Below are 46,892 nucleotides of genomic sequence, written 5' to 3'. Positions count from 1 at the left end.
TCGACGCCGTCGACAGCTACATCCCCACCCCCGAGCGTGCCGTGGACAAACCCTTCCTGATGCCCGTGGAAGACGTGTTCACCATCACTGGTCGTGGCACTGTGGCCACCGGCCGTGTGGAGCGCGGAATCTGCAAAGTGGGCGACGAAGTGGAAATCGTGGGTCTGCGTGACACCAAGAAAACCACCGTCACCGGCGTGGAAATGCACCGCAAGCTGCTCGATCAGGGCATCGCAGGCGACAACGTTGGCGTGCTGCTGCGTGGTGTGGCCCGTGATGACATCGAGCGTGGTCAAGTGCTGGCCAAGCCCGGCTCCATCAAGCCCCACACCAAGTTCCTGGGCAGCGTGTACATCCTGTCCAAAGAGGAAGGTGGCCGTCACAGCGCTTTCTTCGGTGGTTACCGTCCCCAGTTCTACTTCCGCACCACCGACGTGACCGGCGTGATTTCCTTGCCCGAGGGCGTGGAAATGGTGATGCCCGGTGACAACATCGAGCTGACCGTGGACCTGATCAAACCGATCGCCATGGAAGAAGGTCTGCGTTTCGCCATCCGCGAAGGTGGCCGCACCGTCGGCGCCGGCGTGGTTTCCAAAGTCCTCGAGTAATCCAAAACTTCAAAAGTTTGAACCTCCCCTCGGGGAGGTTTTTTGATTTATTCTCTCTGGCGACGGATCCAAATTCGCCCATTCAGGCTGGCTTTTTGCTGACTGCTGAACGCTGATGGCTGACCGCCCTGCAGAGCTTGCAATTGCATCCAATCCATGAAATAATCGGGACTGTTGTCTGCTTTGCAGACCCGAGACCAGACGGCTTGCATCCATCCGGTGCAGGACTGGGAGTTTGCCCGAGGGCAAACGAAAGGAGAAATTCACCATGGCCAAAGAAGGTCCACGCATCAAGATCAAACTGGAGTCCACTGCCGGCACCGGGTTCTACTACACCACCACCAAGAACCGCCGCAACACCCAGGCCAAACTTGAGCTCAAAAAATACGATCCCGTCGCCAAGAAACACGTCGCCTTCAAAGAGAAGAAGATCTGATCATGCAAGGGATCGTTCGGTACTTCCAGGAAGCTCGCGAAGAGCTGAAAAAAGTGAACTGGCCCACGCGTGTCCAGGTGCTTGAGGGTACCCAAACGGTCTTCATCTTCGTGATTTTCATGACCCTGATCATCTGGGGCATGGACCGTCTCTTCCACACTGGTCTGGGAGCCTTGCTGAAATGAGCATCGAATGGTACGCCGTTCATACATACGTTGGTCAAGAAGACCGCGTCGAAGACAACCTGCAAAAGCGTGCCAAAGCTTATGGCATGTGGGGGCAGATGATCTTTCAGGTGCTCCAACCCACCGAAGAAGCCGTTGAGATCAAAGAAGGCGGCAAAAAAGAAACCGTAAAACGCAAACTCTTCCCCGGATACATCTTCGTGCAAATGGACGTGGATGATCCTTACAACCCCGGCGAGCTGGGCGAGTCATGGGAAGTGGTGCGCGGCACCCCCGGTGTCACGGGCTTCGTGGGCACAGCCACCCGTCCGGTCCCCCTTTCCCCCGAGGAAGTGGAGCGCCTGCTGCAAAGCGTGGGTGTGGCGGAGAAACAGAAGGTGGAGAAAGCCAAACCCAAAGTGGCTTTCAAAGAAGGCGACATGGTTCGCGTCACTGCTGGACCTTTCAGTGATTTCACTGGGGTTGTGGCAGAAGTGAACCTTGAGCGCGCCAAAGTCAAAGTGCTGGTCTCGATCTTCGGACGTGAAACCCCCGTCGAGCTGGACTTCGCACAAGTGCAAAAGTCTTAAATCTTAGCGTTTCACCCACAGGCGTTCACCGCCTGAGGGGAGCTAAGGAGGAACAAAATGAAAAAAGTCACCGGATTTGTGAAGCTTCAGCTTCCTGCTGGTAAGGCAACCCCTGCCCCACCAGTAGGTCCCGCTCTCGGTCAACACGGCGCCAACATCATGGGATTCTGCAAAGAATTCAATGCTGCCACCGCTGACAAGGGCGACGCCATCATCCCCGTGGAAATCACCATCTACGCGGACCGCAGCTTCACCTTCATCACCAAAACCCCTCCCATGAGCTACCTGATCCGCAAGGCTTCCGGTATCGCCAAGGGAAGCGCCACCCCCAACAAAGCCAAAGTCGGCAAACTCACCTACGATCAGGTGCTGAAAATCGCCGAAACCAAAATGCCCGATCTGAACGCTGGCAGCCTCGAAGCCGCCGCCAAAATCGTGATGGGCACTGCCCGCAGCATGGGCGTCACCATTGAGGGGGCCCCCAATGCCTAAGCACGGTAAACGCTACAACGCTCTGGTTTCCAAACTGGACCGCAACAAGCAATACACCATCGAAGAAGCCACTGCTCTGGTGAAAGAACTGGCCAGCGCCAAGTTCAACGAAACCGTTGAAGTGCACCTGCGTCTGGGCATCGACCCCCGCAAATCTGACCAGAACGTGCGTGGCACTGTGGCCCTGCCTCACGGCACCGGTCGCTCTGTGCGCGTGGCCGTGATCTCCAAGGGCGAAAAACTTCAGGAAGCTGAAGCTGCTGGAGCCGACGTCTTCGGTGCAGAAGAACTGATCGACCGCATCGCCGGTGGATTCATGGACTTCGACGCTCTGGTGGCCACCCCTGACGTGATGGCTGAAGTGGGTAAGAAACTGGCCCGCATCCTCGGTCCACGTGGTCTGCTGCCCAACCCCAAGAGTGGTACCGTGGGTCTGGATGTGGCTGGCATGGTCAAAGGACTGAAAGCCGGTCGCATCGAGTTCCGCAACGACAAAACCGGTGTGGTGCACGCTCCCATCGGCAAAGCTGATTTCTCCCCCGAGAAACTGGTTGAAAACGCTCGTGCCCTGTTCTCTGCTCTGGAAGGCGCCAAACCCGCCGCTGCCAAGGGCGTTTACATCAAGAGCGTGTACCTGACCACCACCATGGGTCCTTCCATCGCTCTGTCTTACAGCGCGCAGTAAGATCCCCCTGCCTCTTGCTCCGCTTGAGGCTTTCCCCCTTCTTTAAGGGGGAAACTCCCGCCCAAAAGGCACCCCGGTGCAATTGCACTTCACAATCTGGCAACGAAGACAGCAGGGACCTGCCAAGGTTTAAAGATCCTGCCGAGTGACAAGAACGGATTTCCGTGTGTGGGTCACTCCTGCACACGGAAGTTTTGAAGGTGCAAAGCACCCTTGTCCCCGAGTGGTAAAGGAGACAACAGTGGCGAACCCCCGTAACATCACCAGCCTCGCCGCGCTCCGCGAGTCCTTAAGTGGCGTAGAAACCCTCTACGTCGTAGACTACCAGGGCCTCACGGCCGGTCAAATTGGCAAACTGCGCAAAGAACTGCGCGAAAAAGGCTGCCAACTGATCGTTGCCAAAAACACCCTCGTGCGTCTGGCACTTAAAGACGGCGGACATGATTTCGCCGACGTCCTGCACGGCCCCAGCGCTGTGGTTCTTGCTGACAAGGACCCCGCCGGAGCCGCCAAGGTCCTCGCCGATACCGCGAAAGGCAACGACAAAGGCATTCCTGCCGCCAAGGCCGGTCTGCTCAACGGCGTCAAGATCGACGCCAACACCGTGACCAAGATTGCTTCTCTGGGCACCCTGCAAGATCAACGCGCTCAACTCGTTGGCGTGCTTGCTGGCCACATGTCCAATTTCGTGGGCATCCTCGAAGCCTACAAAGAGAAGCTCGAACAGTCTGCTTGAACCCAGGCCCTGTTCAGTCTGTCACCCCAAGCACTCTTTCTGTCGCATAGCGACATTTCCCTGGAGGAACCATCATGGCTCTTAACAAAGACCAAGTCATCGAATTGCTGGAACAAGCCACCATTCTCGAACTCGCCGATCTGATCGACACCCTCAAAGAGAAGTGGGGCGTCACTGCTGCTGTTGCCGTCTCCGGTGGCGGAGCTGCTGCTGCTGAAGTCAAAGAAGAGCAAACCGAATTCGACGTTGTGCTGGTGGACGCTGGCGCCAACAAAATCAACGTCATCAAAGAAGTGCGTGCCATCACTGGTCTGGGCCTCAAAGAAGCCAAAGACCTCACCGAAAAAGGTGGCGCCATCAAAGAAGCCGTTTCCAAAGAAGAAGCCGAGAAAGTCAAGGCTGCTCTGGAAGCTGCTGGCGCCAAAGTCGAAGTCAAATAACCCTTTGCTCGGTGACCCGAGCAAATTGGTTGGATCCTCAGAATGCCACAACGCTGCATGAGGAACTTCGAACACCGGAGTGCAAACACCCCCGAGGAATCTCGGGGGTGTTCCGTTTTGACCATCTCTTGAAGGTGTTCATTTGATTTGTGCTTTAATATGGTCATGAAAATTTCAAAGTTGATGATCCCTCTGATCTGTATGGCCTCGGGCACCACATTTGCAGTGCCCCTTCAGAACATTCAAGAGAATCTGGCACACAGAACCACCACCGGTTTGATTGGATTGAAAAATGATCCAGAGCGCACTTCTTGTTCTGCCGACAAAACCACAGGGTTTTGCATGGAATCCAAAATGCCAATGTCTGAATGGCAAGAGTGGATTCAGCGTTATTTTGAGAATCCATATTTGAACACTTTTCAATTTTCCCTACTGTCCAACAAAGGCAATGATTCCAGCTGGAATTTTGTCGCCGGGCACAGCTCGGGTTTGAAATATGTGGTTCAGTTGAAAAAAGTAGCGAATGGCACCCGTGTGCTGTTTCAAGCACAATACGATCAGAACACCTCCATTCCAGACTTCAAAATCGTCAACATCAAATCAAACAACAATCAGGAAAAAAACCTTGACTCTAAAAAAGTCAACTTGAAGTACTATTTTCAGCAACCTGCTTACAGATTCAACAAAATGTATTACCTCAGCGATGGAAATTCAATTTTTGCCACAAACAGCTTGACAGAAAAACCAAAATATGAAGTCAATTTGGATCAAAATTATTATTCCGCCTTCGTTTACTCTGAGTCCACTGGAATCATTGCCTCCAAACAAGAAACCATTTCCACACAAAAATTGGTGGTTCTGGACCCAGATCTGCAAATTCAAAGAACCTCTCAGCAGGTTTTTGCCGCATTTCAAAAGCTTTCTTTGAGCAAAGACAAAAAGTTCATTTTGGGATCCAATCCCAGCATCATGGCAGCAGGCACATACATTTTTGATGCCAACACATTGCAAGCCATCAGGGTGATCCCGAAAGTCGGTATGCGCGAATCTTATGTTTGGTCGGCTCAGGGGATCATGTTTTACGCCGAAAAAATGAAAACGCAATCCTCTGATGGGAAAACCATCCCTCTGAAAAACCTGCTGATGGCTTTTGACCTGCAAACCGGGAAAGTCAAGGTGGCCAGAGAGTATCCAGAGAACATGAGCTTGAATGCTTCCAGCGATCACAGGTATGTGACAGCCACCACCAAAGGGTACATGGAGCTGCTGGACACCCAGAACCTGACCGGATTCCGAATTCTGATGAAAAACATTGGTCAAACGGCTTTCTCGGCCAACAACCGTGTGCTGGCTTTTGAGCACCAGGTCAACAAGAAAATCTTCTTTTTTGATCTGCAAACCAAGAAAATGCTTCCTTACACCCTCAAATCAGAAGGACCTCTGGAAAACCTTTTCTGGACCCCGGATGGTGATCTGGTGACCGAAGACCTCTTGTTCACCGTCAAACCCAACCTGTTGGCTGCGGTGCTCAAATAAAAACCTCCAACCAGAGTTCTGGTCGGAGGAAGTTCAGCAACGGATCAAAAAGCAAATTCAGGTTTGGCTTCCACCAGAGAGACCACGCTGCCTGTGATGTCCCGAATTTCCAGATCCCGCCCCCAGGGAAGGTCACGGATCTCGGGGGTGAGCAGTTCAACACCAGCGCTTTTGAGTTTTTCAAAAGCTGCCTCGATGTCGCGGGTTCTGAAAATCAGGGAAGGTTGCTGGGAGAGGATGGCCTCTGCCCGAGCAGCCTCCTCAGGGTTCCTGAACCACACTCTGGGTTCGAAGAGGACGACTTCAAGGTCTTTTTGCTCTGGAGCGGTCACGGTGAGCCAGCGCATGCCCGGTCCCACTTCTCCATCTGCACACTTCTGGAAACCCAACACTTCGGTGTAAAACTTGAGGGCAGCTTCTGCGTCTTGAACATAACGGGTGATGTGACTGATGCCTGAAATCATGGTGTCCTCCTGATGGAAAGATGATCTTTGAACCGTAAAGTGCTGTCAGAAGGTGAACAACCTCGCACACCTTCTGCTGGTGAAAACAACTGCAGAACTTGAATTCAATAATAACATAATTTACAGTTTTTTTCTGCATAATCATCCATGGATTTGACGCCAAATGAAGAACGCCCGAGGCATTCACCTCGGGCATTTGACTTTGGGGCTCAGGCCGTCAGGGATTTGAACTCGGCCTCATCGATTTGCCGGATGTCCTCTCCCCTGCCAAAAAGAATGGCAGGATACAGGCTGCAATCCAGATCAAAACTGCGGGTTTTCTGGTTGAACACCAGCACCTTGAGTCCTCCTGAGGTGGTGGGTTCCAGTTTGACAGGGGTGTGTCCGTACAGGTAGTAGCGCATCAGAGGTGTTCTTCCCTGCTCAGGATGTCTTTCCAGAGCCAGGCATATAGACTATCACTTGCACGGGCCAATTCTTCAAGGATGCGCTGCTGTACCGGAGAGAGTTCTTTGCTGCGAAACTCGGCGGTGATCTCTCGGGTGATTTCGTAGATGCGGTGTTCGTACTGGTCGAGGGCGTCCAGTTGCTCGTGCACAATTTTGACTTCGGCGATGTGCTGGCTTTCCTGATCCACCATCACCAGAAATTGCAGGTCCCGGTAGCCCGACTGGTGGGGCCGGATCACCCGATCCGAGAAATGCACCACTTCAATGTAGTTGGGCAGTTTGGAGGCCACCTCGTACATGCTCTGGATGCTTTTGCAGGTCAGTTTGCTGCCAAGGATGTCGTTGGGCACCCGACGTTTTCCCACAGGATGGGATTTCATCTTCTCCAGAATCCGGCTCGGACTTTTGATGCCCTGAGGTCGCATGGAGGTGCGCACCCTGAGGGTTTCCGAGATGTCCTCTATTTTGTGCCTGAACATCCCAGAGAGGTCACGGGCGGTGTAATACGCTTCAATGAGGTCCTCTGGGTGCTGTTTGGGGGTTGGGCCTCTGCCATAATTCCAGTAGAGTTCCCAGCTGGTCTGAAAATAACGGTGTAAACCTGCTGATTCAGCAAGGCTCTGGTACTCTGCCTTCTTCATTGCTTTCTCAGTTTAATCCACAAGATGAGAAAACGCTCGGGACTGGCAGGAAAGCTGAAAAAAGTCCTCCTTTCGGAGGACCATCAAGATGCAAGCCAGATTCAGAATTCGTCTGCGGTGGGACCGTAAGACGTGGGCACAGGAAGGCCGAGCAACCTGAAATACACCCCGAGTTGTGCACGGTGGTGCACCATGTGGCTGATGATGCCATTTCTGAGCACCTCATGGCGCGGCTGGTGCATGAACACCTGATCCCCAGACTTCATGGTCCAGACGAAGTTGAGGTGTTCGTCTGAGCTCTGGTTCAAAGTCTCTTTGAATTCCAGCAAAGTGCGATCAAAGTGTTCCAGCAGTTCTTCGCGGGTGCCGAGGGGTTTGGGGGGCGTGCCATCACTCTGGAAGTCCAGAACATCCACCTTCAGGGTGTCCAGTCCCCAACTGGGAAAGCCGGCCAGGTGGTTGGCGAGGTGCAACAGACTGAAGCTCTTTGGGTGGGGTTTGAATTCTGCTTGCTCCATGGGAACGCGCTCCAGAAACTTGCGGGTGGTGGCAAATTCCTGTTCCAGATCCTTGAAAAGCAATTGGCGAAGGGGCAGGGTGTGGGTTTCTGTGGCAACAGTCATGGGAACCTCCTTGAATGAAAGGTGGGCGAAATGGGAAAACAGGTTTTGATGGACAGGATTGAGGGGTTTTACCAGGTGTAAGGGCCAGAGGGTGGGGGCCACAGTTTGAGGGCTTGCCGGATGCTCACCACTTGCCCAAGGTGATGGGCGGTGTGGAGGGCAATGTCGGCAAGTGCAGAGCCCACAGAGTGTTTCTCCCAGCCATAATGGGGCTGTTCAAAGAGGGGGCGGTCCAATTCTGCCTGTGTGAACGTCTGGTGCGCTGAGATGGCCATCAGGAAGTCTTGCTTCAAGGTCTCCCAGCCTTCCTGGGACACTTCAGGCCAGCCCACGGTGGCGTGGGGTGTGGGAATGGGGGTCCCGCCTCTGGAAATGTTCAGAATCCAGTTCAGCCAGAAGTTGGCGTGAGCGACCACCTCTGCGACAGAGTGAGGCATGCTTTCAGGGCGGGTAGAGGCCTGCTCTGGTGTGAGGCCGTCCAGCAAAGAGGCTGGATTCATGAAAGAACCTGTGTGAAAAAGATGGTGCAGCATGTCTTTGCTGGGTGATGCAGTGAAATTCAGTTGTTGTGTCATGGTTTTTCCTCTCTGAATTCACTGTACCTGTGAGGTGTGACATCAGGGTGTCAACTTTTGGTACCGCTCATAAACCTTTAAAGCTTTTTTGCAAATAACATCACGCAAATGGGGAGGCGAAAGCACCTCCACCTGATCCCCGAGCTGCAACAAGAGGCCATAAAGCCATTCATCCTCTGGAGCTGAAAACGCAAAAATGGCCCGCCGGTCCTCCTGTTGCTTCAGGGCATCCACGCCGAACCATTCGGTGATTCTGGGGATGGCCTCACGGTCCACGGCAAATTGAACCTCGATGGGTGGACTGTGCCTGAACCAGTTCTCCTGAATGTTCAGCATTTCCTGAGGCACCTCTCTGGGCATGAAACCCTCCTGCAAAGCTTGCAACTGCCCCATTCTGCTGAAACGAAATTGCCTGAAATCCTGCCGACTGTGACAGAAGCCCAGCAGATACCAGTAACCTGTTTTCAAAATCAAAGAATACGGCTCCACTGTGCGTTCCTCGGGACGATCACGGGTCGGTTTGTGGTATTGAAACTGCACTTTCTGACGTTTCCGAATGGCTTGAAGCAGCAGTTCATGTTTCTGCAAATCCACAGTTCTGGAATTCCATGAGGTGTGGTCAATCACGATTTCCTGCCAACCTGTGGGTTGCCCCTCTGGATGGTTTTTGCAAAAAAGCAACTGAAGTTTCTCGTAAATCTGGGCCTGATCCATGCCCATGGGCAATTGCACAAAACTGTTCAGCAAGCGCATCAGGTTGGCGATTTCACTCTGGCTGAGGATGGTGCGGTCCAGAGCATACCCTTCCATGATTCCAATGCCTCCACTTTTTCCGGGGAACAACACCACAGGAATTCCAGCTTCTTCCAGAATTTGAATGTCCCGGTAAATGGTGCGTTTGGACACCGAAAACCTGTGGGCCAGTTCAGCGGCCGTGGTTCTTTCGGTGCCCATCAGAAGGGTCAGCAGGCCAAGCAAACGGGTGAGGCGGTCCATGCCCTGCATTATTCCATGCCCTGCATTCCACACTCAGATTCCATGACCTTCAATAAACCCTGCCAGACGAAAAAGCTCTTTAAAAACCCAAAAATCGTTTAAAAACACAAAAAACAATTTGACACACTTGCCTAAATTAAACATAAACCCTGATTTTAAATTCAACGGTACATAAAGCTGCATTTACCTTCTCCAAGGGTTACACACCCGAGTTTTCCCTATCATCAAACTCGTTTCAGCAAGAAAGAATTCCAAGTGGATGCTGAAACCGGGGGGAACCATGCATCAACGTCTCCAGCGTCTTTTGTGGTCTTTCGTCGTGCTGGGTGCACTGGGCCAGTCTCAGGCAGCCTCTTTTTACACCGTCAAACGGGGGGACACCCTCTGGAGCATCTCTCAGAAATCCAAAATTTCGGTGGAGCAGATCAAGAAGCTCAACCGTTTGAAAAGCGACACCATCTACTCAGGTCAAAAATTGAAACTGGCAAATGTTCAAACGGTGGTCAAGAGAAATCCGCCTTTGCCTTTTGCAGTCGCCCTGTCGACCAAAAAAGTGTTGAAGGTGCCGGTTTACGCTGTACACGTCAATCTGGCCCACAAAGGGGTCAAAGTGCGTCCATTGCTGCCCAGCATCGGTCTGGGCCGGGGAGGCGCAAAGCTCGGGTATCTGGCCCAGAGGCCCAATCTGATCGCTGCGATCAATGGAGGCTATTTTCATCCACAGTCTTACATGCCTGCTGGAGACCTGGTGGTTCAGGGAAGGCAACTGGCTTATGGGCGCATTCAGACTGCGCTTTCGGTGACACCTGACAACAAAGCCCGCATCCACCACAACACCGGGTCATGGAAGGGGTATGAAACAGTGATTGCCACAGGACCCCATGTGGTTCAGAATGGCCGTCTGGTGGTTCAACCCAGAGTGGAAGGATACCGCGATCCAGCCGTCTGGGGAAGGGCCAAACGCAGTGCTGTGGGTCTGGTCAACAACGAGTACCTGATCTTCATGACCAGTCCTCAGGAACTCAGCCTTGCAGAGGTCGGCAAAATCATGCAAAAAATGAAAGCCAGAGAGGTGATCCTGCTGGATGGAGGATCCAGTGCTGGACTGGTCTGGGACCGCAAACTGATTGTGCCTCCGGCCAGAGCCCTGTCTTTTGGCATTGGGGTTTTTGTGGGCCAGAAAGGCTGAAATTTCCGCCCCCAGTTCAGGTGTAAGCGTTCAGACGGCCTTGCAGTTGCAGGACCGATGGCTGAACCTGCACATGGCATTCTGTGCAGTCTGGGAGCATCTCGCCGTCCAGATGGCACACTTGTGGTTTTTCCCAGCGCACCGTGACCTCTCTGGCCCTTGCAATGATCACATAAGGCAAAGCGGTGTGCTGGCCCATCAAAACCAGAGGCAGCACTCCGGCCAGAACGGGCTTGCTGATTTCCTTGCCAATCACCACATCCAAGAGACCGTCTGCAGGGTGCGCTTGAGGGGCCACTTTGAAACCCCCTCCATAGCGGGTGGAATTCATGATGGACACCAGAAAGGATTTGCCTGAATAGATTTCTCGACCATCTGCAATGATCTGGACCTGCAGGTTCTCCATTTGCCGCAAGCCCTTGGCCACCGCCCACCCGTAACGGGGCATGCCCGTAAGTTGTTTGGGCGCATCATAGCTGAGTTTTCCCGCCAGAGCATCAAAACCCATGCCCAGACCGTTCACAAACAGGTGATTTCCATCCATCAAACCGAGGTCCACAGGGGTCACGGTTTCTGAAAGTCGGCGCAGGGCATCCTCGGGTCTGGTGCTCCATCCGAGGCAACTGGCAAAATCGTTGGCACTCCCAAACGGCACAATCCCCATGCGAAAACCCTTCTGAATGGCCAATCGGGCCACAGATTGCACCGTGCCATCTCCGCCCACAGCCAGCAAGGTATCGTTGATGGGGTCCCAACCTTGAGCCACCTCGAAAACCTCCTCGGGTTTGTGGGTGATGTGCTGGGTGTAGGTGAACCCTTTGAGGCGCAAGGCAGACAGCAAAGCAGGAAGTTTGTCTTCAAGGTGGCCTCTGGAGGCATTCGGATTGACAATCAGGCGGAGCATGGAAACCAACATAGCACAGCAGCAAACTTCACATTTCAAATCTGGCCCTTGATTAACCTGTGGGTGAAAAATCCACTGCAACACCCCAATTTTTGACAGGAGATCCCCATGAAATGGACCATTGAATCTTCCCGAGTGTTGATGAAAGACCGCTTTTTGACTTTGCGTGTGGACCGCTGCATCACCCCAGCAGGACACACCGTTGATCCTTACTATGTGCTGGAAGGCACCCCATGGGTGAATGTGGTGGCCCTCACCCCTGAAGGAGACTGCATTCTGGTGCAGCAATACCGTCATGCCGTGGCAAAAGTGGTGCATGGTCTGCCTGCAGGAGGGGTTGAACCCACCGACCTCACCCCTCTGGAAGCTGCACACCGTGAGTTGCTGGAAGAAACCGGGCATCAGGCTTCTGTTCTGGTGCAAGTGCTGGAGGGAGATGTGAACCCTGCAAGCCAGACCCATTCGGTTTCCACTTTTCTGGGATTGGACGCAGAACCTTTACAGGACAGTGTGCTGGACGCCGTGGAAGGTACCAGAGTCGTCAAGGTGCCCTTCAGGGAGCTTTTTCTGGGCACCTCTGCACTTCTGCCCGAGATTCAGATCATGCACCGTGCTGCCCTCTGGGCCGCAGGCATGCACCTGATTCAGCACCCTGAGGTTTTTCCTGCGGTGCGCCAGCAGTTGTTGGCCCCCTTGCCATGACCATCATTGAAAGCGTTTTTTGAACTCTGGAGCCAGAGCAGACTGGGTCAAGAATTGTTGGAACTCTCGGGCAGGAACCGGACGGCTGATCAGGTAGCCCTGAATTTCATGGCACCCAAGTTCACGCAGCAACTGGTACTGCTGCTCATCCTCGACCCCTTCGGCCACCACTTGCAGGTGCATGTTGCGGGCCAGATCGATCATGGCTTTCACCAGAATCTGGTCGTCAGGATCATGGGTGAGGTCCCGCACAAACGAGCGGTCAATTTTGATTTTGCGGATGGGAAAGCGCTTGAGGTAAGCCAGACTGGAATACCCGGTCCCGAAATCGTCGATGGCCGCCATCACCCCGAGCCGGCTCAGGTCATAGAGGGTCTGGGTGGTGTTTTCCACATCCTGCATGACCAGACTTTCGGTGAGTTCCACCTGCAGGTACTGGGCAGGCAAATCAAAGCGTTCCAGAGCTTCCTGAATGGTTTCCAGCACATCGTTTTGCCTGAACTGCAATGCTGAAAAGTTCACCCCAATCGGCACCATGGGGAGTCCATTTTCCCGCCATTCGTGGTTCTGGCGGCACACTTCATTGAGGATCCAGCGTCCGAGGGGAAGGATCAGGCCCGTGGATTCGGCTGTGGGAATGAATTTGATGGGTGGAACCATCCCTTTCTCGGGGTGAATCCAGCGGATCAGGGCTTCGGCGGCAACACACTCACCGGTTCGGGTGTCCAGAATCGGCTGGTAAAACACCACAAATTCGCCCCGTTCAATGGCCTGTCGCAAGTCGGTTTCCACCTGCAAGCGCTCGGTGGCAGCGAGGCTCATCTCGGGGGTGAACACCTGATGGGTGTTTCTGCCCACAGCTTTCGCCTGATGCATCGCGGTGTCTGCATTGCGCATGAGGGTGTCCAGGTCTGTGCCATCCTGCGGGAAAAACACCACACCAATGCTGACCGTCACCAGCAAAGGTTTTCCCTCGATGGTGAAAGGCTCTCTGGCCACGTTCAGAATGTCCTGAATGCACTCTTGCACCTTCAGGGACGAGGCTTGACGCAGCAGCACCACAAACTCATCTCCGTTGAGGTGCACCAGCAGGTCCTGACTTGAGAGCACGTGCTGGAGGCGCTGACCGAGATAATGGAGCACCCTGTCGCCCACAGTGGGACCCAGAGAATCGTTGATGGTTTTGAAGTTGTCAAGGTCAAGAAGCAGAAACGCCATCGTGTTGCCAGTCAGGACCACGTCTTGCAAAAGTCGCGGACCGTTTTCCTCCAGATAGGCCCGGTTGGGCAAAAGGGTGAGGCGGTCATAGTAAGCAAGGGTCCTGACCCTTTCTTCGGCCCGCCTGCGCTGGGTGACATCCTGAAAAGCCCAGAGTTTGCCTCGAATTTGCCCATGCAAGTAATAAGGTCTGGCGGTGTACTCCAGGGCCTTTCCTGATTCCAGATGCATGAGGTCACTCTGGGTGCGCTCTGGAGACCGCATGGACTCTTGAAGCACTTTGCGGAACTCTTCAGCATCGCCAATCTGGCCAAGAATGCTGGGGTGACGCAAAGCCACATTGCCATAGTTTTGCAAATCCACACGAGAGATGTCCCAGAGCATCAAAAACTGGGTGTTGCAGGTGACCATGCGGCCACTGTTGTCCACCACCACCATGGCATCACTGGTGGCATCAAAAATCGCTTCCAGAAGGGCCAGTGATTCTCCAAGTTCCTGGGTGCGTTCGTGGACAATCTGGGTGAGGCGGATGGGTTGACGCAAAATCAACCAGACCAGCAATCCCACAAGTCCAGAGAGGGCCATCACAAACATGCTTTTGAGCAAAATGGTGGTGTAATTCAACCAGCCCTGCACTGGAGCAATTTGCAACAACCATGTGCCATTGGGAACCGCCATGGGAATACCCAGAGGGCTCTGGGCAAAGGAACCTCCTGATCCTGCAATGGTTTCTCGCAGACCGGTGTTGGGGTTTTGAAAAGACAGGCGGTAATTGTACCCTTCTTTTGCCAGATGGTTCAGGTTGCTGATGGCCAACAATTGAGGCAAATCCAGCACCACCTGTGCAAAACCCCAGAAATTTCCATCTTGAAGATAAACAGGATGCCGCCCCACCAAACCTTGCCCGCCCTGAATCAAATTCAAAGGCCCCACAAGGGTCAGTTTTCGGGTTTCCAGCGCCTGCTTGGAGGACACTTTGCTGCGCTCATCGGTCATGAGGTTCAGACCAAAAGCAGCATCGTTGTTCTGGTAGGGGTGGATGTGTCGGATGATGCCATCTGGAGCAAGCTGCAAGGCCCGGATTCCCCGATAAACCTGCAACATTTCTTCAGCCAGAGGATGAAAATCATCGATTTTTCCACGGTTTTGACGCACCACCGAAGAAAGGGCCAGAACCGCAGAAAGTGAACCCTCCAGTTCGTGTTGCAAAAGGCGGATTTGTTCATCTGCACGTTGCTGTGCAATGCGACGGTTCACCTCGAACGTTTGTTTTTCAGACAGTGTCACCATCACACCGCCCACCACCATCACCAGCAACACAGCAATGGCGGTGAACCATTTGGCTTTGAGGATTCCCTGATTCATCTGGATGCTCCTGTGAAGTCGATCAACAAGAAAAAGCCCTTCAAATCTGTCCCGAAGACAGGGATTTGAAGGGAGAGCAAAAAGGCATACTTACAGTATGCTAGGGTTTGCTGCTGAATCTGTGAGGATCAGGAAGATCCCTGATTTATGCCTAGGGATTTCCCTGATCTCAAGTGATGGGGTCATTGCACATCAAACAGAGGGCAATCCCTCAAGCTGTGAATCCCAATCTTCGGGTTTGCTGGCAAGGCCCAGCCTCCAGGCCACTGAACGGGCAATGCGTTCACTGGCCAGACCATCACCATAAGGATTGGGACGGGTGCTCATGTGCTGCAACAGCTCTGGGTTGGACAGCAAACCTGAGAGCACATTGTAACAGGCCTCTGGTTCGGTCCCTGCCAGTTTGAGGACTCCAGCCTCCAGACCCTCTGGACGCTCGGTGACGTTGCGCAAAACCGCCACAGGAACCCCCAGAGCAGCACCCTCTTCTTGCAAGCCTCCGCTGTCGGTGATCAGGAGCACACTGGCCTGCATCAGGGCAGCCATGTCTGCATAGTTGAGGGGCTCCGTCAATTCCATGTTGGGCAAACCCGACAGCACCGGATAAACCGCTTCACGGACAGCAGGATTCAAGTGGACCGGGTAAACAAAGTGATGGTCCGGGAAAGCCAGAGCCACTTTTCTCAGCACCCCTGCCAGATCAGACATCACCGGCAGGTTTTCGCGGCGGTGCATGGTGATGGCCACCAGTTTCTTGTTCTGCCACTCTGGACGCAAACCTGCACGGGCCGCCACCTGACGCACGGCATCCACTGCCGTCTGTCCGGTCACGATGATGCCAGAGGGATTCTTGCCTTCTTTGAGCAGGTTGTCACGGCTTAAAAAAGTGGGGGCAAAATCCAGATCGGTCAGCACATCGGTGAGCTTGCGGTTGGCCTCCTCTGGAAAAGGCTCTTTCATGCTGCCACTGCGCAAACCGGCCTCCACGTGACCCACCGGAATGCCTTCCAGAAAAGCCGCCAGAGCCACACAGAATGTGGTGGTGGTGTCTCCGTGGACCAGGACATAGTCTGCCTGCATTTCCTTGAGTTTCTGCGCAGCAGCAGGGACAATTTTGGCCACCAGACCGGGCAGGGTCTGGCGCTCGGTCATCACATCCAGATCGGCGTCTGGCGTCAGGCCGAACACCGCCAGAGCATCGTCGAGTTGCTGGCGGTGCTGTCCGGTGACCAGCATCAAAGGGGTGATGCCCGATTGGTTTTGCAAAGCCTGATACACCGGGGCCATTTTGGTGGCCTCGGGACGGGTGCCAAAGGCAACGACAACACGCATCAGTTGAGGGTCCTTTCTTTGTCTTTCTTCAGGGCGCGCACCCGGCGGTACGCCACCCAGCCCAGAGCACCGGCAATCACCAGCACGGTGATGGCAATCACCAGAGGGGAAATCCCCTGTGCAATCATGCCAATCACGTTCAGGGTCAGGGTGATGCCCCAGATGATCACCGAAGTGGTGCGGGCACTGCCTGTGCGCTGCAGCAAACGGTGGTGCAGGTGGGTTTTGTCTGGTTTGAGGGGGTTCTTGCCTTTGCGAATCCGTCCAATGAACACCTGTGTGGTGTCCAGAATGGGCAAGGCCAGAAACAGGAAGGGGGCAATCAGGGAAGGGTTCTGGCTTTCAGGCAGGGTGCCCAGCAAAGCCACTGCAGCCAGCGTGTACCCGATCAGGTAGGCACCAGTGTCGCCCATGATGATCTGGCTCGGGTTGAAGTTGTACCTCAGGTAGCCCAGCACTGCTCCGGCCAAGCCCGCCAGAATGATCACAGCAGCAGCACGGTCAGGGGACTGCGCACTGACGGCAATCAGAACCATGGAGGCAATGAATCCGATGCCTCCAGCAACACCATCCACCCCATCCATGAGGTTGACCGCATTGGTGATCCCGATGATCCATCCCAGAGTGATGATGATGTTCCAGATCCCGATGCTGTCTCCAAGCAGGTTCTGAAACCACGGAACCACACCCAGATCAATGTGCAGACCATTCACCACCAGCAGTGCAGCAGCAACCAGTTGCACCACCATGCGAAACAAGGGGGGCAACTCAAACTGGTCATCAATGAAGCCAGTGAAAGCCAGCAAAGCCCCACCCAGCAAAATGGCAAGCACTTGAACTTGCAGGTGCTCAATCAGGATGGGGCGCAACGCCCATGCAACCACAATCGAAGCAATGAACCCACCAAAAATGGCCAGACCACCCGCATTGGGAAGAGGCTCTTTGTTGAGGCGCCGTTCGTTGGGCATGTCCGCCCATCCGACCTTGATGGCAAATTCGCGCACTCTGGGCATGAAGCGCTGGGTCAAAAACCACGCCACCAGAAAAGTCAGCAGAACACTGATGGGTCCTTTGCCAAAAGGATCAGCGATGCCCAGTTGCTGCAAAAATTCCAGCACTCAAATCACTTGGTCCCGTAAATGCGGTCTCCGGCATCTCCCAGACCGGGAACGATGTACCCATGGTCGTTGAGATGGGAATCGATGGCGGCCACCACAATGTCCACATCGGGACAGGCTTCTTCAACGGCACGGATGCCCTCTGGGGCGGCCAGAATGCTCATCAATTTGATGTTCTGTGCCCCTCTGGCCTGCAAGGTGCGGATGGCATCAATGGCACTGCCTCCGGTGGCCAGCATGGGGTCCAGCACAAAAATCCGCCGTTCAGAAATGTCCTGAGGCAGTTTGACGTAGTACTCCACAGGCTTGAGGGTCTCGGGATCACGGTACAGACCAATGTGGCCCACCTTGGCCGCAGGGATCAGTTTGACAATCGCATCGGCCATGATCAGGCCTGCACGCAGAATGGCAATCAGGGCCAATTTCTTGCCCGAGAGCACCGGGAAATCGTCTTCAGTGATGGGGGTTTGAACCTTGACGTTCTCCAGTTCCAGATCTCTGGTGGCTTCGTAGGCCATCAGGGTGGAGATTTCAGAAGCCAGTTCACGGAAGTCTTTGACTCCAGTTTGGACATCTCTGAGGAGCGTCAATTTGTGTTGTACCAGGGGGTGTGTGACCACAGTGACCATATCCTGTTCATCATAACAGGTAGGTGTGAGGGAATTTCAGGTTTGCAGAAGTGAGGCCAAGTGCCCAGAGCCGAGGGCTTGTTCGGTCACAGGGTTCAATGCAGTTTGGAGACAAACCCTGATGGATTCCAACACAACTGGGGTTCTTGGCCTGTTGTACAGAAGCTTTAAACAGCAAAATGTGCCCTCGGCTGTGAAGCTCTAAACCCCTTTGCTGCTCAGCATTCCCAGAGCATGTCTGGCCCGTTCCAGTTTGAATGGAATTTCCGTAGGGACCGTGTGAGGTGTATTTCTGGGAATCCAGTGCAGGTCGTTCAGGTAAGTGAATGCCAGATACGCTGTGAACCGTTCTTGCTCAGCAGGGGTTTTGACGTAAGCCAGAGCCGCCTGCAAAGCCTCTTCCTCGGGGAGGAGGTCAAGGGTTCCCGCTTTCAGAAGGGCAAGGTCACGCATGGGATCATCGAAACGGGCACGCACCCAGTCGATGACCAGCACTTCTGCATGGTCGGTCACCAGAATGTTGTTGCTCCAGAGGTCCATGTGGCAGAACGCGGTGGTGGTTTCCAGTGTGCCTGCGGAAAGGGCACGTTCCAGAATCTGAAAGAGGAAATCGTTCTCGGGATCCCGGATGTCCTGAAACTGCTGCACTTTGCGAACAATGGACTGCACATTGACCCTATGGTCGGATTTCCGGGCATGAACCGTGTCCAGAAAAGCCTTGAGGCCGGGCAAAGCACTGCGCAGTGTCCGGGCCGTGACGGGCAGACCGGGAAAGCGGTGGGTGACCAGCAAATCCCCCTCTGGGGTGTTTTGCACTTCGTGGATCAGGTGCCCGAGGCCCACCCGCCGAAGGTTTTCGGTTTCAGGTTCCAGTTGGTTTTTTTCGCGGTACAGCTTGAGGACAAACTGATCGGTGCGGTACGTCAGGCTGTGCTTACTCTCCTGAATGAATTCGAGGGCACCATAACGTTGTGAAAGTTCCGTAAGCACCCTCTTATTTTACCCGAGTGGACACAAAAATGTAGCAGGTACACTAAACATTGCCCGACAACACACAAAGCCTGCATCTGTGTCCATCAAACGAACCGGTCCACCACCGTCACACCTGTCCCAGAGAAGGTGTCCATCTGGGTCAGGGCATCGATGCTTTCCTGCAGGGTGATTTTGCGGCCAATCAAGAGGTCAGGCTGCAAAAGGCCCTGCTCAATCATGCGCAGCATTTCAGGATAAGCATGGGCCTGCATGCCGTGTGAGCCGTAAATTTCCAGCTCTCTGGCAATCACTTGATCCATGGGAAGGGGTGGATGCTGGTGTTCTGCCAGCATCAGGCCCACCTGAACATGACGGCCTCTGGCTCTCAAGCAAGCAATGGAATTGAAGCAGGTGGAGGTGTGCCCCAGAGCGTCCAGCGACACATGGGCACCCCCTTGGGTCAGGTCTTTGATGGCCTTCACCACCTCTGGCGTGGTTTTGCTGTTGAGGGTCACATCTGCCCCCAGTGAACGGGCAAATTCCAGTTTCTGGTCATCGATGTCGATGGCCACCACCAGAGCCCCAAGCGCTCTGGCAATCATGATCGCAGAGAGGCCCACCCCTCCACAGCCATGCACAGCGACCCACTCTCCTGCTCTGACCCGACCTTGATGAACCACAGCTCTGAATGAGGTGGCGAAGCGGCATCCCAGGCTGGCCGCCGTCACAAAATCCATGTGCTCTGGGAGGTGCACCAGATTCTGGTCTGCGTAATGGATGCCTACGTACTCGGCAAAAGAGCCCCAGTGGGTGAAGCCGGGTTGAAACTGCTGCTCACACACCTGCTGGTTTCCCGAGCGGCATTCCGAACAGTGTCCACATCCGCACACAAAAGGCAGGGTGACCCGGTCCCCCACCCTGAAATTGCGGATGTTTTTGCCGACCTCGACCACGGTTCCGGCCAGTTCATGCCCGGGGACATGGGGGAGCACAATGTCTTTGTCATGGCCCATCCATCCGTGCCAGTCGCTGCGGCACACTCCGGTGGCTTCCACTTTCAAAACCACACCATCTGGCACTGCAATGGGATCAGGGACATCGGTGAACTCTGGGCGGGTTTTGAAGGCATGGAAGAGGACGGCTTTCATAAGGGGAGTTTACAGTTTACAGTCCACAGTTTACAGACAACCGCAAGCTTGAAATGCCGCAGACCAACAACAAACAAAAATCCCCCTTTTCAGGGGGACAGGCTGAAGCAAAGCGACAGTCAGGGGGTTCAGAACCGTTCGCAGACGGTTTTCAGTTGCAGGAAGTTGGCAAGGTAGTCAGGGCCACCTGCTTTGGAGTCTGTGCCGCTCATGTTGTAGCCACCGAAAGGCTGCACGCCCACCAGAGCACCAGTGATCTTGCGGTTGAAGTAGAGGTTGCCCACTTCAAATTCGGCCCGGGCTTTTTCCAGACGGGCACGGTCGCGGGAGCACACGCCGCCGGTCAGACCGTAGTCGGTGCTGTTGGCAATTTCCAGAGCATGGTCAAAATCGCGGGCGCGAATCACAGCCACCACAGGTCCGAAGATTTCTTCCTGTGCAATGCGGGCGTGGGCATCCACTCCCGAGAAGATGGTGGGCTGCACAAAGTAGCCTTTGCTGCCGTCCACTTCTCCGCCGGTTTCCAGTTTGCCTTCGGTTTTGCCGATTTCGATGTACTTCTGGATCTTGTCGAAAGACTCGTCGTTGACCACGGCGGTGACGTTGCTGTTGGTTTCGGCATTGCCCACGGTCAGGGCTCTGGTGCGCTCCACCACTTTGGAGAGCACTTCATCGTGGATGCTGTCCACCAGAATCAGTCGGCTCATGGCGCTGCACTTTTGGCCGTTGAAGCCGAAAGCACTTTGCACAGCAGACAGGGCAGCGTTGTCCAGATCGGCGGTTTCATCCACGATCAGGGCGTCTTTGCCCCCGAGTTCCATGATGGTGCGCTTGATCCACTTCTGGCCTTTGACCACCTTGGCGGCTTCGGCGTGGATGTAGAGGCCCACGGCTCTGGAACCGGTGAAGGTGATGAAGCGGGTTTTGGGGTGCTTGACCAGATGGTCGCCCACCTCTTCGCCAATGCCGGGCAGGAACTGCACCACACCTGCGGGCAAACCGGCTTCGATCAAGAGGTCAATGAATTTGGCAGCAATCAGGCTGGTGTCTTCGGCGGGTTTCACGATGATGGTGTTGCCCACCACGATGGGTGCGGTCAGCATCCCTGCAAAGATGGCCAGAGGGAAGTTCCATGGGCTGATGGAGACACCCACGCCCAGAGGAATCCAGTGGAGTTCGTTTTCCTCGTTGGGGTAAGGGAAGGTTTCGGCAGGGTGGACGTACTTGTCGGCCTGACGGGCGTAGTACTCCAGGAAGTCGATGGCTTCTGCGGTTTCCACATCGGCTTCGGCGTAGTTTTTGCCGGATTCCAGGGTCATCAGGGCGTTGAATTCCAGACGGCGGTCGCGCAGCAGTTTGGCGGCTTTCACCAGAATGCGGGCACGGGCGTCTATGGTCCAGTTTTTCCACCATGCAAAGGCTTCCCATGCGCCTTGCAGGGCCTTTTCAGCGTGCTCGATGGTGGCTTTGGCAGAGTAACCCACCACTTCCTGCGTGTCACAGGGGTTGATGGAGGTGATTTTGTCTTCGGTGAAAATGCGTTCGCCGTTGATGATCAGGGGCACGGTTTTGCCCAGTTCAGAGCGCACTTTTTGCAGGGCGTCCTGATAGGCTTTCTGGTTCTCGGGTTTGGTGAAGTCTACGAAAGATTCGGTCTGGAAAGGTCCAATTTTCAGCATGTCAGGGGCTCCTTCAGGGGAAAGCTCGGGGTCAAACTGTATACTGGATATTGTATACAATATTTGAGAAAAAAGCGATCAGCCTTTCATCATTCCGCGCAGCACAAACATCACGTTGGAAGGACGTTCGGCAATGCGGCGGCTGAAATAGGCGTACCAGTCGCGACCATAAGGGGTGTAGGCGCGCACGGTGTAGCCTTCTTTGGCCAACTGGGTTTGCACGTCACGGCGGATTCCATACAGCAGTTGGAACTCAAACTGGCTGTTGGGGATGTTGTTCATTTGCACAAAGCGCTTCACGTCTTCGATGATGCTTTCGTCGTGGGTGGCCACGCAGCAGTAATTTCCGGCTTTCAGGTGCTGGTACACCAGACGGCGGTATTGCAAATCCACATCGCGCTTGTTGGGGTAAGCCACAGACTCGGGTTCGAGATAGGCCCCTTTCACAATGCGCAGGTTGGGTTGCAGATCGTCCAGAGAAGCACGGTCCTGCTCGCTGCGGTACAGGTAGGCTTGCAGCACGGTGCCCACGGTTTTGTTGCCAAACTCGTTGACCAAAGTTCTGAACTGCTGGAGGGTGATGTCCACCAGAGGATGGTCTTCCATGTCCAGAGCCACAAAGCCGCCCAATTCCTGAGCACGCTTCAAAATCCGTCTGGCATTGACCATTCCAAGGTTTTCACCGTTTGCAAGGGTGATGCTCTGGCCCACACTGGACAGTTTGATGGCCACATAAATGGGGAAACCCTGACCTTCGCAGGCGTCCAGAAGTTGCAAAATTTCTTCGGCGAATTCATTGGCTTTGGCTTCGGTGTCCACGAACTCCCCGAGCAAATCCAGAATGCCGTGCACACCCATGTTTTCCAGTTCTTTGACCGCCTGAATGGCAGCCTGACGTTCTTCTCCAGCCACAAAACGTTTTGCGACACTCCATGCACGCTGTTTGACAAGGTCCTGCACGGTTTTGTTGTTGGCGACACTGAGAACCGTGTTGCGGTACACCTGGTTGATATCCATTCCTACCTCCAAAAAATCCCTGCGGCCTATGAACTTTGAGCGGCCCCAAAGGATTTCAGTGATTTCAGTTGCGGGTCATTTCCTGCAGTTGCTGCACCACCAGATCCCCGAAGAAACGCACATGGTCACGGGCCAGACGGGAAGCCTCTTTGGAATTGCGCTCCAGAATGGCATCCAGAATAGCTTCGTGCTGCACGGTGGTCTCGGGCATGAGGTTGTAGGTGCCGGTCATGTGCTTGATGATGGCCACCGTGTGTTCGAGGTTGTTGAGGGACTGCACCAGCATCTGGTTGTGGCTGGCCAGCGCAATCTTGCGGTGAAACAGCAGGTCCAGACGGGTCTGCTCTTTGTAATCGTCACGGTCCTGTTTGAGGTCGTGAAGAGCGGCTTTCAGGCTGGCTGCATCCTCTTCGGTGTAATTCTGGGCAGCCAGTTCTGCGGCCAGTCCGTCCAGAGCTTCACGGACCTCGTAGCTCTGGCGGGCCTCTTCGGCAGAGAGCACCCGGACCCGCACGCTCTTGTTGGCGTTGGCTTCCAGCATGCCTTCTTGCACCAGACGCTGGATGGCTTCACGGATGGGGGTGCGCGACACGCCAAACCGCTCACAGAGTTCGATTTCTGCGATGCGCGAACCGGGCTGGATGCCACCGGAAAGAATCTGGTGGCGGAGCAGTTGATAGATCTCGTCACGAATCAGCTGGGGGCGCTCAAAGTTCATATTGTATACAATATACAGTTTTTTGTGTTGGTCTGTAAATCGGTGATCTATGCAAGTATAACCAATAAAGATTCAGGGCATTTCGGTAAAATCTAGTGTTCTAGACACCTTTCATGAAAAATTATTCAAACTTTCGAACTGCACAAAACAAAAAAGGTCCATGCAGGACCTTTGCAGAAAAAACTTTGAATCAAATCCTAGAAATCAAACAAACCCAGTTGCGCATCTTCTTCCAGCACAGGCAAGGCTGTCATTTCACAGAACTCCAAACCCAGAGCTTGCAGCCTTTCCAGCGCAGGAAAGGTGATGGAGGGGGCCACCAGCAACCCTCGCACCTGCTGCCCCGTCTGCTCTCGGGTGAGTTTGACGTAGCGGTCCAATTGAAACACCGCCTCATGGGTGGCTCTGGCCCGCTTGAGTTCAATCACCACCAGACGACCACAAGCATCTCTGGCGAACAGATCCACGCCTCCTGCATCGGTGAGCAGTTCTTCTTCCAGAATTTTCAATCCTTCTTCCATGCAATCTGGTTTCTGGCGCAGGGTTTTGCGCATCTCTGCCTCTGACCCAGACAGCACAAAGCCGTACTCTGAAGAAAACTCTGCCGCAAAAATCAGGTGCGGATCGAGGCACACCACACGCACCACCTCTGGAGGGCTGTTCCGTTCAGCGGTCAGGACCACCATCCCTGCCTCCAGAGCAGCCGAAATGTGATCGGTTTTGGGCTGCCAGTTCACAGGCTTCACCCCTCTGGCCCCCTGCACCTGAATGCTGCCATCTGGCTTGACGATCACCAGATAATTTCCAGCCTCAGCATAACTGGCTGCCCGTCCGGCATAACTGATTTCACACTCCCCCACCAGTTGAACCAGTTTTCCAGAGTGCAGGTGGGACACCAGAAAAGACAGCAAATCCGAAGCAGTAGGCTGATGCACAAGGCCGACAATCATGGGCCACACTGTACACAAGGTGGGCGGGAAAGGGGAAGGCCCCCTCCGCCCTCCCCCAAATGGCCCATCCTCTCCCCTCTCCTTAAGCCTTCTCACCTGCGCTTTACAGCGGATGGAACAAGCCTTAGAATCAGCTAAGCTGATCCCTGTGCTTACGGGAGTCGTCTAACGGCAGGACATCTGACTCTGACTCAGACAGTTAAGGTTCGAATCCTTACTCCCGTGCCAAAGACCCTCGGGGATCGGCTTTTTTTGTTCCTCAAACAACCTGCTCTGGGCACATCTTGTCTGATTGGCAAGGTGATGAAGTCCATCTGGCAGGACACCTGACTGTAAATCAGACGCTTGAAAGCATTGCAGGTTCGAATCCTGCCATCACCACCAGAGCCATTCAAGGGTGCAGGTTGGAGGGTCATTTTTCAATTTTCGATGGTTTTGATCATGGATGGTTGTCAGAGTGGCCGATTGAGGCTGGTTGCTAACCAGCAGGGTGTCATGCCCCGGAGGTTCGAATCCTTCACCATCCGCTTGTGGACAATTGGAGCAGTGGATCAGCTCGGCACCTTGTCAGGGTGAGGGTCACCGGTTCGAATCCGGTATTGTCCGCCAGAACACCCCGGAGAAATTCGGGGAATTTTCATGTGTTCTCCCAAAGCTCTTCTGCCCTTGGCTTTCTGCCTTCTGTAACTGGCAAACCAGACAACAAAAACCACCCCGAAACACCAGAGCTTCGGGATGGCCGTTCAGCAGAATTATTTGAGGGTCTTGATGTAAGCCAGCACGTCAGCAATCTGCTGATCGGTGGGTGGCTTGGTGGAGCCCACGAAAGGCATTTTTTCATATCTGGGCATGGTGGGTGCCAGATTTTTGCCTGAAGGATTGACTCCTTTTTGCAGGGTCTTTTTGAAGTCTGCAAATTTCCATTTGGAGACCACACCGGCCAGTTTGGGACCGACCATACCCTGGGCTTTGTCGCCGTGGCAGCCCTGACAGGTGGCGGTGTAGATGGTCTTGCCACTGGCGGCTTTGCCTTTGGGATCGGCAGCGAGGGCCAGACCACTGGCCAGAGCCAGCATCACGAATACGGTTTTGCGCATGAATTCACCTCCTTGTGAACTCCATGTTACCTGATTCACAAATTGGGCTCACAGGGGCAAAAATCCCCTTTTGTGGCACAAAACCCTTGAATCTGCGGGACTTTTTGCCCGGTCAAAATCGGCTTCTGGACACGGCTGCTTTGAACCCAGAGACCGCAAAAGCAATCTCTTCTTCGGTGACCCCCTGTCCCAGACTGAACCGCAAGCTGGATTTGGCATCTTCCTCTGGAAGCCCGAGGGCAAGGAGCACATGGCTGGCCTGCATGGTTCCAGCGGCACATGCGCTGCCTGCAGACACATACACCCCTTCAAGGTCGAGGTTCATCAAAAGGGCTTCACCATCTGCTCCATGTACCGTTGCAGACAGGACTTTGGGGCTGGAATCCGGGGCATGGTTGAAGGTCACCCCCTCCACCTCGGAGAGCCCGGCTTGCAACTTTTCTTTGAGGAAAGCCAGTCTGTCGTGGGTCTCTGGCTGTTTGAGGGCTGCTTCTCGGGCGGCCACACCTGCAGCGTAAACCCCTGTGACGTTGTGGGTGCCTCCACGGAAACCTTTTTCCTGATGACCTGCCATCATGTGGGGGACCAATTCCAGACCCCGTCGCACATAAAGCATTCCAACGCCTGTGGGACCATAAAACTTGTGGGCACTGAACGAAGCAAAGTCCACACCCCAGAGGTGCACATCCACAGGCAGAACCCCCAGAGACTGCACGGCATCGGTGTGGACCAGAGCCCCTTTTGCTCTGGCCATTTCAGCGATGGTGCGGATGTCCTGCACGCTCCCCACTTCATTGTTGGCATTCATGATCGAAACCAGCACGGTGTCGTTGCGGAGAGCTTCTTTGACCTGCTCGGGGTGGATGCGACCATACCGGTCTGGAGCAAGGTAGGTCACTTCAAAACGCCCAGAGGCTTCCAGAAAACGGGCTGGGGCCAGCACCGCACTGTGTTCAATGCTGGAGGTGATGATGTGCCCTTTTTCAAATTGCTGGGACACGCTCCAGAACACATGGTTGTCCGCTTCGGTGCCTCCAGAGTTGAGGATCACTTCCAGAGGGTGGGCATGGATGGCCTCTGCGAGCAGGGCACGGCCTTCTTCCAGCAGTTCCCGGGCGTGTTGTCCAGCACGGTGCACACTGCTGGCATTTCCCAGCACCTGTGCGGCCCTCTGGTAGGCGTCCAGAGCGGCTTTTCCCATGGGGGTGGTGGCGGCATAATCCAGATAGGCTTGCATACAGGCACAGTGTAATACAAGGAGACACTTCAAAAAGGGAGCAGAGAACATCCACCAAATCCATCTGTGCCTTCAACAAGAAACGGCCCTCTTGTTCAAAGAAGGCCGTGCTGGGTTTGAAAACGGGTGAATCAGCGCTCGAAACTGCTCACCAGTTGGCCATCCAGATACAGGTTGAACACCGCGTTGCCTTTGACCTCGACTTCGATTTCTGCGGTCATGCCTGCAGCATCCGGGGCTTTCAGGAGGGTTCTTTCGCCTTCCTCATCCTGAACACGGAGTTCTGCCACACCCTGTCCAAGGTCACTCGGAAAAGTGTAGGGGAACTGCAACAAGGTGGCTTCACCCGAGGAAGGTTCAGTCTGCTCCGTGGGAGCAGGTTGTTCGGTCTGACCCCCATTGCCATTTTCGTTGGTGACGCCATTGTCCTGAGGGGTGGGCTCAGGTTCCGGTTGGGGAATGGGTCCCACAGGCACCTGAGGGTTGTTGTTCACTGGAGGATTGGCCAGAGGGGCTCTGGACACGTAAATGGTCACAGGCGATCCCACAGGCACTTTTTTGTACTCCTCGGGAATCTGGCGGATCACCAGTCCCTCGGGGTCTTCGCTGGTGACCCTCTCGACTTTGTTGAGAACCAGACCGGCTTTTTCCACCTCTGATTTGGCCTGCTCGAAGGTCATGCCTTTGAGGGTGGGCAGGAAGGTTTCTTTGACCCTCTTCCCACCAGAGATCAGGATGTTGATGGTGCTTCCCTTGCCCACTTGCGTTCCGGGCTCGGGGTCCTGAGCGATGATGGACCCTTTGGGCAGGGTCAAATCGTTGGGTGGGGAGGTGGTGACAGTGCCCACTTTCAGACCCACCTCTTGCAGGGTGCGCGTGGCCTCTCCGACGGTCATGTCGGTGATTTTGGGAACGCTCAGGGGTGGGGGGTTGTTGACGGTCAGGGTCACCAGACGGTTGACGTGCAGGTTGGTGCCTCCTTTGTGGTCCTGCTCGATGACCGTTCCAATGCCCACACCGGGTTCTTCTCCATCGACCACAGCCACACGGAAACCAGCATCCACCATCTGTTCGGCGGCCTGCGTGATGTTTTTTCCGGTCACGTCTGGAACCTGCAACACCGGAGGATTGAGGTATTCTCTGGTGGCATTGCTGGTGACGTATCCTGCCAGCGTCAGGAACAACAGACCGGGCAACCATCCCCACACGGTCAAACGACGGCCCGGAGGACGGGGGGCTCTGGTTTTTGGGGTTTTGGTGGGCCGGACTTTGGAGCTCTGCAAAGGCTTCAGGAAGTCGGCATTCAGGCGCTGCACTTCTTCGATGGGACGGTCCTGAAATTTCAGACCTTTCAGAACCGGTTTGCCTTCAAGAAGGGCAATGTCTGCATCTTGAACAGCAAAACCTTGTTCGGTGAGCACCTGCACCAGAGTGATCAGGGCTTCCACTGCTGCCACATCTTTGACGGTGGCATTCAGAAAATTTTCGATGGGGTCTGCTTCGGTGGTTTTCCAGACCGTGTAGTAGGCTCCGGGTTTGGACACCACATCCAGCAGCAAGGGGCTTTCACTGCCTTTCAGGGCAGTGCGGTACTTCAGGAACAGGGTTCGGGTGCTGGGGTCCACGATGGTGAACCAATCGACCCGCACCAGCTCGCCACCAGGCGCAGTGGCCTCATAGAGTGTCGAGTGGGTTTCTTTGGAAAGTTCCTGAACAATTTCGTATTTTCCGTCAATGCGGCCCATGCTGCCCTACAGTATACGTTCGAAATGGAAAGCTCTGGTTAAGGGAGTCTAATGAAGTTTCCAAATTCTCCTCATCTCGTACGCAAAAAACCAGCAAGAAGCCCCTTCTGCACACAGAAGAGGCCCAGAGTCAAAAGGTCTACAGATCAGATTTTGGTCAATTCGGGATACTTCATCATGGCTTCGTCCTCGGTGAGGAATTCGCCTTCCTGATCGGGGCTCCAGACCACATCAATGCGGATGGGTCCAGAGGCAGGAACTCCAGCGAGAGCAGTCAAAGCCGCCTTCACGTTGGAGGCTTTCACTTCCGTGGGCAGGTTGGGCAAGTTGGGAGAAGCAGCCATCAAGGTCACGGCCAGATACAGTCCGCCTTTTTCTTCATCGGTGGTGCCTCTGGTGAATTTTCCGTAGTTGCTGGTGGTTTCATCGGTGTATCTGCTGCGGGCATCGGTGGCCCACATGCCCACCTGTGATTCCATCTGGCCATGGTTGCCCTGTGTGCTTTCCAGAGTGGCATACATCCAGCGGTCCGGGTGGCGCAGCACGTTCAGCGCGGCTTCGTTGAGCATGCGGGCCAGTCCTGCTGAATTGGAGGTGTCTCCCGTCTGGGCAATGTGCTGCATGGCCCGTTTGACTTCGTCGCCTTCAGCCAGCAGAATCTGGACTTTCAGGGCTTGTGAATTGGGGCCATAACCCCCATATCCTCCTCCTCCTGCAAGGCCTTTGCGTTGTTTCTGCATGGCCTGAAAAATCACCATCATCACAATGACGATGAAGATGATGGCAAAAAGGCCACCTCCACCCCCTCCGCCACCAATGAAGATGGGACCGCCGTAACCGCCACTGTATCCCCCTCCGCTGTAACCGCCCCCACTGTAGCCGCCAGAGCCTCCCCCTGAACTGCCACCGCCACCAGAACTGCCACCGAATCCGCCACCGCTCTGGGCAAATGCGCTCAGGCCAACCAACCAGAGGAAGAGTGTCCAATAGATTTTCATGATGACCTCCCAATCAAACTCCTGCCATCATCCAGCATTTCTGGGGCCGGAGAAGTGAGGAATGCTGAACTTTCAAGCCACGCTGAATCCTGCTCTCACTTTACCCCTTTCAGCCATGCGACTTGCCCTTACAATGAAAGGGCATGAGTGACGATCAAACCCTCACCCTTTCGCGTGCAGAACTGGATCAATTGCTTTCCAGTCTGGTGGAGCGCGATGAAAAACTGGTGTTCAAAAAGGACATCAAACCCAAGAAAACCGACGATCCTGTGGACCTTTACGTGTTCAGCGGTCATCTGGAGGCCCTGCGCAGCGAGGAACTGGACGGCATGCTGATGGAAACCATCGAAGACCTCGGGTACGAGGCCAGAGATGAAGACGAGGCGTGGGAAATCATCAAAGCCTTTTATCTGCCTCGCAAATGCACCCTTTTGAAGGTGGATGAAGACGAGTACATCATTGGCACCGAACTGGCCCGCCGTCTGGGTCTTTTGAAAGAGCAAGCATGAAGCGGCCTCTGTTGTGGTTGCTTTTGCTGGGAGCCGTTGCAGCCCTTCTGGGCCTGAGCCGCAAAAAAATGCCGGTTTCCACCCCTCCAGAGAAACGCACCGAAAAAATCGACATCACGGCGCAAGTGGAGGCTTTTGAGGACGGGGCCAGGAAAACTGGCGAGGGTCACCCTTGACCTTGGATTTTGCCCTTAGACTGTGGACATGATTGAGCGGATTTACCTTGCCAAGCCCAGAGGCTTTTGTGCAGGTGTGGTGATGGCCATTCAGGCCGTCGAGAAGGCTGCACAGGCTCTGGACAAACCGGTGACGGTGTACCACAGCATCGTGCACAACCACACCGTGGTGGAGCGTCTGGAAGACCAGTACGGGGTGCATTTTGTGGAGGATTTGCAAGACCTCCCGATGCTGCCTGCCAACGGAGACACGGTTGTTTTCAGTGCCCACGGGATCAGTCCTGTGGTGCGCCAGAGGGCTGCGGACATGGGCCTGCACACCATCGATGCCACCTGTCCTCTGGTCACCAAGGTGCACACCGAGGCCAAGAAGTACGCCCGCGAGGGGTACCACATCCTGCTCATCGGAGACAGCGCCAAACACCAGGAAGTGATTGGCACCAAAGGGGAAGCCGAAGACGTGACCACGGTGGTTGCGGTTCTGGGCAAAGAAGGCAAAGGCATGGAAAGCGCCCACTCGGTCACGGTGCCTGATCCTGACAAAGTGGTGGTGCTCACCCAGACCACCCTGAATGTGGACGATGTGTACAGGACCATCGAGGTGCTGAAATCCCGTTTCCCCAACATGGTGATTCCGCCCAGCGATGACCTGTGTTACGCCACCAAAAACCGTCAGGATGCTGTGAAAAACATCGCACCCAACGTGCAGGCTTTTCTGGTCCTGACCAGCACCCATTCCAGCAACGGCATGCGTTTGCTGGAACTTGCGGAGTCCCTGTGCGGTCGTGCACACCGCCTGGAAACCGATGCAGACGTGAAATCCATTGATTTCTCTGGCGTGAGCAGCATTGGGATCACTTCGGCAGCCAGCACCCCGGACGATCTGGTCCAGAGGGTGGTGCAGCACTTCCTTGCGCTGAATCCGGCTCTGGAGGTCATTGAAGAAGGGGAATGGGAGAACATCAAGTTCAGGGAACCCAAACGCCTGCCTCCACCTGCTGCACAGGTTTGAAGGCTGCAAAGCAAACGGATCAAAAACGCAAAAAACAAAAGAAAAAAACAAAAGAAGAAACCCCGGCATGCAAACCGGGGTTCTGTTTTGAATGTTTTGCAGGTCAATTGAGATGAAGGGAAGAAAAATTTCAAGTGCTCTCGGCGCTCAAGCAGGGTGCCTTGTGTTGCAGGTGCGGCTCTAAAAGCAACTCTGGGCCTGCTCTCTGGCGTTCGGACAGCTGTCAATCGGTAGCTGTAGGAAGGTTCAGATCGTCTCTTTATAAGCCAGCAATGGCGCGCAGTTCGTTTTCGTTGGTGAGGGCGATGCAGCGGTAAGCGGGGCTCAGGAGGCCGTCATCGCGCATTTCACCGATCAGCTTGGAGACGCTTTCGCGGGTGGCTCCGGTGCCTTCAGCAATCAGTTCGTGGGTGGCACGCACGAAGCGCACACCTTCGGAGTCTTCGCCGCCCAGAGAGGAATCGGCAAGGTTGAGCAGGTAACGGGCGATGCGCTCGCGGAGTTCACCGTCTTGAATGTGCACGCCGTCGTTCATGACACGCTGAAGCTGGGAGCTGAGGGATTGCAGCACTTCCCAGAGGGCTTCGCCTTGGAGTTCCTGGGGGTAAATGGGGTGCACCACAGCGTCGGTGAGGGCAATCACCTGATGGGAGCGTTGGAGGCTGTGAAGGGCTTCTTCACCAAAGATGTCGCCGGGTTGGATGTGGCGAACGGTGAGGTTGCGGCCTTGTGGGGTGAGGCGCACAGCACGGAGCAGGCCTTTTTCCAGACGGTACAGGCTGGGGCTGGCATCACCGGTGTAATACAGGGTGTCTCCACGACGAAGAGGGCGTCCCTGACCGTGTACATCCACCATTGAGTAAGATCCGTAAGTTTTCATTGTGACCCTCCTGAGGGCATGCAAGCCCATGCATTGCGAGTGGCTTAGAGTTGAACAAACCTTGTACAGCTATGTGATTCAGTATAAGCAAAACCTACTGTTCAATAGAGAGTATACACACAATGTCGTGGGATTTCTCTTTGAGATTCTTTCATTTTACTCAGAATGAATGAAAAATATTCCGATCCAGAGAGGAAATTTCAGCTGTGTACAAGATTTGACTAAGCTTCGCTTCAGGCATCATGCAGCCTCACTTCAGGTTTAATCCGACCTCGATTGTCTGGGCAGCGGCCAGCACGGTCATTTCTGGATTCTTGTTGTAACCACCTGCCATGACACTCACCACCGGAACCCCAGCCCCAAAACACCATGTGAAAACCCACCGATCCCGCTGTTCCACCCCTTGCAAACTGAGCGAGAACCGCCCAAATCGATCATTTGAGAGCACATCCACCCCTGCAAGATAAAAGACCAGATCTGGCTTGAACGCCTCAAGTGCAGGCTTCACCTGTGTCTCCAGAACCTGCACATACTCCAGATCGGTGACCCCATCGGGCAAACCTATGTCAAGGGTGCTTTTTTCCTTCCTGAACGGGTAATTTCTTTCCCCATGAATGCTCAAAGTGAACACCTCCGGGTACCCCGAGAGCATGCTGGCCGTGCCATTTCCCTGATGCACATCGAGGTCCAGCACGAGAATTCGCTTGACTACGCCCTCACGCAAAGCCAGATGAGAACAGATGGCCACATCGTTCAGGAGGCAAAATCCCTCTGCTTTGTTCCTGAATGCATGATGGGTCCCTCCAGCAAGGTTGATGCCCCAACCAGAGGTCAAAGCGTCCTGCATGGCGGCCAGCGTGCCACCTGCAGCACCTCGGGCACGGTCCACCACCTGCACGCTCCAAGGGAGGCCGTACTCTCTTTCTTCTGCACGGCTCATCTCACCGTAACGCCAGCGGTTCAGGTAAGCCACGTCATGGACGGTGGCAGCAAGCTCCCATGGAATCAATTCGGCATCCAGAATGGGAAGCTTCCCGAGGAGTCGGTCTCGCACACCTGCATACTTGTACAGGGGAAAACGGTGACCCTCGGGCAGCGGAAAAACAATGTGGGCAGGGGTGTAGGCTCTCAGCACACGCGAATTCTACTGTGTCCAAAAGAAGCCGTTTCCACCCCAACTTACTGTCCTGATTTTTCTGTTCTTTTGAACCCTCAAAATCTTCAGGGCATCCGGGCTTGTACAATGTAGCGCTCTTCAAAGAAAGGAAAACCATGTTTGGTGGCCTGCAGGGACCATTCTTCCTTCAGGGCTTGCATGGTTCTTTCATCGGCGTTCCAGCGCTGGTGGAGCACAAAATCCTGAAACTCTGGAAGGTGACCCCGGACCCTGAAGGTCCATTCCCCGAGCAGGTCTGCCCCAGCCTCTTGCAACCTGTCCAGCACCTTCTGACGCACCTCTGAAGTGGGATAAATGCACAGCACCAGAGCCTCTGGAGCTGCAAACGTCTGCAAGTGGTTCAGAAAACTGGTCGGGCCCCGGCGGGAAACCAGCAGGTTGTACGAACCCTGCAAAACCTCTGGAACCTGTGTTTTCCCATCCCAGCACACAAAACGTCCAGAGGGAACTTTCTCTCGGGACACCTTCAGAAAATCTTCCATCCAGTCATACCCGGTCCACAAAGCCACCTGATTCACATGCTCCACAGCATCCGGACCGTGGGCACAACCTGCCTCCAGAACCTTTGAATCCGGTTTGAGGGAGGCTTGTAGAAGGTGGGTGTAAAGGTCTTCCCCACTTGGACCCTCCATTTCCTGACGCCAAGGATACCGGTACTCCCCGAGGGTGGTGGCCAGTTGCTGGTACCACGCTCTGGAATGGGGGATTATTGCAGCACCTCCAGCATCTGTGGGTGGATCTTGCCGTTGCTGATCACCAGCGGCTGACCGTACTGGTACTCCTGCCCCGAGAAGTCACTGAATTGCCCTCCTGCCTCTTCCAGAATGAGCAGGGCAGCGCTCATGTCCCAAGGGTTCAGCTTGTATTCCCAGAAGCCATCCAGACGGCCGCAGGCCACGTAGGAGATGTCGAGGGCTGCGGCTCCGGGTCTGCGCACAGGCAAACCCAGTTTCAGGAAACGGGAAAGTTTCTCAAGGTTGGTGGAATCGGTGGAGACATCGTAAGGAAACCCTGTGGCCAGCAAAGCCGGGGACATCAGCTCTGGCGTTTGGGACACCGCAATGCGCCGACCATTCAGAAAAGCCCCCTGCCCTCGAACTGCTGTGAACAGTTCATTGCGGTTGGCATCAAACACCACACCCACACTGCGCACCCCTCGAATTTCCAGACCAATCGAAACACAACTGAACGGAAAGCCATGGGCATAATTCACGGTTCCGTCCAGAGGATCCACCACCCAGAGGAAATCGGCTTCGCGGTTCTGACCCATTTCCTCGCCCAGAATGGCGTGCTCTGGGAAGTGCCCGAGAATCACCTCCCGGATCTTCTCTTCGGATTTCTTGTCCACCACCGTCACCAGATCGGAGAAATTGCTTTTGCTGGCAACGCCCACATCCTGATCCCGGTAAAACAGGTGGATGGCTCCGGCACTGCGGGCAGCTTCAATGGCCACATCCAGAAAAACCTTCAGGTCTGTCATGGGGACAGCTTAACCCCTGAGGGTCTCGCCATGAACAGCCTGTCCAAAAACCCTGACCACAGGCCAAATTGTCAAGGTGCTTGCTCACCAAAGGGCTGACAGACAGGTTCTACACTGAAAGGCAAAGATGCCACATCCAATCTTGAAATCACGCAAATGGATTTTCAGCCTGCTGGGTACCACCACCCTCAGCTCTTGCGTGTTTCTGGTGCCCACCCAGGGGGTTCGGGATGTGCATTTTCAGGTCAACGACACCTTGCAAGACGTTTTGCCCGATCACCTGCTGACCACCCAGCAGGTGCCCCGCACCAAGTGGATGTCCATTCCAGAGGCCCTCAAGAAAGCCCCCAATGGCAGCCTGATTCTGGCCTGCTCGGACAAAACCATCTTTTACAAGCCCTGGGGTCCTTGCTCCCACATCACCCGCAAGTGGGACGACAAAAACCTCATTGAGGCCCGCGAGTTCTTCATGAAAAATGGTTTCCATCCCCTCAGCCGCCTGTACGATTACCACGCTGTGGTGATTCTGGATGATGGCACCACTCCAGAGCAGTTGCGCACCATGGGCTTCAGGGTGAGGCAACTTCAAGACACCTATTACGACTTCACAGGTTTTCCAGACACCTATTACTGTTCCACGTACCAGAATGAACTGGCCCGTTATGCGGGCATGCCTGAGCCCATCCCCTTCAGCAAATACTGGAATGCTTACGTCCCTGCGGATGTGTTGCTCAATCCAGCAGTCAAAGTGCGGTATGTGGGGGTTCAGAATCCCAGGCCAACAGTCAAACCAGGACCAAAAGCTGAAGGCTGAAGACCAGTATGGACCGAGCAAGTTTTTCGTTTGTCAAGGTCAAGAACACATTTGTCATCCTGAACAAAATCCCCTCTGATGTTCGCTGAAGGCTGGTGAGGCTTGACACAGCCCACCCCAACCCTGCCTAAAACAGCAGCACCTTGCCAGTCAGCAAATACGGTACATTATCAGGGTGATTGACCGTTACTTAACCAAGGAAATGAAGACCCTGTGGTCCGAAGCCAACAAATACCGTGCCTGGCTGAAAGTGGAACTTGAAGCCGTCCGTGCATGGGTGAGCCTGAATGAAGTGCCGCAGGAAGCCTACGACGACCTGCTTCAAAAGTCCCAGAGCGACCCTCTGGATGAAGCTTTTGCAGATCGTGTGGCAGAAATCGAGAACGTGACCCGTCACGACATCGTGGCTTTCACCACCGCCCTCACGGAGCGTTACGGCGAGAATGCGCGGTTCATCCACCTGGGTCTGACTTCCACCGATGTGGTGGACACCGCACAGAACCTGATTCTGGACGATGCTCTGGGCATCATCATCCAAGACGTGCAAAACCTGCGTGAAGTGTGCCGTGAACAGGCTGTGGTCTACAAGCACACCCCCTGCATTGGTCGCACCCACGGCATCCATGCCGAGCCCATGACTTTCGGTCTGAAGTTCCTGAACTGGATGAGCGCTCTGGACCGCGATCTGGTGCGCCTTGAAGCCGCCCGCAAACTGGTGCGCGTGGTGATGCTGTCCGGTTCGGTGGGCACCTTTGCCCACGTGAGCCCCAAAGTGGAAGAATTCGTCGCAGAGGCTTGGGGATGGGACATCGCCAAAGTCACCAACCAGACCCTCAGCCGTGACCGCATTGCCGAAGTGATGTCGGCTCTGGCCATCTTCGGCGGAACCCTCGAAAAAATTGCCGTGGAAATCCGCCACCTGCAACGCTCTGAAGTGCGCGAAGCCATGGAACCTTTCGCCAAAGGTCAAAAAGGCTCTTCAAGCATGCCCCACAAGAAAAATCCCATCGGATGTGAAAACATCACAGGCATGGCGCGCCTGATGCGTGGCAACCTGCAGGTGGCCCTTGAGAACATGACCCTCTGGCACGAGCGGGACATCTCCCACTCCAGCGCAGAACGGGTGATCCTGCCCGACACCACTGCGGCTGCCACCTTTGCCACCCGCCGCCTGACCCGCATCCTCAAGGATCTGGTGGTCTTCCCCGAGCGCATGCTGTACAACATGAACGCTCTGGGCGGCCTGATCTTCTCGCAGCGTGTGCTGCACAAGCTGATCGATACGGGCATGCTGCGTGAAACCGCCTATGCCATCGTGCAACGCAACAGCCTGGAATCCTGGGAAACCGGTGTTCCCCTGCGCGAACTGCTGGAAAAAGACCCCGAGATGCCCCTGTCTCAGGAGCAACTCGATGCGGCTTTCAATCTGGACTGGTACCTGCGTGAAGTGGATGCCATCTACGCCCGTTTCGGCCTGTAATTTCAAAGGGCAACATTCCCTGACCTCCTTCTGCAAAGAAGGGGGTTTTTGTTGGGAACCTCTGCCAGAGAAGCACCGTATTCAGTGACAGAGGTGACCGTACCATGTTGGACCAGAAGAAAATTGTTCGCACCAGACAGGACCGGATTCTTGCCGGGGTCCTGGGAGGTCTGGGTCAGTATTTCAACATCAACCCGGCGATTTTGCGCATTGCAGTGGCTTTGCTGGCCATTTATTACCCTGTGGGTGGCGTGCTGGCCCTTGCCTACATTGCCGCCTGGATTTTGCTGCCAGAGGGACCTCTGGGCAGTGAAAAAACCTTCCCTCCCCTGTTCGGAGACTTGAAACGCTCACGCACCGAACGCATGGTGGCTGGGGTGTGTGGTGGCATCAGCCGTTACTACAAACTGGATGTGAACATCCTGCGCATCTTCTTTGTGGTGCTGACCTTGCTGTCAGGTGGCGTGCTCGCTGGGGTCTACCTGATCCTCTGGATGCTGCTTCCCCAAGAAAACCTGTGAGTTTTGAATCACAAACCCGAGATGGGGTGCACCCCATCTCGGGTTTGGATTTTTTGAAGAGGAGGTTGTTCCACCCCCCATGGACGGTCTGTCCCTTCGAAACCCGGTATCATGAGGCAGCCATGCAAGTCGTTCATACTGTTTCCGGGCTGCGCCAGATGCTGGGTCAACACCACAGCGTCGGATTCGTGCCCACCATGGGTTTTCTGCATCAGGGACATGCCAGCCTGATCCAGCAGGCCAGAGCCCAACACCAGACGGTGGTGCTGAGCATTTTCGTGAACCCCACCCAATTTGGTCCCAATGAGGACTTCGAAAAATACCCCCGCAACCTTGAGGCAGACATCCGCATTGCCGAAGAGGCCGGAGCAGACATCATTTTTGCCCCTTCTGTGCGTGAAATGTACCCGGAGGGATTTGCCACCAATATTGATGTGCAGGGGGCCGCTTTGCCTCTGGAAGGGGAAAAACGTCCAGGCCATTTCAATGGTGTGGCCACAGTGGTTTTGAAACTGCTCAACATTGTGGGGGCAGAAGCCGCTTATTTTGGTGAAAAAGATTTCCAGCAGGTGGCGGTGATCCGCCAGTTGGTGCGGGATTTCAACCATCCCACCCGCATCGTCTCCTGCCCCACAGTGCGTGAGCCCAATGGACTGGCCATGAGCAGCCGCAACAGCTATTTTTCTCCTGAGCAGAAACAGCGTGCAGACGTGATTTACCGCGCCCTGATGGCTGCCAGAGACGCTTACCAGCAGGGTGAACGCAGGTCTGAAGCGATTTTGCAAGCAGGAAGGGTGGTCTTGGAGGGTGAAGAAGCGTTAAACTTGGAATACTTCACACTGGTGGATGCAGCAACCCTGCAACACGTCGAAGTGATCGGCGATTCTGACCACAGGCTTCTCGTGGCTGCACGGCTTTTCAACGTGCGCCTGATCGACAACATGGGACTGGTATGATTGGTGAACTTGCTATCCAAATGATTTCCCGGCGAGCCTCCGACATTCACTTGCATGTCGGCTCCCCACCCATCGCTCGAATTGACGGTCACCTGTCCCGTTTTGGTGACAAGATCTTAACCCCCGATGACATGCGCTCGATTGTCAAAGAACTGATGACCGAGCGTCAACTTGCTGAATTCGAACACCGCTACGAGTTGGACTTCGGGTATTCGTTCCCGAGTGTGGGTCGTTTCCGTTGCAACGTGTTCAAACAGCGTGGCAGTGTGGGCATTGTGATGCGGGTCATCCACAACAACATTCCCAGCTTCGAATCTCTGGGCCTGCCCACCACTTTGCTGGAAGATTACGTGAATCAGGACCGGGGTCTGATTCTGGTGACCGGTCCCACCGGTTCCGGAAAATCCACCACCCTCGCCAGCATGGTGGATTACATCAACCGCCACTTTGCTTACAACATCATCACCATTGAAGATCCCATCGAGTTCTTGCACAAGAACCACCAGAGCATCGTGGTCCAGCGTGAAGTGGGTCAGGACACCTCTGATTTCAAAAGCGCCCTGAAGTATGCTTTGCGTCAGGATCCAGATGTGATTCTGATCGGCGAGATGCGGGACAAGGAAACCGTAGAAGCGGCGCTTTCAGCTGCCCAGACTGGACACCTTGTGCTCAGCACCCTGCACACCCAGGATGCCATGCGCACCGTGAACCGCATCATTGATTTCTTTGCGCCACACGAAAGGGAACAAATCCGCATTCAGTTGTCGGATTCCTTGATTGGGATTGTCAGCCAGCGTTTGCTCCGCAAGGCCACGGGCGAGGGTCGCGTGCTGGCTTACGAGGCCCTGATCAACACCCCCCTCATCCGTGAATACATCCGCGATGAGGAAAAAACCCCCCTCATCAAAGATGCACTGGCCGAAGGCAGCCTGCGTGGCATGCACACGTTCGACCAGTACCTTGTGCGCCTGTACGAAGAACAACTCATCACCCTTGATGAGGCGATTGCCAGTGCAACCAGCGCGCACGAACTCCGACTCATGCTCACCTCCAGCAACAGCTGGTAAAATAAGCCTTCTCAGGCAAACGCGAGTGAAGACCACTCGCGTTGTCTACTGAAACCCCGCAAAAGAAGGAAAACCATGACCAAAACACACGAAATCACCGTCAAAGGCTACGAAAAGCTGGTCAATGACCTGGATCACCTGAAGAAAGTCCGCCGCCCCGAGATCAGCGATTACATGGGCAAAGCCATTGCAGACGGAGACCTCCGCGAAAGTGCTGCCTACGATGAGGCACGCATGCTGCAATCCGAGAACGAAGCCAAAATTGCCGAGCTGGAAGAACTGGTCAGCAAAGCTGTGGTGATCATTGAGGACCTGTCCGAACTCAAGAGCGCCTCTGTGGACCTCTCCAAAGTCAAATACCGCGTGGAAGCCAGCCGCAGAAGCGGTGTGGCCCTCGGAGCCAAAGTGGAAATCCAGGACGATAAAGGCAAACTGCACACCTTTGAAATCGTGGGCGCTTACGAAGCCGACGTGTTCAAAAAGAAAATCAGCGACCAGAGCCCTCTGGGTCAGGAGTTGCTGGGCAAGGGTGTCGGTGATGTGGTGGTGGTGCGTCCCAACGAGAAAACCACCGTCAAGTACACCATCAAAGCCATTCACTTCGATTGAGCTTCTCTGCTGCTTTGAGGCAGTATCAAGCCCTTCCATTGGAAGGGCTTTTTTGATGGCTGGATGCTGGGCTCAGGATTGCAAATGGGCTTCCAAGAACCACAGGCGTTTGTCCAGAGCGGTGCTGACTTCGGTGAACAGATCGGCAGTCACCTTGTCTCCTTTTTCATCGGCATCATTGATGTTTTCACGGGCACATCGGGCAGCCACGGCGTAAGCGTCGGAAAGGGCACTGATGTAGGAACGCACATCCGTGAGTTGCACGGACAACTCGGGCAAACGGGTGCTTTTGGCACTCTGACGCACCGTTCCCAGAGCATATCCTCCCAGAGTGGAAGCCCTTTCAGCCAGTTCGTCAATGAAGGTCAGCAGTTCTGCAGCATGTTGGTCCAGCAGTTCATGGACCGCGATGAACTGCATGCCTTTGAGGTTCCAGTGGGCTTGCTTCACCTGAGAATACAGGTCAAAAAGATCAGCCACCAGTTGATTCAAGCGGTCGGTCATGGCATGGCGGGTTTCGGAATTGAGGTCCAGTCGGGTGTGAAAAGTGCGGTTTTCCATTTTTCCTCCTTGATCAAAGTTCTGTTTGAAATTAGCATTTGCATTTCAGGGGTTTTGCATGAACACCCACAAAAATCCTTTCAAAGATTTGTCGTCTGAAACACTTTGCGTCAGAGGTCTAACTTGCCATGTTGATTTTTTTACTGTTGTGTAAGATAATTTTCAATCATAGTTACAACTTCTGAACCCGGATTTCCTCCGGGTTGTCCATCATTCTGGTCTTCTCTCCTGCTTCTCTGGAGGCTCCATGCCACAGCGTCCCCTGAAAATACAGCCACACCTTCCCCTGCGCGACATCCAGCACCGCTACAAGAACTGCCCTTCCATCAAAGAAAAAATGCGCTGGCAGGTGATCTGGCTGATGAGCAAACATCCCGATTTCACTGTGCAGCACATTGCAGAGATCACAGGCTTCACCGAAGTCTGGGTGCGAAAAATCGTGCACCGCTGGAACGAAGATGGCCCCAACGGTCTGATGGACGGTCACCGACACAATCCCGGTGGCAAACGCAAATCCCTCAGCGATGAGCAAGCCGAGGTGCTGCAAAAAGCACTGCTGGATGCCCCTCCGGGAGGAGGCCGCTGGACCGCCAACACCATCTCCGAATGGATTGAAAACCACCTGCAGGTGAAAATGCATCCGGTCACTGCATGGAGCTATGTCAAGCGCCTGGATTTCATCTACCAGCAGATTTACGGTGAACCCATGCCCATTTACCGACCTGAGAAAGCCTGAGCATTGCTCAGGCTTTTTTGATTCTCTTTTGAAGCTGGTGATTTGTTGGGATCCCAACAAGGGCTTTTTCAGTGTCAGATTTCAGTGCCAGATTTTGGACACTTCATCGAAATTCATGAAGGCATCGAGGACCACCGGCAAACGCAAGCGCCAGTGTTTCTCAGAGTGGGTGGCCCCAGTCACTTCCTGATAAGCCACCTGATGTCCTGCACGGATGAGGTCCTCACGCAAAGCCCGGACTTTCTTGAGGTTTTCCTGATTCAAAGCGTGTGCTCCGGCCTCATGGGTGCCGGTGTCCAGATAAATGCGGTTGTGCCCCTGGGAAGCGTGGATGAAAGCGTTCACATCCGGTCCCCACACCCAGAGCGATGGGCTGATGCATGCTGTCAGGGCCACCGAATACTTGAGGCCCAGATACAGGGCACACACCCCGGCCAGACCTGCCCCCATCACGGCAATGTTCTGCCCATGCATCTTCAGACCGTACTCACGGCCAATTTTGGGCAGCACATCACTGAAAATGGCTTCTCCAAGAGCAGAAGCCCCTTTCTTGAGGTTGTACTCGTGCAAACGGGCGTGGGCTTCTCCGGCGTTGTCGATGGCCACCACAGCAAAAGCTTCGCCTTTCATGGCACGGGCCTGCAACACCTGATGGGCATTCCAGGACTCAATGAAAGCCGTGGACTGATCGAAAGCATTCTGACCGTCCAGCATGACCAAAACTCGGGCTTCTCTGGGATTCAAATTGTCAGGAATAAAAACCCGGATGGATCGGGGTTCCGTCCATGCTCTGGCTCCCATTTGCAACACTTCCAGCACACTCACCGCTCCTTTAATAACGCGATCATATCAGGTTGTTTCCAGCATTTGCCGACGACGCACGAGGAAGTCCCCAAATCCGGGGAACACCTGCTCCAGAGTGATCAGGATTTTATAATAGCCCGGAATGACCACTTCTGCTCGGGGGTGCTTGAGGAGTTTCAAAATCAATTCTGCCACTTTGCCGGGTGGAATTTTGGGCACTTTGCGTTTTGCGGTCATGTCGGTTTCCACAAAGCCCGGTGCAATCAGGGAAACATGCACTCCGGTGCCGAGCAATTCACGTCTCAATGCCAGAGAAAAACCCCTCAGGCCAAACTTGGAGGCCGAGTACAGGGTGCTGACTGGAACCTGCCCAGCCACAGACCCCATGTTGATGATGTGCCCCTGTTTGCGTTCCAGCATGTCAGGCAACACCATTTGGGTCAGGCGAATGGCCGCCATCAAATTGAGCTGCACCACATCCATGGACCGCACATCCTGATGCCAACCCGGTCCCCGGCTGATGCCTGCATTGTTGATGAGCACATCAATGGGTCCAAACGTGGCTCTGGCTTCACGCACCAGATTTTCGAGTTCTTGTTCGACACGCAAATCCGCTTTGACGGGAAACAGAAATTCAGGTCCATACATGGCTTGCAGAGGAGCAAACCGATCATAACGTCGGGCTGCCACCGTCACCTGATGCCCTGCTTCCAGCAAAGCTTCGGCCGTGATCAGTCCAATTCCACTTGAGGCCCCTGTGATCAGAATGTGCATCGCTGTCCTCAAACCTCCATGTTGTGACTGGTCCAAATCTTAAAGGATCGATCTGACGGCAGCCTGACTGGATTTCCTTACTTTACACGATGATGTTCAGGTACACTGATGGACGATCTGAACCATGCGAATTGCCATCCTTTCTGACACCCATGGCCTGCTGCGCCCAGAGGTCAAAACCCTCCTCGCAGACGCCGACTTCATCCTGCATGCTGGTGATGTGGGCAAACCCGAAATCCACGACGAGCTCTCCTCCATTGCCCCCATGTATGCGGTGCGTGGCAATGTGGACCGCGATCCATGGTTTTACCGCCACACCCCCAAAACCCACGCCATCAAACTGGGAGAGGTGTGGTTTTACCTGCTTCACAACCTCGAAGAACTGGATCTGAAGCCAGAGGAAGGGGGTTTTGATGTGATCATTTCCGGGCACACCCACATCCCGAAGGCTGAGAAAAGAGGCGGAGTGCTTTTTCTGAATCCGGGGTCCATTGGCCCCAAGCGCTTCAATTTACCAATCAGCATGGCCTGGTTGACCATCGAAGGCAAAAAAATCCAGCACAAATTTGTGGTGTTTTGATTGCAAAACGCTGGCCTTGCCATGGTCGCTTTTCAGCATTTTCCACAGACAACCAAAAGCCCACCCTTTAAACTCCCAGCATGGACTTTGCACAGAACACTGCAGATTTTCTGGCCGGAGAGGTCAAACACATCATTCAAGACGACAGCAATTACGAGGTTTCCAGCCACCTGACCGGTGAGCATCTGGAACTGCTGGTGCGCAACGGCCAGAAAGGGGTCAACTTGCGCTTTGCCAGAGGATTCATTGAGCAAAGCGACCGCATTGCCGCTCTGGAAGCTCTGGATCAGCACATCCGCTATGCCATTCAAGAAGGTCTTTTTGCCGACAGCGAGGGAAATTATCCCAGCATGGACATTCCTGCAGTCCACTGAAGTGGAGTACATCAAAAAACGCCCGGACAACCGGGCGTGAATTTTGGCTTTCAGATGACCTGTCCGGACTGAAAACCCGGCACGTGGTAGCCCATTTCCTGAAAACGCTGGGCCACTTCACGCAGGGTGGCATGGATGCGGTGTTTGAAATCACCATGCTGGCAACTGGCCAGCAGTTTCCCCTGATGGAAGGCACAAAAACCATTCACAAACACAGGGGTTTCTGCACCCACCTCCTGCACCTCTTCCACTTCTTCCAACCAGCGCAACTCAATGCCGTGAAACCCGAAGAACGTCACCATTTCTTCAAATTTGGGATCCAGACGGCTGCGCCAGAGATCGCTTCCATCATAACTCTCCATGAAATTTAGCTTATGACGTAAAAACGTGACCAACTGTTGCCACTTCACTGTTGGCCCTTCATGAAATACAAAAGAATGCAAAAGCAAGAAAGGAGCCTCTGGAGGCCCCTTTGCTGCTATTTTTTGATGCGGATCAGGTCGGTCAGCACCCCTTCGAGGCCGCCATACACACTGATGTTGTCGATTTTTTCGGTGACCCTTTCCAGGGTTTCCAGTTCCTTGAGGCGCAAGGCCACAGGGTTGTCTTCCATGACTCTGGCGGTGTTCAGAAGGCTGCGGGTGGCAGCGGTTTCTTCACGCCTGCGGATCACATTGGCCTGAGCAGATTTCTCGGCCTGCACCACCTGAGACAAGATGGTTTTCATCTCTCCGGGCAGGATGATGTCTCTGACCCCCACCGATTCCATTTCGATGCCCAGACCTTCGGTTTTGCTGCGGATGTGCTCTTTCACCACCGCGTCCAGCACCCCTTTGTCTTCCAGAAGCTCGTCCAGAGAACGGGTTCCCACCGCGGTTCTCAGGCCCAGTTGCAGTTCACGGTACAGGTACTGCTCGATGTCCGAGAATTTGGCTGTGGCCACCAGCACATCGGTGATGCGGTACCCGGCACTCAGGTTGAGGCGCAGGGCCACCTTGTCGCGGGTCAGGATTTCCTGACCGCTCACTTCAAGGGTCTGCAAACGCTGATCGGACAGTTTGACCCGGTAACTGCGGCCAAATTTCCAGAATGCGTAGCGCCCGGCCTTCAGAAGTCGGCTGAATGCACCATCCACGAACAGCATGCCCAGATGGTACTCAGGCACCTCGATTTCATCGATGGCGTAGGTCCGAACTGCGGTCTCAGCGGTTTTCAGGGCGTCGTACTGCTCGGGGGTGACTTCAAAGTTCTGCTGAACGCTCAGGCGTTCCACCTCCAGACCCGCAGCTTTGAGGTACATCAGACCCTGTCCCGCAGCACGCACATCGATCACCTTCTGGTTGTGGCGAACCACCCCAATCTCGGTGTCAGACAGCTTGCAGACATCGAACAGGTCCAGCCAATCGGCATGCAGGGTGCGGATCACCTCCTGGGTGTTCTGGTCCAGACTCTGGCGCAGGTTCACGTAAGACACAGCTGTTCTCTGGGCCTCCTGCAAGTACAGTTTGCGCTGACCGGGCAGCACCAGATCCGCAAGGCGTCCAGAGCGTTCCACCAGAGCATACTGGCGGTCTCCGGGATTCACGTCGGTGAACACGCGGTTCAGGACGGCACTGTACTTCTGGGTCAGCAACAGGTGGTTTGCAGGCAGGCTCAGGCCCCCTTTGACCTCCAGTGTTTCGATGTCCAGAGGGGTGAATCCCTTCCAGTACAGTTGCACAGTGCGGGGCGTCACCACATCCAGCAAGTCCTGATTTCTGCACACCACTGCAACCTGTCCTTCTCTGGTGCGAACCACTTCGAAGAATTCAGCGATCAGGTCGGTGCGCTCTGACAGCAAGTAGTCCTGCAAAGCGTGTTTGAACAGGGGCTGGTTGATGTTGAAGGTTTCCAGGCTGTAGCCGCGCCCCCAGAAGGTGTACTCTCCCCCTTTCAGGATGCGAACCAGACGGTCTTTCTGGTACAGCAAGGCACGCTCGAAGGGCTTGACGGAAACTCGGGTGGTGAACACGTTGGTTTGCAGGTTTTTCATGGTCTGCGCACCTCCTTTCGCACAACCAGAGGGGTGCGAAACCTCGGGTCGGTGATGTGGCGGATTGTGAATGAAACAATGTTTTCTGAAAGGGGTTTTTGAGAAAGGGTTTCTGGTGTTGTGGGTCTTCAAAACGGACCCCTCAAGGGGAAATCACCTTCATCCATGGAGTCATGCCTGCACTCCCGTTGCGGCGGACGCCTCAAACGCTCTGGCATCCTGCCTGAACGGGGCGGAGGACAAGCCTCGATGGACGACGGAGGCTTTCGGTGCTCCAGAGGAAATTGACCTGAACAGCTTGAAACCCTGCCTTTGACAGCAGAACTTCAAGTGAAAAGAGCAAGGTCCTCTGGAAGGCCACAAAAGCATTCCCCTTTTGGAAGCCCAAATCTCAGAGGTCACGATTTTCAGTCGTGGGATGGGTTTACAGGATTCGAACCTGTACCGTCTGATTTTGAGTCAGATGCTCTACCATTAAGCGAAAACCAAAGTTGGATGCAGGAGTCGAACCTGCTGTGGGAAAACCCGACGAATCCCGAATTCGTTGCCCGGCCCCGGGCGGATCCGCAAGTGAAAAGGATTTGAACCTTTGACCTGATGGACGTTCCATCCGCTCTACCAGACTGAGCCATCACTTGTGGAAATCCAGAGTGGTACACAGCATCGGCAAAACCGCCTGTGCCAGCAGGGCATCAGAACCCTGACCGCTACACTGTCTTTCCGTTCATCAAAGTACCAGAATGTGCATGCAGGCACCATCAAAGAAAAAGCCTACCAGAGAGGAAAAACTGGCTTAAGCGCTTCTATTGACCCTTGGGGAATTTGATGAAGTTTTGGACGGTTCAGAGGCCGAAAAACTGCTGGAAAAGTTTGACCCTCTTTTGTTCCCAGGTCCCC

54 protein-coding genes and 6 tRNA genes are annotated in these 46,892 nt (G+C 54.5%); 28 read left to right on the top strand and 32 right to left on the bottom strand.

Annotated features, from left to right (window positions below; translation table 11 throughout):
- From Q371_RS17620 to Q371_RS27160, 9 genes are all read left to right on the top strand, one after another.
- Positions 1-608 (top strand): EF-Tu C-terminal domain-related protein (locus Q371_RS17620; protein WP_034341417.1); only part of this gene is annotated, 608 nt, incomplete at its 5' end.
- 268 nt (positions 609-876) lie between these two features.
- Entirely contained in the window at positions 877-1,044 is a 168-nt protein-coding gene (gene rpmG, locus Q371_RS17615) for a 50S ribosomal protein L33 (RefSeq protein ID WP_034342752.1), read from the top strand.
- A gap of 2 nt (positions 1,045-1,046) precedes the next feature.
- Positions 1,047-1,229: a preprotein translocase subunit SecE gene (secE, locus tag Q371_RS17610; RefSeq protein ID WP_034342719.1), complete on the top strand. Its 183-nt coding sequence runs from the start codon at positions 1,047-1,049 to the stop codon at positions 1,227-1,229.
- Entirely contained in the window at positions 1,226-1,798 is a 573-nt protein-coding gene (nusG, locus tag Q371_RS17605; RefSeq protein ID WP_034342716.1) for a transcription termination/antitermination protein NusG, read from the top strand. Before secE ends, nusG begins: the two co-directional genes overlap by 4 nt.
- A 57-nt stretch (positions 1,799-1,855) precedes the next feature.
- Complete coding sequence (gene rplK, locus Q371_RS17600; RefSeq protein ID WP_034342715.1) at positions 1,856-2,290, top strand: 50S ribosomal protein L11; 435 nt, start codon at positions 1,856-1,858, stop codon at positions 2,288-2,290.
- The gene (gene rplA, locus Q371_RS17595; RefSeq protein ID WP_034342713.1) at positions 2,283-2,975 is read left to right on the top strand and encodes a 50S ribosomal protein L1; all 693 of its coding nucleotides are present in this window, start codon (positions 2,283-2,285) and stop codon (positions 2,973-2,975) included. Before rplK ends, rplA begins: the two co-directional genes overlap by 8 nt.
- A gap of 241 nt (positions 2,976-3,216) precedes the next feature.
- Positions 3,217-3,711: a 50S ribosomal protein L10 gene (gene rplJ, locus Q371_RS17590; RefSeq protein WP_034342712.1), complete on the top strand. Its 495-nt coding sequence runs from the start codon at positions 3,217-3,219 to the stop codon at positions 3,709-3,711.
- Between the two features lie 74 nt (positions 3,712-3,785).
- Complete coding sequence (rplL, locus tag Q371_RS17585) at positions 3,786-4,151, top strand: 50S ribosomal protein L7/L12 (protein ID WP_034342711.1); 366 nt, start codon at positions 3,786-3,788, stop codon at positions 4,149-4,151.
- Positions 4,152-5,120: 969 nt separating this feature from the next.
- Positions 5,121-5,687, top strand: a complete 567-nt coding sequence (locus Q371_RS27160) for a hypothetical protein (RefSeq protein ID WP_157442783.1) — start codon at positions 5,121-5,123, stop codon at positions 5,685-5,687.
- A 44-nt stretch (positions 5,688-5,731) separates the two neighbouring features.
- Here the strand turns inward: Q371_RS27160 and Q371_RS17575 are convergent, their stop codons facing one another.
- From Q371_RS17575 to Q371_RS17550, 6 genes are all read right to left on the bottom strand, one after another.
- Positions 5,732-6,151: a VOC family protein gene (locus tag Q371_RS17575; RefSeq protein ID WP_034342708.1), complete on the bottom strand. Its 420-nt coding sequence runs from the start codon at positions 6,149-6,151 to the stop codon at positions 5,732-5,734.
- Positions 6,152-6,360: 209 nt separating this feature from the next.
- On the bottom strand, positions 6,361-6,555 hold the full coding sequence (locus Q371_RS17570) for a hypothetical protein (protein ID WP_034342707.1): 195 nt from the start codon (positions 6,553-6,555) through the stop codon (positions 6,361-6,363).
- Positions 6,555-7,241 (bottom strand): nucleotidyltransferase family protein, encoded by a 687-nt coding sequence (locus Q371_RS17565; protein WP_034342706.1) that lies wholly within the window; start codon positions 7,239-7,241, stop codon positions 6,555-6,557. Before Q371_RS17565 ends, Q371_RS17570 begins: the two co-directional genes overlap by 1 nt.
- 101 nt (positions 7,242-7,342) lie before the next feature.
- Positions 7,343-7,864: a DinB family protein gene (locus Q371_RS17560; RefSeq protein ID WP_034342704.1), complete on the bottom strand. Its 522-nt coding sequence runs from the start codon at positions 7,862-7,864 to the stop codon at positions 7,343-7,345.
- Between the two features lie 68 nt (positions 7,865-7,932).
- Positions 7,933-8,439 carry a DinB family protein gene (locus Q371_RS17555; RefSeq protein ID WP_051964710.1) on the bottom strand — a complete coding sequence of 169 codons (507 nt, stop codon included), beginning with the start codon at positions 8,437-8,439 and terminating at the stop codon, positions 7,933-7,935.
- 42 nt (positions 8,440-8,481) lie between these two features.
- Entirely contained in the window at positions 8,482-9,435 is a 954-nt protein-coding gene (locus tag Q371_RS17550; RefSeq protein ID WP_169743880.1) for a helix-turn-helix transcriptional regulator, read from the bottom strand.
- 280 nt (positions 9,436-9,715) lie between these two features.
- Here Q371_RS17550 and Q371_RS17545 point away from each other — a divergent pair, with 280 nt between their 5' ends.
- Positions 9,716-10,624, top strand: a complete 909-nt coding sequence (locus Q371_RS17545; protein ID WP_034342747.1) for a phosphodiester glycosidase family protein — start codon at positions 9,716-9,718, stop codon at positions 10,622-10,624.
- A gap of 16 nt (positions 10,625-10,640) precedes the next feature.
- On the opposite strand, the gene Q371_RS17540 is transcribed toward Q371_RS17545, so the two are convergent.
- The gene (locus Q371_RS17540) at positions 10,641-11,528 is read right to left on the bottom strand and encodes a diacylglycerol/lipid kinase family protein (RefSeq protein ID WP_169743879.1); all 888 of its coding nucleotides are present in this window, start codon (positions 11,526-11,528) and stop codon (positions 10,641-10,643) included.
- A gap of 108 nt (positions 11,529-11,636) precedes the next feature.
- Here Q371_RS17540 and Q371_RS17535 point away from each other — a divergent pair, with 108 nt between their 5' ends.
- A complete protein-coding gene (locus tag Q371_RS17535; protein WP_051964708.1) occupies positions 11,637-12,230 on the top strand; it encodes an NUDIX hydrolase in 594 nt (197 codons plus the stop codon).
- Positions 12,231-12,233: 3 nt separating this feature from the next.
- Here the strand turns inward: Q371_RS17535 and Q371_RS25935 are convergent, their stop codons facing one another.
- The 10 genes from Q371_RS25935 to nucS all read right to left on the bottom strand — a co-directional run bounded on the left by Q371_RS25935 (position 12,234) and on the right by nucS (position 24,376).
- On the bottom strand, positions 12,234-14,813 hold the full coding sequence (locus Q371_RS25935; RefSeq protein WP_051964706.1) for a bifunctional diguanylate cyclase/phosphodiesterase: 2,580 nt from the start codon (positions 14,811-14,813) through the stop codon (positions 12,234-12,236).
- Positions 14,814-15,005: 192 nt separating this feature from the next.
- On the bottom strand, positions 15,006-16,145 hold the full coding sequence (wecB, locus tag Q371_RS17525; RefSeq protein ID WP_157442781.1) for a non-hydrolyzing UDP-N-acetylglucosamine 2-epimerase: 1,140 nt from the start codon (positions 16,143-16,145) through the stop codon (positions 15,006-15,008).
- Positions 16,145-17,263 carry a glycosyltransferase family 4 protein gene (locus tag Q371_RS17520; protein WP_245618367.1) on the bottom strand — a complete coding sequence of 373 codons (1,119 nt, stop codon included), beginning with the start codon at positions 17,261-17,263 and terminating at the stop codon, positions 16,145-16,147. Before Q371_RS17520 ends, wecB begins: the two co-directional genes overlap by 1 nt.
- Before the next feature lie 5 nt (positions 17,264-17,268).
- The gene (upp, locus tag Q371_RS17515) at positions 17,269-17,892 is read right to left on the bottom strand and encodes a uracil phosphoribosyltransferase (protein ID WP_034342698.1); all 624 of its coding nucleotides are present in this window, start codon (positions 17,890-17,892) and stop codon (positions 17,269-17,271) included.
- 201 nt (positions 17,893-18,093) lie between these two features.
- The gene (locus Q371_RS17510; RefSeq protein WP_051964704.1) at positions 18,094-18,882 is read right to left on the bottom strand and encodes a phosphotransferase family protein; all 789 of its coding nucleotides are present in this window, start codon (positions 18,880-18,882) and stop codon (positions 18,094-18,096) included.
- 86 nt (positions 18,883-18,968) lie between these two features.
- Positions 18,969-20,012 carry a zinc-dependent alcohol dehydrogenase family protein gene (locus Q371_RS17505; RefSeq protein WP_034342696.1) on the bottom strand — a complete coding sequence of 348 codons (1,044 nt, stop codon included), beginning with the start codon at positions 20,010-20,012 and terminating at the stop codon, positions 18,969-18,971.
- A gap of 128 nt (positions 20,013-20,140) precedes the next feature.
- Entirely contained in the window at positions 20,141-21,691 is a 1,551-nt protein-coding gene (gene pruA, locus Q371_RS17500; protein ID WP_034342694.1) for an L-glutamate gamma-semialdehyde dehydrogenase, read from the bottom strand.
- A gap of 78 nt (positions 21,692-21,769) precedes the next feature.
- Complete coding sequence (locus Q371_RS17495; protein ID WP_034342692.1) at positions 21,770-22,708, bottom strand: proline dehydrogenase family protein; 939 nt, start codon at positions 22,706-22,708, stop codon at positions 21,770-21,772.
- Between the two features lie 64 nt (positions 22,709-22,772).
- Positions 22,773-23,426 carry a GntR family transcriptional regulator gene (locus Q371_RS17490; RefSeq protein ID WP_034342690.1) on the bottom strand — a complete coding sequence of 218 codons (654 nt, stop codon included), beginning with the start codon at positions 23,424-23,426 and terminating at the stop codon, positions 22,773-22,775.
- Positions 23,427-23,623: 197 nt separating this feature from the next.
- A complete protein-coding gene (gene nucS, locus Q371_RS17485) occupies positions 23,624-24,376 on the bottom strand; it encodes an endonuclease NucS (protein WP_034342688.1) in 753 nt (250 codons plus the stop codon).
- 154 nt (positions 24,377-24,530) lie between these two features.
- Here nucS and Q371_RS17480 point away from each other — a divergent pair.
- The 4 genes from Q371_RS17480 to Q371_RS17465 all read left to right on the top strand — a co-directional run bounded on the left by Q371_RS17480 (position 24,531) and on the right by Q371_RS17465 (position 24,985).
- Positions 24,531-24,604, top strand: a tRNA-Gln gene (locus Q371_RS17480).
- A 71-nt stretch (positions 24,605-24,675) separates the two neighbouring features.
- Positions 24,676-24,760, top strand: a tRNA-Tyr gene (locus Q371_RS17475).
- Positions 24,761-24,819: 59 nt separating this feature from the next.
- A tRNA-Ser gene (locus Q371_RS17470) sits at positions 24,820-24,903 on the top strand.
- Between the two features lie 5 nt (positions 24,904-24,908).
- Positions 24,909-24,985: transfer RNA gene (locus Q371_RS17465), tRNA-Asp, on the top strand.
- Positions 24,986-25,128: 143 nt separating this feature from the next.
- On the opposite strand, the gene Q371_RS17460 is transcribed toward Q371_RS17465, so the two are convergent.
- The 4 genes from Q371_RS17460 to Q371_RS28115 all read right to left on the bottom strand — a co-directional run bounded on the left by Q371_RS17460 (position 25,129) and on the right by Q371_RS28115 (position 29,453).
- The gene (locus Q371_RS17460) at positions 25,129-25,473 is read right to left on the bottom strand and encodes a c-type cytochrome (RefSeq protein WP_051964702.1); all 345 of its coding nucleotides are present in this window, start codon (positions 25,471-25,473) and stop codon (positions 25,129-25,131) included.
- Positions 25,474-25,585: 112 nt separating this feature from the next.
- On the bottom strand, positions 25,586-26,710 hold the full coding sequence (locus Q371_RS17455; RefSeq protein WP_034342686.1) for a cysteine desulfurase family protein: 1,125 nt from the start codon (positions 26,708-26,710) through the stop codon (positions 25,586-25,588).
- 131 nt (positions 26,711-26,841) lie between these two features.
- The gene (locus tag Q371_RS17450) at positions 26,842-28,455 is read right to left on the bottom strand and encodes a PASTA domain-containing protein (protein ID WP_034342684.1); all 1,614 of its coding nucleotides are present in this window, start codon (positions 28,453-28,455) and stop codon (positions 26,842-26,844) included.
- A 146-nt stretch (positions 28,456-28,601) separates the two neighbouring features.
- Positions 28,602-29,453 (bottom strand): DUF1517 domain-containing protein, encoded by an 852-nt coding sequence (locus Q371_RS28115; RefSeq protein ID WP_034342682.1) that lies wholly within the window; start codon positions 29,451-29,453, stop codon positions 28,602-28,604.
- A 143-nt stretch (positions 29,454-29,596) separates the two neighbouring features.
- On the opposite strand from Q371_RS28115, the gene Q371_RS17440 reads away from it, so the two are divergent.
- The 3 genes from Q371_RS17440 to ispH are packed head-to-tail and all read left to right on the top strand — an operon-like array spanning position 29,597 to position 31,150.
- Positions 29,597-29,962 carry a hypothetical protein gene (locus Q371_RS17440; protein ID WP_034342680.1) on the top strand — a complete coding sequence of 122 codons (366 nt, stop codon included), beginning with the start codon at positions 29,597-29,599 and terminating at the stop codon, positions 29,960-29,962.
- Positions 29,959-30,138, top strand: coding sequence for a hypothetical protein (locus Q371_RS17435; RefSeq protein WP_034342678.1), 180 nt, complete (start codon positions 29,959-29,961; stop codon positions 30,136-30,138). The genes Q371_RS17440 and Q371_RS17435 overlap by 4 nt, the downstream gene beginning before the upstream one ends.
- Before the next feature lie 28 nt (positions 30,139-30,166).
- The gene (gene ispH / locus Q371_RS17430) at positions 30,167-31,150 is read left to right on the top strand and encodes a 4-hydroxy-3-methylbut-2-enyl diphosphate reductase (protein WP_034342676.1); all 984 of its coding nucleotides are present in this window, start codon (positions 30,167-30,169) and stop codon (positions 31,148-31,150) included.
- 259 nt (positions 31,151-31,409) lie between these two features.
- On the opposite strand, the gene Q371_RS17425 is transcribed toward ispH, so the two are convergent.
- The 4 genes from Q371_RS17425 to Q371_RS17410 all read right to left on the bottom strand — a co-directional run bounded on the left by Q371_RS17425 (position 31,410) and on the right by Q371_RS17410 (position 34,687).
- Positions 31,410-32,030 (bottom strand): Crp/Fnr family transcriptional regulator, encoded by a 621-nt coding sequence (locus Q371_RS17425; protein ID WP_051964701.1) that lies wholly within the window; start codon positions 32,028-32,030, stop codon positions 31,410-31,412.
- A gap of 250 nt (positions 32,031-32,280) precedes the next feature.
- Complete coding sequence (locus tag Q371_RS17420; RefSeq protein WP_034342673.1) at positions 32,281-33,165, bottom strand: histone deacetylase family protein; 885 nt, start codon at positions 33,163-33,165, stop codon at positions 32,281-32,283.
- An 86-nt stretch (positions 33,166-33,251) separates the two neighbouring features.
- Complete coding sequence (locus Q371_RS17415; RefSeq protein WP_051964699.1) at positions 33,252-33,839, bottom strand: class I SAM-dependent methyltransferase; 588 nt, start codon at positions 33,837-33,839, stop codon at positions 33,252-33,254.
- Between the two features lie 74 nt (positions 33,840-33,913).
- Positions 33,914-34,687 (bottom strand): inositol monophosphatase family protein, encoded by a 774-nt coding sequence (locus Q371_RS17410; protein ID WP_034342667.1) that lies wholly within the window; start codon positions 34,685-34,687, stop codon positions 33,914-33,916.
- A 127-nt stretch (positions 34,688-34,814) separates the two neighbouring features.
- On the opposite strand from Q371_RS17410, the gene Q371_RS17405 reads away from it, so the two are divergent.
- From Q371_RS17405 to Q371_RS17375, 6 genes are all read left to right on the top strand, one after another.
- Positions 34,815-35,501, top strand: a complete 687-nt coding sequence (locus Q371_RS17405) for a hypothetical protein (RefSeq protein WP_034342665.1) — start codon at positions 34,815-34,817, stop codon at positions 35,499-35,501.
- Positions 35,502-35,676: 175 nt separating this feature from the next.
- Entirely contained in the window at positions 35,677-36,981 is a 1,305-nt protein-coding gene (gene purB, locus Q371_RS17400; RefSeq protein ID WP_034342663.1) for an adenylosuccinate lyase, read from the top strand.
- Positions 36,982-37,085: 104 nt separating this feature from the next.
- A complete protein-coding gene (locus tag Q371_RS27785) occupies positions 37,086-37,502 on the top strand; it encodes a PspC domain-containing protein (protein ID WP_051964697.1) in 417 nt (138 codons plus the stop codon).
- Positions 37,503-37,624: 122 nt separating this feature from the next.
- Positions 37,625-38,458, top strand: a complete 834-nt coding sequence (panC, locus tag Q371_RS17385; protein WP_034342723.1) for a pantoate--beta-alanine ligase — start codon at positions 37,625-37,627, stop codon at positions 38,456-38,458.
- Positions 38,455-39,525, top strand: coding sequence for a type IV pilus twitching motility protein PilT (locus tag Q371_RS17380; protein WP_034342662.1), 1,071 nt, complete (start codon positions 38,455-38,457; stop codon positions 39,523-39,525). The genes panC and Q371_RS17380 overlap by 4 nt, the downstream gene beginning before the upstream one ends.
- A gap of 75 nt (positions 39,526-39,600) precedes the next feature.
- Positions 39,601-40,134 (top strand): GreA/GreB family elongation factor, encoded by a 534-nt coding sequence (locus tag Q371_RS17375; RefSeq protein ID WP_034342659.1) that lies wholly within the window; start codon positions 39,601-39,603, stop codon positions 40,132-40,134.
- A 72-nt stretch (positions 40,135-40,206) separates the two neighbouring features.
- On the opposite strand, the gene dps is transcribed toward Q371_RS17375, so the two are convergent.
- Positions 40,207-40,695 (bottom strand): DNA starvation/stationary phase protection protein Dps, encoded by a 489-nt coding sequence (dps, locus tag Q371_RS17370; protein WP_034342657.1) that lies wholly within the window; start codon positions 40,693-40,695, stop codon positions 40,207-40,209.
- A gap of 247 nt (positions 40,696-40,942) precedes the next feature.
- Between dps and Q371_RS17365 the strand changes: the two genes are divergently transcribed.
- The gene (locus tag Q371_RS17365) at positions 40,943-41,431 is read left to right on the top strand and encodes a helix-turn-helix domain-containing protein (protein ID WP_034342655.1); all 489 of its coding nucleotides are present in this window, start codon (positions 40,943-40,945) and stop codon (positions 41,429-41,431) included.
- Between the two features lie 81 nt (positions 41,432-41,512).
- Here Q371_RS17365 and Q371_RS17360 read toward each other — a convergent pair whose 3' ends face one another.
- Together Q371_RS17360 and Q371_RS17355 are read right to left on the bottom strand one after the other, a co-directional pair.
- The gene (locus tag Q371_RS17360; protein WP_034342653.1) at positions 41,513-42,256 is read right to left on the bottom strand and encodes an alpha/beta hydrolase; all 744 of its coding nucleotides are present in this window, start codon (positions 42,254-42,256) and stop codon (positions 41,513-41,515) included.
- Between the two features lie 24 nt (positions 42,257-42,280).
- Entirely contained in the window at positions 42,281-43,009 is a 729-nt protein-coding gene (locus Q371_RS17355) for an SDR family NAD(P)-dependent oxidoreductase (RefSeq protein ID WP_034342652.1), read from the bottom strand.
- Between the two features lie 124 nt (positions 43,010-43,133).
- On the opposite strand from Q371_RS17355, the gene Q371_RS17350 reads away from it, so the two are divergent.
- Positions 43,134-43,589, top strand: a complete 456-nt coding sequence (locus Q371_RS17350) for a metallophosphoesterase family protein (RefSeq protein ID WP_034342650.1) — start codon at positions 43,134-43,136, stop codon at positions 43,587-43,589.
- Between the two features lie 80 nt (positions 43,590-43,669).
- Positions 43,670-43,963: a hypothetical protein gene (locus tag Q371_RS17345; RefSeq protein ID WP_034342649.1), complete on the top strand. Its 294-nt coding sequence runs from the start codon at positions 43,670-43,672 to the stop codon at positions 43,961-43,963.
- Between the two features lie 50 nt (positions 43,964-44,013).
- On the opposite strand, the gene Q371_RS17340 is transcribed toward Q371_RS17345, so the two are convergent.
- Together Q371_RS17340 and Q371_RS17335 are read right to left on the bottom strand one after the other, a co-directional pair.
- The gene (locus tag Q371_RS17340; RefSeq protein WP_034342646.1) at positions 44,014-44,325 is read right to left on the bottom strand and encodes a hypothetical protein; all 312 of its coding nucleotides are present in this window, start codon (positions 44,323-44,325) and stop codon (positions 44,014-44,016) included.
- Positions 44,326-44,441: 116 nt separating this feature from the next.
- Positions 44,442-45,995, bottom strand: a complete 1,554-nt coding sequence (locus tag Q371_RS17335; protein ID WP_051964695.1) for a slipin family protein — start codon at positions 45,993-45,995, stop codon at positions 44,442-44,444.
- A gap of 165 nt (positions 45,996-46,160) precedes the next feature.
- On the opposite strand from Q371_RS17335, the gene Q371_RS28110 reads away from it, so the two are divergent.
- A complete protein-coding gene (locus Q371_RS28110) occupies positions 46,161-46,283 on the top strand; it encodes a hypothetical protein (RefSeq protein ID WP_281174326.1) in 123 nt (40 codons plus the stop codon).
- A 130-nt stretch (positions 46,284-46,413) separates the two neighbouring features.
- On the opposite strand, the gene Q371_RS17330 is transcribed toward Q371_RS28110, so the two are convergent.
- Together Q371_RS17330 and Q371_RS17325 are read right to left on the bottom strand one after the other, a co-directional pair.
- A tRNA-Leu gene (locus Q371_RS17330) sits at positions 46,414-46,484 on the bottom strand.
- 77 nt (positions 46,485-46,561) lie between these two features.
- Positions 46,562-46,633, bottom strand: a tRNA-Arg gene (locus Q371_RS17325).
- Between the last annotated feature and the right edge of the window lie 259 nt (positions 46,634-46,892).

This window comes from Deinococcus misasensis DSM 22328, assembly GCF_000745915.1.
Lineage (GTDB): Bacteria > Deinococcota > Deinococci > Deinococcales > Deinococcaceae > Deinococcus_C > Deinococcus_C misasensis.
Note: the sequence above shows the minus strand (reverse complement) of the source record. Positions and strands in the feature narration are given on the sequence as shown.

Coding starts and splice junctions, on each gene's coding strand:
- panC (WP_034342723.1), top strand. CDS start 37,625: ATGCAAGTCGTTCATACTGTTTCCGGGCTGCGCCAGATGCTGGGTCAA.
- Q371_RS17380 (WP_034342662.1), top strand. CDS start 38,455: ATGATTGGTGAACTTGCTATCCAAATGATTTCCCGGCGAGCCTCCGAC.
- Q371_RS17460 (WP_051964702.1), bottom strand. CDS start 25,473: ATGCGCAAAACCGTATTCGTGATGCTGGCTCTGGCCAGTGGTCTGGCC.
- Q371_RS17555 (WP_051964710.1), bottom strand. CDS start 8,439: ATGACACAACAACTGAATTTCACTGCATCACCCAGCAAAGACATGCTG.
- Q371_RS17435 (WP_034342678.1), top strand. CDS start 29,959: ATGAAGCGGCCTCTGTTGTGGTTGCTTTTGCTGGGAGCCGTTGCAGCC.
- Q371_RS17575 (WP_034342708.1), bottom strand. CDS start 6,151: ATGATTTCAGGCATCAGTCACATCACCCGTTATGTTCAAGACGCAGAA.
- Q371_RS17490 (WP_034342690.1), bottom strand. CDS start 23,426: ATGAACTTTGAGCGCCCCCAGCTGATTCGTGACGAGATCTATCAACTG.
- Q371_RS25935 (WP_051964706.1), bottom strand. CDS start 14,813: ATGAATCAGGGAATCCTCAAAGCCAAATGGTTCACCGCCATTGCTGTG.
- Q371_RS17545 (WP_034342747.1), top strand. CDS start 9,716: ATGCATCAACGTCTCCAGCGTCTTTTGTGGTCTTTCGTCGTGCTGGGT.
- Q371_RS17355 (WP_034342652.1), bottom strand. CDS start 43,009: ATGCACATTCTGATCACAGGGGCCTCAAGTGGAATTGGACTGATCACG.
- secE (WP_034342719.1), top strand. CDS start 1,047: ATGCAAGGGATCGTTCGGTACTTCCAGGAAGCTCGCGAAGAGCTGAAA.
- Q371_RS17350 (WP_034342650.1), top strand. CDS start 43,134: ATGCGAATTGCCATCCTTTCTGACACCCATGGCCTGCTGCGCCCAGAG.
- Q371_RS28115 (WP_034342682.1), bottom strand. CDS start 29,453: ATGAAAATCTATTGGACACTCTTCCTCTGGTTGGTTGGCCTGAGCGCA.
- upp (WP_034342698.1), bottom strand. CDS start 17,892: ATGGTCACTGTGGTCACACACCCCCTGGTACAACACAAATTGACGCTC.
- rpmG (WP_034342752.1), top strand. CDS start 877: ATGGCCAAAGAAGGTCCACGCATCAAGATCAAACTGGAGTCCACTGCC.
- Q371_RS17540 (WP_169743879.1), bottom strand. CDS start 11,528: ATGCTCCGCCTGATTGTCAATCCGAATGCCTCCAGAGGCCACCTTGAA.
- Q371_RS17560 (WP_034342704.1), bottom strand. CDS start 7,864: ATGACTGTTGCCACAGAAACCCACACCCTGCCCCTTCGCCAATTGCTT.
- Q371_RS17425 (WP_051964701.1), bottom strand. CDS start 32,030: ATGAAAACTTACGGATCTTACTCAATGGTGGATGTACACGGTCAGGGA.
- Q371_RS17415 (WP_051964699.1), bottom strand. CDS start 33,839: ATGGAGGGTCCAAGTGGGGAAGACCTTTACACCCACCTTCTACAAGCC.
- Q371_RS17335 (WP_051964695.1), bottom strand. CDS start 45,995: ATGAAAAACCTGCAAACCAACGTGTTCACCACCCGAGTTTCCGTCAAG.
- pruA (WP_034342694.1), bottom strand. CDS start 21,691: ATGCTGAAAATTGGACCTTTCCAGACCGAATCTTTCGTAGACTTCACC.
- Q371_RS17455 (WP_034342686.1), bottom strand. CDS start 26,710: ATGCAAGCCTATCTGGATTATGCCGCCACCACCCCCATGGGAAAAGCC.
- Q371_RS17565 (WP_034342706.1), bottom strand. CDS start 7,241: ATGAAGAAGGCAGAGTACCAGAGCCTTGCTGAATCAGCAGGTTTACAC.
- rplL (WP_034342711.1), top strand. CDS start 3,786: ATGGCTCTTAACAAAGACCAAGTCATCGAATTGCTGGAACAAGCCACC.
- Q371_RS17340 (WP_034342646.1), bottom strand. CDS start 44,325: ATGGAGAGTTATGATGGAAGCGATCTCTGGCGCAGCCGTCTGGATCCC.
- ispH (WP_034342676.1), top strand. CDS start 30,167: ATGATTGAGCGGATTTACCTTGCCAAGCCCAGAGGCTTTTGTGCAGGT.
- Q371_RS17440 (WP_034342680.1), top strand. CDS start 29,597: ATGAGTGACGATCAAACCCTCACCCTTTCGCGTGCAGAACTGGATCAA.
- Q371_RS17505 (WP_034342696.1), bottom strand. CDS start 20,012: ATGAAAGCCGTCCTCTTCCATGCCTTCAAAACCCGCCCAGAGTTCACC.
- nucS (WP_034342688.1), bottom strand. CDS start 24,376: ATGATTGTCGGCCTTGTGCATCAGCCTACTGCTTCGGATTTGCTGTCT.
- Q371_RS27160 (WP_157442783.1), top strand. CDS start 5,121: ATGGCAGCAGGCACATACATTTTTGATGCCAACACATTGCAAGCCATC.
- Q371_RS28110 (WP_281174326.1), top strand. CDS start 46,161: ATGGAGTCATGCCTGCACTCCCGTTGCGGCGGACGCCTCAAACGCTCT.
- rplK (WP_034342715.1), top strand. CDS start 1,856: ATGAAAAAAGTCACCGGATTTGTGAAGCTTCAGCTTCCTGCTGGTAAG.
- Q371_RS17550 (WP_169743880.1), bottom strand. CDS start 9,435: ATGGACCGCCTCACCCGTTTGCTTGGCCTGCTGACCCTTCTGATGGGC.
- Q371_RS17535 (WP_051964708.1), top strand. CDS start 11,637: ATGAAATGGACCATTGAATCTTCCCGAGTGTTGATGAAAGACCGCTTT.
- dps (WP_034342657.1), bottom strand. CDS start 40,695: ATGGAAAACCGCACTTTTCACACCCGACTGGACCTCAATTCCGAAACC.
- Q371_RS27785 (WP_051964697.1), top strand. CDS start 37,086: ATGTTGGACCAGAAGAAAATTGTTCGCACCAGACAGGACCGGATTCTT.
- wecB (WP_157442781.1), bottom strand. CDS start 16,145: ATGCGTGTTGTCGTTGCCTTTGGCACCCGTCCCGAGGCCACCAAAATG.
- Q371_RS17375 (WP_034342659.1), top strand. CDS start 39,601: ATGACCAAAACACACGAAATCACCGTCAAAGGCTACGAAAAGCTGGTC.
- Q371_RS17450 (WP_034342684.1), bottom strand. CDS start 28,455: ATGGGCCGCATTGACGGAAAATACGAAATTGTTCAGGAACTTTCCAAA.
- Q371_RS17410 (WP_034342667.1), bottom strand. CDS start 34,687: ATGACAGACCTGAAGGTTTTTCTGGATGTGGCCATTGAAGCTGCCCGC.
- Q371_RS17405 (WP_034342665.1), top strand. CDS start 34,815: ATGCCACATCCAATCTTGAAATCACGCAAATGGATTTTCAGCCTGCTG.
- Q371_RS17345 (WP_034342649.1), top strand. CDS start 43,670: ATGGACTTTGCACAGAACACTGCAGATTTTCTGGCCGGAGAGGTCAAA.
- Q371_RS17570 (WP_034342707.1), bottom strand. CDS start 6,555: ATGCGCTACTACCTGTACGGACACACCCCTGTCAAACTGGAACCCACC.
- nusG (WP_034342716.1), top strand. CDS start 1,226: ATGAGCATCGAATGGTACGCCGTTCATACATACGTTGGTCAAGAAGAC.
- rplA (WP_034342713.1), top strand. CDS start 2,283: ATGCCTAAGCACGGTAAACGCTACAACGCTCTGGTTTCCAAACTGGAC.
- Q371_RS17365 (WP_034342655.1), top strand. CDS start 40,943: ATGCCACAGCGTCCCCTGAAAATACAGCCACACCTTCCCCTGCGCGAC.
- Q371_RS17495 (WP_034342692.1), bottom strand. CDS start 22,708: ATGGATATCAACCAGGTGTACCGCAACACGGTTCTCAGTGTCGCCAAC.